This window comes from Chelatococcus albus (assembly GCF_030067675.1).
In the GTDB taxonomy this organism is placed as follows: domain Bacteria; phylum Pseudomonadota; class Alphaproteobacteria; order Rhizobiales; family Beijerinckiaceae; genus Chelatococcus_A; species Chelatococcus_A albus.
This window is the reverse complement of record NZ_JASJEV010000014.1, coordinates 1-54,656: the sequence shown is the minus strand read 5'-3', so window position 1 is coordinate 54,656 and position 54,656 is coordinate 1. Positions and strand designations below refer to the sequence as shown.

The window sequence follows — 54,656 nt, the reverse complement described above, 5'->3', positions numbered from 1 at the left end:
CCCATGAGGTCCGGCGTCTGGCGCGTGAGGCCGCCGCCAGCGTGGCACGGCCATCACGCCCGCGTGCCGAGCGCCCGCCCGCCATCGCCGCGCCGCTGCGAGCCCCAGGCGTGCCCGCCGTTCAGGTCGGCTGGTCGTCGATGAGCGGGGAGGGGCGGGCGCGGCGAGCCAGTGCCTGGACGTCGGCGACGCTCACGGTGCGGCCCTGCACGGTAACGCCGCTGTCGGCGAGGGCCGCGAAGCCGCGCGAGAGATTTTCCGGCGTCATGCCGAGATAGGCGGCGAGCGTGCGCTTGTCGAAGGGGATCTCGAAGCGGGACCCGCCGCCACGCTCGCGGCTGAGCCCGGACATGCGCAGGATCCAGTTCGCGAGCCGCTCCCCGCTCGTGCGCAGCTTCTGGTTCTTCAGCTCCCGGGTGACGACGCGGTAGGCGCCGGCGAGCTCGTGCACCACCGCCCAGGCGAAGGTCAGGTCCTCGGCGAAGACGGCGCGCACCGCCTCGGCGGGAATCATGAGGATCTGCGAGGGCTCGAGGGTGCGCGCCGATTTCAGGTAAGGCTCGTCCGCCATCACGGCGGCGAGGATGAAGGCCCTGACAGGACGCAGGACCATGATCGTCGTCTCACGGCCCTCGTGGCGGGCGAAGAGGTCGACGGCGCCCGCGAGCACCACGTGCAGGAAATCCGCCCGCTCGCCCTCCTCGATCAGCACCACGTGCGGCGGAAATCGTTGCAGGAAGGCCGCCTGTATGAGCGCTGCGAAACGCTCCTCCGCCATGCCGGCGAACAGGGGCAGGCGTCTCACCTCGGCGGCATCGGCCTCGCGCATCGGGCTCCTCGCATCGCCGGAAGATCAAAGCATGTTCATTGATAATTATCAAGTCGGTGGTTGATATAAAGTAATTTCATGTATTGAGTTCATCGTCGTGACTGCGACGCAGCGTCTCCCCACGGAGAAAACGATCCAAGACGGGTCGTCCTCTTGATCTGGGTCAATTCCAGACTGCCGCTCATCTGCAAGCTCAACCCCATGCGCGGCGAGGGCCGCGCCGTTCGCCGAGCCGGGGCTTGAGCCATGACCATGTCGGACAGGGTATCACCGCAGGAACAGAGTCGGGCCTTGTGGTTATCCACCATCGCATTCACCGTCTGCTTCGCGGTGTGGACAATCTTCTCGATCATCGGCATCCGCATCAAGCAGGAGCTCGGGCTCTCCGAGACCCAGTTCGGCCTGCTCGCCGGCACGCCCATCCTCACCGGCTCTCTCGTGCGCGTCGTGCTCGGCATCTGGACGGACCAGTACGGCGGCCGGCGCGTCTTCTCCGTCGTCATGCTGGCGGGAGCTCTCGCGACCTGGCTCCTCACCTGGGCGACGACCTATCCGCAGATGCTCCTCGCCGCGCTCGGCGTCGGCATCGCCGGTGGCTCCTTCGCCGTCGGCGTCGCCTATGTCTCGCGCTGGTATCCGACGGGGAAGCAGGGCACAGCGCTGGGTATCTTCGGCGCGGGCAACGTCGGGGCGGCGGTCACCAAGTTCTTCGCACCCTTCGTGCTCGTTGCCTTCGGTTGGCAGACGGTCGCCCAGATCTGGGCGGCGGCGCTCGCCGTCATGGCCGTCGTCTTCTGGTTCTCGACCACGGACGACCCGGTGCTGCGCGCACGCAGGCTGAAGGGCGAGAAGCCGAAGAGCGCCTGGCTCGAACTCGAGCCTCTGAAGAACGTGCAGGTCTGGCGCTTCGCGCTCTATTACTTCTTCGTCTTTGGCGCCTTCGTCGCGCTCGCCCTGTGGCTGCCGCGCTATCTCATCGGCGTCTATGGCCTCGACATCACCACCGCCGGCATGATCGGCGCGGCCTATTCGGTGCCGGCGAGCCTGTTCCGTGCCTACGGCGGCCACCTGTCGGACAAGTATGGCGCGCGGCGGGTGATGTACTGGACCTTCCTCGTCTCCGTCGTCTGCACCTTCCTCCTGTCCTATCCGCCGACGGAATATGTGGTGCGCGGCATCAAGAGGCCCATCACCTTCCGTTTCGAGATCGGCGTCACGGCCTTCACCGTCCTCGTCTTCGTGCTCGGCTTCTTCATGAGCCTCGGCAAGGCGGCGGTGTTCAAGCACATACCGGTCTATTACCCGAAGAACGTCGGGGCGGTCGGCGGCCTCGTCGGCATGATTGGCGGCCTCGGCGGCTTCGTCCTGCCCATCATCTTCGGCCTGCTCAATGATCTCACCGGCATCTGGACAAGCTGCTTCATGCTGCTCTTCCTGCTCGTCTCCGGCGCGCTCCTGTGGATGCACGCGGCGATCCGGCAGATGGAGCGCGCGGCGGCTGCGCCCGTCCTGAGGAAGCTGCCCGAACTCCCCGAGATGGAGGAGATCCACGGGCCGAAGCAGGTCGGCGTGCTCGGCCCCCATTACGTGCTCGAGGACTGGCGGCCGGAAGATCCGGCCTTCTGGGCCGAGAAGGGCCGGCGCATCGCCAGGCGCAACCTGTGGATCTCGATCCCCTGCCTGCTCCTCTCCTTCGCGGTGTGGATGGTGTGGTCGGTCGTGGTGGCCAAGCTCCCGCAGGCGGGCTTCGCCTTCTCGACCAATCAGCTCTTCTGGCTCGCGGCCCTGCCGGGCCTGTCGGGCGCCACCCTGAGGATCTTCTATTCGTTCGTCGTGCCGATCTTCGGCGGGCGGCTGTGGACCACGCTCGCCACCTGGTCGCTCATCCTGCCGGCGCTCGGCATCGGCCTTGCGGTGCAGAACCCGGGGACGCCCTACTGGCTCTTCCTCCTGCTCGCGCTGCTCTGCGGCTTCGGCGGCGGCAACTTCGCCTCCTCCATGGCCAACATCAGCTTCTTCTTCCCAAAGGCGGAGAAGGGCAATGCCCTCGCGCTCAACGCCGGCCTCGGCAATCTCGGGGTCAGCGTCGCCCAGTTCCTGGTGCCCATCGTCATCACCACGGGTGTCTTCGGTGTCCTCGGCGGCGATCCGGTCATGGTGGCGCAGGGTGGGCAGCAGGTGCCGCTGTGGCTGCAGAACGCGGGCTTCGTATGGGTGCCCTTCATCGCCGCTTCCGCCTTCGCCGCCTGGTTCGGCATGAACGACATCGCCGCGATGAAGGCCTCCTTCACCGAACAGGCGGTGATCTTCCGCCGCAAGCACAACTGGCTGATGTGCTGGCTCTACACCGGCACCTTCGGCTCCTTCATCGGCTATTCGGCGGGCTTCCCGCTTCTCGCCAAGACCCAGTTCCCCGAGGTCAACGCACTGCACTACGCCTTCCTCGGCCCGCTCGTGGGGGCCGTCTCCCGCTCGGCCACGGGCTGGATCTCGGACCGCTTCGGCGGCGGGCGCGTCACCTTCTGGGTCTTCGTCGGCATGATGCTCGGGGTGGCGGGTGTGCTCTACTTCCTTGGCGTCAGAAGCGAGCCATACGCCTTCACGGGCTTCTTCGCCTGTTTCCTCTTCCTGTTCCTCGTCTCAGGCGTGGGCAATGCCTCAACCTTCCAGATGATCCCCGCCATCATGCGCAAGGACATGGAGCGGCTGATGCCGCGGGCCGACGCCGCCACGCGCGCGCAGCAGGCGGAGAAGGAGGCGGCCGCCATCATCGGTTTCACCTCGGCAATCGCAGCCTACGGCGCCTTCTTCATACCCATGAGCTACGGCACGTCGATCTCCCTCACCGGCGGGCCGCAGGCGGCGCTGTGGGCCTTCCTCGCCTTCTATGTGAGCTGCCTCGTCATCACCTGGGCCGTCTACACGCGCAAGGGCGGCCTGCTTCACGACGTCGAACGCCGCGGCTCGCTGCCCGCGCCCGTTCGACAGCCCGCGGAATGAACCGGAGACGACCATGAGCCATCTCATCGACCGCCTGATGTTCTTCCGGAAGGACGTCGGCACCTTCGCGGACGGCCACGGCGTCGTGACGCAGGAGGACCGGCGCTGGGAGGACGGCTACCGCAAGCGCTGGCAGCACGACAAGACCGTGCGCTCCACCCACGGAGCCAACTGCACCGGCTCGTGTTCGTGGAAGATCTATGTCAAGGGCGGCATCGTCACCTGGGAGACGCAGCAGACCGACTATCCGCGCACGCGGCCGGACCTGCCCAACCACGAGCCGCGCGGCTGCTCGCGCGGCGCGAGCTACAGCTGGTACCTCTACTCCGGCAACCGTGTGAAGTATCCCATGGTGCGCGCCCGCCTCCTGAAGCTCTGGCGCGAGGCGCGCACGCTGCTCACGCCGGTCGCCGCCTGGGCCTCCATCGTCGAGAACCCGCAGAAGCGGGCGGCCTACGTGAAGAAGCGCGGATTCGGCGGCTTCGTGCGTTCGACCTGGCAGGAGGTCGAGGAGATCATCGCCGCCGCCAACGCCTATACGGTGAAGACATATGGGCCGGACCGCGTCATCGGCTTCTCGCCCATCCCCGCCATGTCGATGGTCTCCTACGCCGCGGGCGCGCGCTATCTGTCGCTCCTCGGCGGCGTGTGCATGTCCTTCTACGACTGGTACTGCGACCTGCCGCCCGCCTCGCCCCAGACCTGGGGCGAGCAGACGGACGTGCCCGAGAGCGCCGACTGGTACAACGCCGGCTTCCTCATGCTCTGGGGCTCCAACGTGCCGCAGACGCGCACGCCCGACGCCCATTTCTATACGGAGGTGCGCTACAAGGGGGCGAAGAGCGTCGTCGTCAGCCCCGACTATTCGGAGGCGGCCAAGTTCGCCGACCTGTGGCTCGCCGTGAAGCAGGGCACCGACGCGGCGCTTGCCATGGCCATGGGCCACGTCATCCTGCGCGAGTTCCACATCGACCGGCAGGTGCCCTATTTCGCCGACTATGTGAAGCGCTACACCGACATGCCCATGCTCGTGCGGCTCGTCGAGCAGGACGGGCGGCTCGTTCCGGAGCGGCTCGTGCGCGCTTCGGATTTCGCCGGCGCCCTTGGCGAGGCGAACAATCCCGAATGGAAGACGGTGGCCGTGGACGCGGCCACGGGCGAGGTCGTGGTGCCGCGCGGCTCGGTCGGCTTCCGCTGGGGCGAGACGGGCAAGTGGAACCTGGAGGCGAAGGCATCCGACGGGGCGGTCGTCGACCTCCGCCTGTCCCTCGCCGACGGGCGCGACGACCTCGCGGAGGTGGCCTTCCCCTATTTCGGCAATCTCGAGCACGACCATTTCGCCGGCACGGACCACCCGAGCGTTCTGCTGCGCCGCGTGCCGGTCAAGCGCCTCAGGCTCGCTGACGGCGAGGCGCTCGTCGCCACGGTCTTCGACCTCTTCGCGGCGAACTATGGCGTCGACCGCGGCTTCGGCGGCGGGCACGTGGCGAAAGGCTACGACGAGAACGTGCCCTACACGCCGGCCTGGGCCGAGGCGATCACCGGCGTGCCGCGCGACCAGATCGTCACCGTGGCGCGGGAGTTCGCGCGCAACGCCGAGAAGACCAACGGCCGGTCCATGGTCATCATCGGCGCGGCGATGAACCACTGGTACCACATGGACATGAACTACCGCGGCGTCATCAACATGCTGGTGATGTGCGGCTGCGTGGGCCAGTCGGGCGGCGGTTGGTCGCACTACGTGGGCCAGGAGAAGCTGAGGCCCCAGGCAGGCTGGCAGCCGCTCGCCTTTGCCCTCGACTGGGGGCGCCCGCCGCGCCAGCAGAACTCCACCTCCTTCTGGTACGCCCACACCGACCAGTGGCGCTACGAGACGGTGGACGTCGCCGAGATCCTGTCGCCGACCGCCCCGCCCGGGCCCTGGGACGGCGCCCTCATCGACTACAACGTGCGCGCCGAGCGCATGGGCTGGCTGCCCTCCGCCCCGCAGCTCGAAGCGAACCCGCTGACCGTGGCCAAGGCCGCGGCCGACAGGGGCCTCGATGTCAAGGACTACGTGGCCAAGGCGCTGAAAACGGGGGAACTCAAGCTCTCCTGCGAGGATCCGGACGCGCCGCGGAACTGGCCGCGCAACCTCTTCGTCTGGCGCTCGAACCTCCTCGGCTCCTCGGGCAAGGGCCACGAATATTTCCTCAAGCACCTGCTCGGCACCTCGCACGGCGTGCTCGGCAAGGACCTCGGCGGCACGGCAGCGAAGAAGCCGAAGGAGGTCGCGTGGCGGGAGGAGGCGCCGGAGGGCAAGCTCGATCTCCTCGTGACCCTCGACTTCCGCATGTCGACGACCTGCGTCTATTCCGACATCGTCCTGCCGACGGCCACCTGGTACGAGAAGAACGACCTTAACACCTCCGACATGCACCCCTTCATCCATCCGCTGACGGCGGCGGTGGACCCGGTGTGGGAGGCGCGGAGCGACTGGGAGATCTACAAGGGCCTCGCGGAAGCCTTCTCACGCGTCGCGCCGGAGGTGCTCGGCGTCGAGAAGGACGTGGTCCTCTCCCCGATCCTGCACGACACGCCGGCCGAACTGGCGCAGGCCTTCGATGTGAAGGACTGGAAGAGGGGCGAGGTCGATCCCGTGCCGGGCAAGACGATGCCGCAGGTGACGGTGGTCGAGCGCGACTACCCGAACCTCCACAAGCGCTTCACCTCCCTCGGCCCGCTCATGGAGACGCTCGGCAACGGCGGCAAGGGCATGAGCTGGAACACCGCCCACGAGGTGGAATTCCTGAAGAATCTCAACGGAGTCGTGACGGAGGCGGGGCCGACCAAGGGGCTCGCGCGCATCGACACCGACATCGACGCGGCGGAGGTCATCCTCTCGCTCGCGCCCGAGACGAACGGGGAGGTGGCGGTGAAGGCCTGGGCGGCGCTGGGCAAGACGACGGGCCGCGACCACACCCATCTCGCCCTGCCCAAGGAGGACGAGAAGATCCGCTTCCGCGACATGGTGGCCCAGCCGCGCAAGATCATCTCCTCGCCCATCTGGTCGGGCCTCGAGTCGGAGAAGGTCTGCTACAACGCCGGCTACACGAACGTCCACGAGCTCATCCCGTGGCGCACGCTGACCGGCCGTCAGCAGCTCTACCAGGACCACCTGTGGATGCGCGCCTTCGGAGAGGGCTTCTGCGTCTATCGCCCGCCGATCGATACCAAGACGGTCGCGCCTGTCATCGACCGCAAGCCCAACGGCAATCCGCCGGTGGTGCTCAACTTCATCACGCCGCACCAGAAGTGGGGCATCCACTCCACCTACACCGACAACCTGCTGATGCTCACGCTCTCGCGCGGCGGGCCCATCGTGTGGATCAGCGAGGTCGACGCGCGCAAGGCGGGCATCGCCGACAACGACTGGATCGAGGCCTTCAACGCCAACGGTTCGCTCGTGGCGCGCGCCGTCGTCTCCCAGCGCGTGAAGGAAGGCATGTGCCTCATGTACCACGCGCAGGAGAAGATCGTGAACGTGCCGGGCTCCGAGCAGACCGGCCAGCGCGGCGGCATCCACAATTCGGTGACGCGCACGATCCTCAAGCCTACCCACATGATCGGCGGCTACGCCCAGCAGTCCTACGGATTCAACTACTACGGCACGGTCGGATCGAACCGCGACGAGTTCGTCGTCGTGCGCAAGATGGCGGCGGTCGACTGGCTCGACCGCCCCGCGGCGGACGCGCAACCGGCGGCGGGTCTCGCCCCTGTCGCACAGGGGAAGGGCGCGAGCCGTACGTCGTTCGAACCCGCGAGCCGGGAGGCCTGAGCCATGAAGATCCGCGCACAGATCGCGATGGTGCTGAACCTCGACAAGTGCATCGGCTGCCACACCTGTTCGGTCACCTGCAAGAACGTGTGGACCAACCGCGAGGGCATGGAATACGCCTGGTTCAACAACGTCGAGACCAAACCCGGCATCGGCTATCCCAAGGACTGGGAGAACCAGAAGCGCTGGAACGGCGGCTGGGTCCGCCGCAGGAACGGCACCATCGAGCCGCGCATCGGCGGCAAGTGGCGGGTGCTCGCCAAGATCTTCGCCAATCCCGACCTGCCGGAGATCGACGACTACTACGAGCCCTTCACCTTCGACTACGAGCACCTGCAGACGGCGCCGGAGATGGAGGCGATGCCCACGGCGCGGCCCCGTTCGCTCGTCACCGGCGAGCGCATGGAGAAGATCGCCTGGGGACCGAACTGGGAGGAGATCCTCGGTGGCGAGTTCGAGAAGCGCTCGGCCGACTACAACTTCGAGGGCGTCGAGAAGGAGATCTACGGCGCCTTCGAGAATACCTTCATGATGTACCTGCCGCGGCTGTGCGAGCACTGCCTCAACCCGACCTGCGTCGCGGCCTGCCTCTCGGGCGCCATCTACAAGCGCGAGGAGGACGGCATCGTCCTCATCGACCAGGACAAGTGCCGCGGCTGGCGCATGTGTGTCTCGGGCTGCCCCTACAAGAAGATCTACTACAACTGGTCTTCTGGGAAGTCGGAGAAGTGCATCTTCTGCTTCCCGCGCATCGAGGCCGGCCAGCCCACGGTCTGCTCGGAAACCTGCGTCGGGCGCATCCGCTATCTGGGCGTGGTGCTCTACGACGCAGACCGCATCGCCGAGGCCGCGAGCGTGGCTGACGAGCGCGACCTCTACCAGGCGCAGCTCTCCCTCTTCCTCGATCCGGGCGACCCGGAGGTCATCGCCCAGGCCCGCGCCGACGGCGTGCCGGACAGCTGGCTCGAGGCGGCGCGCCGCTCGCCCGTGTGGAAGATGGCGATGGAATGGCGGGTGGCCTTCCCGCTCCACCCGGAATACCGCACCTTGCCCATGGTCTGGTACGTGCCGCCGCTCTCGCCGATCCAGTCGGCCGTCGCGGCCGGCCGCATGGGCACGGACGGCGCCATGCCGGACGTGCGCTCCCTGCGCATCCCGCTGCGCTATCTCGCCAATCTGCTCACCGCCGGCGACGAGCGCCCGGTGGCGCTCGCCCTCGAGCGCATGCTCGCCATGCGCGGCTACATGCGGGCGAAGACCATCGAGGGCGTCCTCGACGAGGGGCTTGCCGCCCGCGTCGGCCTGAGCGGCGGCCAGATAGAGGAGATGTACCAGGTCATGGCCATCGCCAATTACGAGGACCGCTTCGTCATCCCCACGGCGCATCGCGAGCTCGGGGAGGATGCCTACGACCTGCGCGGCTCCTGCGGCTTCTCCTTCGGCAACGGCTGCTCCGGCGGCACGAGCGAGACGAACCTCTTCGGCACGCCGAAACGCGCGGGCAACCGTGCGAAGAACCCGATGGAGATGGCGTGATGCTGCGCTCCTTCAAGGTGCTGTCGCTCCTTCTGAGCTACCCGACAGAGGAACTCAAGGAGGCGGTGCGCGACTTCCCCGGCCTGCTCGCGGCCGAGGCCATCGTGCCGGCGCGCGAGCAGCGCGCGCTCGCCCCCCTGATCGAGGAGATCGCCGACGGCGATCTTCTCGACGCCCAGGAGCGCTACGTGCTTCTCTTCGACCGGACGCGCTCCCTGTCGCTGCATCTCTTCGAGCACGTGCACGGCGAGAGCCGCGACCGCGGCCAGGCGATGATCGACCTGAAGAGCCTCTACGAGGCCGAGGGGCTCGTCATCGCCGCCTCCGAGCTGCCGGACTATCTGCCGCTCTTCCTCGAATTCCTGTCGACGCGGTCGCTGCCGCAGGCTTGCGACCTCCTCGGCCAGCCGGCGCACATTCTCGCCGCGCTCGCCGAGCGGCTCGACCGGCGCGGCAGCGCCTATGCGGCCGTCTTCCGCGCCCTCGTCGCGGTGGCGGCGCACAAGCCCGGGGCGGAGGAGGTGGCGACGCTCGTCGCCTCGCCCGATCCCGATCCGCAGGATCTCGCGGCCCTCGATGCCACCTGGGAGGACGAGCCCGTCACCTTCGGGCCCGGTGCGGCCGGCGGCTGCCGCGACGGCCTGGTCGCGCGCCTGCGGGCGGCGAAACGCCCCGCCAGCGGCGCCAACGCCTGAGAGGAGGTCCCGACCCATGACCACGTTCAACCACGTCCTCTTCGGCTGGTACCCCTATCTCTGCCTGACCGTCTTCCTCGTCGGCAGCTGGCTGCGCTTCGACCGCGAGCAGTACACGTGGAAGACGGGCTCCAGCCAGCTCCTGCGCCGGCGCCAGCTGATGTGGGGCTCGAACCTGTTCCACATCGGCATCCTCGTCATCTTCGCCGGCCATTTCGTCGGGCTCCTCACGCCGATCCGGCTCTTCGAGGTCATCGGCATCTCGCACGGGGCGAAGCAGATGCTCGCCATCGTCGTCGGCGGCGTCGCCGGCATCGCCTGCTTCGTCGGCCTGACACTCCTCGTGCACCGCCGGCTGTTCGATCCACGCATCCGCGCCACGTCCTCCTTCGGCGACATCGCCATCCTCCTGATGCTCTACGCCCAGCTCGTCCTGGGCCTCGTCACCATCCCGGTTTCGCTGCAGCATCTCGACGGGGAGGAGATGGTACGCTTCATGACCTGGGCGCAGGGTATCCTGACGCTCGAGCCCGGCGCCTCGGCGCTGATCGCGGACGCGCATCCCGTGTTCAAGGCCCATCTCGTTCTCGGCATGACGATTTTCCTCGTCTTCCCCTTCACACGCCTCGTGCATGTGTGGAGCGCGCCCGTCTGGTACCTCGGCCGGCGCGGCTACCAGGTCGTGCGCACGAAGCGCGCAGCGGGGCCGGTCGCGGTGGGCGCGGCGCGCCTGCCGGCCGAATGAGCCGGGAGGGGAGGCCATGGGCTGCTCGATCCGCACGCCGAACCTCGATGCCGGGCAGGCGCGCGTCAGCGTCAACGGTGTCGCCATCGAACGCGCGGCCATCGCGCGCGAGGTGCAGCACCACCCGGCGCCGAGCCCGACAGCCGCCTGGAAGAGGGCGGCGCAGGCCCTCGTCGTGCGCGAGCTCCTGCTTCAGGAGGCACGCCGCCTCGGCCTCGCGCCGGCGCCGCGCACGGATGCCGCGGGGCGGCGCGAAACCGACGAGGAGGCGCTGATCCGCGCCCTCGTCGAGCGGGAAGTGGTGACGCCCGTGCCCGACGAGGAGACCTGCCGCCGCTACTACGAGCAGAACAGGCATCGCTTCCGCTCGCCGGACATCTGCGAGGCCGCGCACATCCTTTTCGCCGCCCGCCGGGACGACGCGGAGGCCTTCGCCGCCGCGCGCGCCCAGGCCGAGGCCGTGCTCGCCCTGCTGCGCGAGCGGCCGGGGGCCTTCGCCGAGCTCGCCCGCATCCATTCCGCCTGCCCTTCGGCCGCGCAGGGCGGCAATCTCGGGCAGATCACGCCCGGTGAGACCACGCCGGAATTCGAGGCCGCACTCGTCGCGCTGGCGCCCGGGGAGTTGACACCCGAGCCGGTGGTGACCCGCTACGGTGTGCACATCATCCGCCTCGCTCAGCGCCACCCGGGGCGCGAGCTGCCCTTCGCGCTGGTGCATGCGCGCATCGCCGCCTACCTCGCGGTGGCGGTGGAGCAGCGGGCGATGGCCCAGTATGTCGGCGTGCTCGCCGGGCGCGCGACGATCACGGGCGTCGAGATGGGGGCGGCCGCCGGTCCGCTGGTTCAGTAGCAGGCAAATCACGAGGCAAGGGCACCATGCTGCTCGGCGATCTCCTGAAGGATCTCGCGGCCCGGCTCGACGACGAGACGGCGGCGGTCGCGATCGTCGCCGGCCTTGATGCCGGTGCTCCGGCCGCCGGCGCCGGCCGGGCGGGCCTGCCGCTCGTCGCGCGCGTGCAGGCGGCGGCCGCGCGGCAGGGCGTGACGCCGGGCGCCTTCGTCGCCGACGCCGTAGGCGCCTTCACCGCCGGGGCGAGCGACGAGGAGTGGATGAGCCTCGTCGGCCTGATGGCGCGTGAGGCGGACCCGGGCCGCGTCTTCCTGCGCCGCGCGGTCCTGTGCGCGCTGGCGGCCGCGGAACGGTCGGCGGCCATCGACGAGGGGGCAGCCGCGTGAGCGAGGCGGGGCGGGGGCCGGAGCTGCCCATCGGCATCGTCACCGTCTCGGACCGGGCAAGCCGCGGCCTCTACGCGGATCGCGGCGGCCCGGCGATCGCGGCCTATCTCGCGCGCGTGCTCGTCACGCCCTGGCGGCCGGAGCGGCGCCTCGTGCCGGACGAGCGTCCGCTCATCGCCGAGGTTCTGCGTGAGCTCGCGGACGACCTGCGCTGCCCGCTCGTCCTTGTCACGGGCGGCACGGGACCTGCCCCGCGCGACGTGACGCCGGAGGCGACGGCCGATGTCTGCGAGCGCCTGTTGCCGGGCTTCGGCGAGGCCATGCGCGCGGCGAGCCTGACGGAGGTGCCGACGGCGATCCTGTCGCGGCAGGTCGCCGGCACCCGCGGCACGACGCTGATCGTCGACCTGCCAGGCAAGCCCTCCGCCATCGCCACCTGCCTCGACGCGATCTTCGCCGCCGTGCCCTATTGCATCGACCTCATCGGCGGCCCGCGCCTCGACACCGATCCCAGCGTCTGCAAGGCTTTTCGCCCGGCCGCGTGAAGGGAGGGGGGACATCCACCCCGCAGGCTGCCGGGCATGGCCGAGCGCACCATCACGGTCGGCTCGTCGGCCAAGGAGCTTCGCATGATCGGCTGGCGCGTCGGCAGGATCGTCGCTCCCGAAAGCTGCATGCCGGATCCGGTCGCAGTTTCGCTGGCCAATGTCGTGGTTCCGGTCGGCATCGGGCAGGACGCCGTCACCATCGCCCTCGACCGATCCATCGCGACCCTGCCCGCCTATGTCGCCGGGCGCGAGGCACGCCGGGATGTGGTTCTCGAACAGCTCGAGGGTCTTCCGGTCGGCGTGCCCGGCGGCGGGTGGTCCCTGCTGCTGCGCGTGTCGGACTACGGGATCGTCGGTGAGGCGATGTCGGAGCGACTGGAGGTGCTCGACATGCCCCTGACGTGTCCGCCCGTCTTTTCCCATTCGAACGCGCGCGTGCTCTTCGACCACGAGCACAATGTCACCGATGCCCAGATCCGAGCCTGTGCACGGCGTGGCGGCTGTATCGGCTTCAACGGCGTCGGCATGTTCCTCGGCGCCGACGGGCCGGATATTCCTCGCGCCATGGCCCGCCACGCCCCCTTGTGGCCGCCATCGCCGGCACCGATCGGGTCGGCCTCGGCCTTGATCTCATGTTCCTCGAAGGAAGCGACTACAGGTTCTCCCGGGCCGCGCCACATCGCTGGCCGCGCGGCTACAGGATTGGCTGCCACGGCGATCGAACGTTCGTCGCAGTTCCTCTTGGTCAATCCGGCACCAAACGATATCGGCGGGTGTTGAGGGACATCGCAAGGCGATTCTCCCGATACGGCGCCGGCTGAAAGCCTTGCGCGGGCGGCTTTCCCGGGAGCGTCGATCGGCAAGTCGAACGCGCCGCGCCACTCCGCGGCTTGGGCACAAGGGGCCTGGGCACGAGGAATGACGGGACTACGGATGATGACGGGCGGTGGCGGCGGGATCGTGGTTGCGGTGAGCCGGAGCGCCGGCCACACCTTCAGCAAGGAGCGGCAGGACAGCATCCGCCTTCTGGCTGGGCTCGGCGTCGAAGGTGACGCGCATATGGGCGAGACCGTCAAGCATCGCTCGCGGGTGGCGGTCGATCCGAGCCAGCCCAACCTGCGTCAGGTGCATCTCATTCACGCGGAGCTCTTCGACGAGTTGCGGGCCGCGGGGCTCTCGGTGTCCGCTGGCGACATGGGCGAGAACGTCACCACGCGTGGCGTCGACCTTCTCGCGCTGCCGCGGGGTACGCGTCTGCATCTTGGCGCGGACGGTGCCGTGATCGAAATCACCGGGTTGCGCAACCCGTGCAAGCAGCTCGACGACTTTCAGCCGGGTTTGATGAAGGCCGTCCTGGGACGCGACGAACAAGGCAACCTCATCCGCAAGGCCGGCATCATGGGCATCGTCCTCGCCGGTGGCGTGGTGCAGCCTGGCGCCGCGATTCGGGTGGAGCTGCCATCACCCCCGCACCAGCGTCTTGAACGGGTGTGAGCCCGGCGCGGAAGGGGACGGCGCCGCGGATGGATCGCGGCCGGACACCTCCGTGGGCGGCGTCGCTCGGCAGTTGGCCGCCCGACTCGGTTTGGTGCCGAAATGGCGCCGATCGACGCGGCGCTGCGGATCATCGGCCGGGAGTGATCCTCCGAACCGGATCCCGCACAGCACATGCCGGGGCGGGAACCTGCCGTCCTGCGGGCGGCGACAGGTTCCGGCAATTGCCGCGCATCGCCCGCCATCGCGGGAAATCGCAGCCTTCCGGTCTCCTCTTCAGGGCGGCCCGCCGAAAGCCGAGCTCAACCGATATCCGCTGCGCGCTCCCGGGCCCTGCTGTCGGCTCCCGGCAACAGGCCGTGGCCGAAGCTTGAACCCGACGCGAGGGGCTTCAGGCGGATGAGCCGCGAGTCCGCGAACGCCGCCTGCCGGTGAGCCATGGCTTCGCGATAGACGGGATCGCGCATCATGGCGACGAACGCATCGACACTCGGATACTCGGCGACGAAGCAGATGTCCCATTGCTCGGCCGCAGGCCCGACCAGCATCAGTTCGAATCCGCCGCGCCAGACGATCCTGCCGCCGAGGCGCGCAAAGACGGCCGCGCTCGTCTCGCTGTACGCGGCGTAGGCGTCGGTTCCCGATGCCTGCCGGCCATCGGGATGGGCGGCTCGATCCCTGAGCCGGATGAGGTTGAGCATGTGGACCGGCCCCGCCCGATCGTTCTGCTTGACGGCTGCGAAGGCCTCCCTCGTGAAGCTGCTGTGAGCGGTCATCCCCGTCTCCCTGTCGCGGGTCAGTTGATGGAGCGCCGCGCGTTGGGGAGCGCGGCGCGTGGCCTCGGCGCGGCGTGGTCTAGCAGCCCGCATAGACGGGGGTGCGTCTTTCGATCCACGCGTTCAGCCCTTCGCGGATGTCGCGCGTCGGCACGACACGCGCGAATTGCTCGCTTTCCATCTGCAGACCTTCGGCGATGGTCATGTTGAGCCCGCGCGTCACTGCGGTGATGATGCTGGCCGCCGCCAGCGGCGAATGCCGCAGGATGCGATCGGCCATCTCGAACGCGGCGGGCAGATGATCGTCATGCGGGACGATCTTGTTGACGAGGCCCAGTTCGTAGGCCCGCTGCGGCGAAAAGCTGTCGCCGGTCAGCAGCAGTTCCAGGGCCCGCTTGCGCCCTGCCAGGCGCGGCAGGCGCTGCGTTCCGCCGAAGGTCGGCGGCATGCCGAGATTGATCTCGGGCTTCGCGAAGACGGCCCTCTCGCTCGCGATCGCCAGATGGACTGCCTCGGTGATCTCGCAGCCTCCACCGTAGGCTATGCCGTTGACCGCTGCGATGATCGGCTTCCGGAAGGCCTCCATGCGCGCCGTCATGGCCTGGCCGCGGCGCACGAAATCGCGGACGGCGATGTCCGGTCCCATGCGCACGCTTTCGGAGAACTCGCGAATGTCGCCTCCCGCAGAGAAGGCCCGCTCGCCCGCTCCCGTGAGGATGACGGCGCGGACCGCATCGTCCTCCTCGATGCGGTCGAGGAGCCGCATGAGCAGGTCGTTGAGCCCATAGCTCAGCGCATTGAGCTTGTCTGGCCGGTTGAGGGTCAGAAGCGCGACATTGCCCCTTACGTCGATCAGTACCGGATCCGTCATTGCTCTCACCCTCCAGTCGGGGACGAACATCCGGGCCGAAGGTCTATGGCGAAGCATGCCTTGTGTATACTCACTAGTCGGTATACATTCCGGCATGCCGAGAAACGCAGATCGAACCCGTGACCGAATTCTCGATGCCGCGAACCGCCTGTTCTATGGCGAGGGCATTCGTAGCGTCAGCGTCGACGCGGTGGCGGAAAGGGCGGGCGTGACCAAGCGCACGCTTTACTATCACTTCAAGACCAAGGACGAGCTCGTCGCCGCCTATCTCGAATCCCGCGACCAGCCGAACCTCGCCCTGTTTGCCAAATGGTTCGACGAGGCCGAGGGGACGCTGGCCGACAAGGTCGAGGCGATCTTCGCAAACCTCGGCAAGTCGGCGCGCCATCGCAAGTGGAAGGGCTGCGGCTTCCTGAGAACCGCGGCGGAACTCGCGAACATGCCCGGACATCCGGCTGTGAAGGTCGGGGCCGCCCATAAGAAGAAGTTCGAAGCCTGGCTGGGCCGCATGATCGAGGCTGAGGGCTTGCCCGATGCGTCTCTGCTCGCCCGGCAGATCGTCCTCCTGATGGACGGTGCGTTCTCGCTCGTGCTCGTTCACCGTGACCCGACCTATATCGAAGCCGCAGGCAGGGCGGCGGCGGCCCTTGTCGCAAGGAGCGGGGCAGGGACTGCGCACGCCTGAGCAAGGACGGGAGAGACGATCTGGCGGACGCGCGGTTCCTGGGGTGAACAGGCGTGCGACGGCCAGGGCCCGCGTCTCCTGATGCCGGCGTGACGCCCGCACTGCGCGGGGCACAGGCCTGTGAGAAGTGGGGAAGGGCAGGCGCCGGCGGTGCTGAAGGCCGGGGGGTGCTTCGCCTGTGAGGTGTCGATGGAGTATGGATGCCGTCTGCTCCATGTCCGGGCGGGGGTGGGCTTGCGCAGGCCGATGTCGAGAGGGCCTCTTGTCGGGGGGCCTGTGAGCAGGTCTGGCCAGCTGCCGCCGTTCGGCGGCCAGCGAGTGAGATGATGCCCGATCCGCACGACGAGATTGCCGAGCTGGAGGCCGAGATCGAGGCCTTGGCCGAGGCCGCTGAGCGCTGCCGGAAGATCGGCGTGGCGGCGAAGGCCGCAGCCGTCGCCGGCGTGCTGCTGCTTGTGGCCGTCGCGTTCGGGCGGTTCCGGCTCGATCCCTTGATGCTCGTCATCGGGATTGCCGGCGTTCTCGGGGGCACGGTGCTCTATGGATCGAACCGCAGCACGCTGCAGGAGATCCTGGACGCACTGGGGGCCCGCGAAGCCCGTCGGGCCGGCTTGATCGACGAACTGCAGCTGCCCGTCATCGACGGCAGCCTCGAGGCTCGGCCGCACGATCATCGGCCGGTCCCATCGGGCATTGCCCCTGCCCGGAGGTGATCCGGCGGGCGGGATCGCATGTTCGGTCCGGGCAGTGCCTGTTCAGCCGGAGCACTCGGCGCGCCACCGGCACTCATAGGCCCGGACCGCTTGCCGGAAGCCCTTGAGGTTCCTGATGCCGCGGTCTGTGAAGGCCTCGTCGTCCCGGCATTCCTCTCGCACGGCGTCCGAAGCCAGGATCTGATCCGGGCCGGCCGCGCTGCACAGCCGACAGGCGCGTTGGACGGTCGATCCGAAGAGGTCGCGGCTGTCTTCAACCGGCTCGCCGGAGTCGAGCCCGATGCGAACATGGATCGGCTCGCTGCTCGCCCGATTGTAGCGATCGAACGACCTCTGGATTGCCTTCGCGCACGCGACCGCAGCCGCAGCCGAACCGAACGAGGCCATGATGCCGTCGCCCAGGTGCTTGACCTCATGGCCGTCATGGCTCGCGAGCGCCCGGCGGACCAAGGCGTCGTGCGCACGCACAAGCTCCATCGCGACGACATCGCCGAGGCGGGCGGTCATCGCGGTTGAGCCGACGATGTCGGTGAACATGATGGTCCTGTGTGCGGGGTCCACCCCGACACCCGACGATGGACTCGGCGGCTTCGGGTCACTGATGCGGCCGAGGAAGGCCTCGACCGTGGAGAGGGCCACCTCGATGATCTCGCCGGCAACATGACCGTGGGCTTCGCGATGCACCCGCTGCGCCGTCTCCTTGTCCGGGGCCTCGACGAGACAGAAGGTGGTCCCTCGCTCCTCGTCGAACCAGTAAGTGAGGAACTTGACGCCGTAGCGATCCTGAACCGCGAGGTCCTTGAGATGCGCCTAAGCGACCTCGGCAGCGGTGGTCCCCTTCATGTCATGGCGGTCCAGGAAGATGGGCATGCGGGGTCTCCCAATCTCCGTCGGGAAGCCTACCATGGACGGGCTTCGCCGTCAGCGAAGTCGTCGGGACGGGCGGGAAGCTGAGGCCCGGCGCAGGGGGCCGTCCCTTCGTCGCCTCTCGGGCTCGCGTCGAGCGATGCCGGGATGATCCTGCGGGCGCAGACGGTCGCAGGAAGGGGAGGCGGCAAGGGGAGGATCCAGATCCCCTGTCCCGCGCCCGCCGGGAGGCGGGCCGCGCTTGCCGCGAGCGTGGAGGAAAACCACCGAGGGAGGCCGCGATGACCGACACCACCGTGCAGAAGGTGAGCAGCAGCCATTCGCCCAAGGGCTCGCAAGGACAGATCTATCTTGCCTCGGGCAAGCGGGTGTCCCTGCGCCTCTGGCGCGACGAAGAGCCGACCGAACACAAGTCCGCGCACAGGCGAGACTACGAGGTGGTCGGTTACGTGATCGCCGGGCGCGCCGAACTCCACATCGAAGGCCAGACGATCCGACTGGAACCGGGGGACTCCTGGCTCGTTCCGCCCGGGGCCGAGCACAGCTACCGCATCCTGGAGCGGTTCACCGCCGTCGAGGCGACCGCGCCTCCGGCACAGGTGCACGGGCGGGATGAGACCTGAACGGCCCCCTTCCGCGCTGCGGGCGAAGGGGCGTCACAAGCGTGCGCCGGTGACCGTGCCGGCCACTCGGGGTCGACGGCCTCGGCCGCCCCCGCTCGCGGGGCACGATCACGCGGCATGCGGCCGCTCGATCATCGGGACCGGGCCGGCGGTCATTGCCTCCGGCCCCCGGTGAAAACGGCCTCATGCGCATCCTCGTGCGCCATGACGCTGTCAAATTTTGTTCCTGGGAGATCCCGATCAGCAAACAAGAAAGACCGAGGAGGAATCCCATGGCCGCTGGCAATGCGCCCAGCGCGGTATCGACGCATGAAGATGCCAGGACGCGTCTCCATTCGCCCGATCTTCAATCTCTGATGCGGTCGTTGCGTGCCACCCTGACGGATCTCGATTTTGCCCACGCACAGGAACTGTCCCGCCTGGAGACCAAGCGCATGGACGCGCGTCTGAGGGGCCACATCATCGAGACGCTGAGGAAGAGGCACCACGAGCACCGGGAGCCGTACGTGCGTGAACTCGCCCGGCTGCAAACCCGCATGAAGGCTGCCCTCGCCGCAGCCTGAGCCGCCTCCCGCGCCGGCGTCCGCCATCCCTGAGGGCGGGCGCGTCCGGATCCGCCCGATCCGCGAGTGCCACGCCGCTCCCCTTGCCGCAGATGCTCGGCATCTCCATCAGCTTCAGCTCGATGCTGATCGGTGTCGGCTTGGGCCTCGCGCGATCCTAGCGGCCTATCCTGTCCTGCACACCGCGCTCAAGATCGCCGGCAGCGCCGACCTGCTCTATCTCGCCTGGCGCGTCGCCAGCTCGCGCTCCCTGGGCAAGGATGGCAAGGTCGAGGCAGGGCCGCTCACCCTTGTCGAGGCCACCGCCTTCCAGTGGATCAATCCGAAGGCCCGGGTCGTGGCCGTCACCGCCTTGGCGCTCTATACGAGCCCCGATGCACCGTTCCTGTCGGTGTTCGGGCCGATGCGCGGTCCGTGATCGCCACGGCCCGCATGGCGGCCGCCGGCAGCATCTCCTCCGAGATGAGACCGGCTTCAGTGCGATCCGCCCCGCTTCGCCTGCGGGAGCCCGATGTAGGGCGCCAGGACGACCGCGCCGGGCTGGTGGCCGCTCTCCGCCAGCGCGAAGCGGATCGCCTCGGTGCGGTTGAGGAAGGCAGCCTCGACGCCCCCTCCGGTCGCCCGCACGACCCAGCCGCCGCAGGAACTGCGGCCGACGACAAAGCTCGGGCGCGGCACGCGGCCGCGGTGGGTCCGGGGCTGTTCGCGAATCATGCCTTCCTCCCATGTTGTCATGCTGCTTCTCCCTCCGCCGCCTGCAGACGGCGGATGGGGGTATCGCTGACGCCTCAGGCCGACGCCCCGCACACCGGGGCATCCGTATCGGTCATCCGGCGCGCCGCGCGGGGGCGGCGTCTGCGTCGTGGCGTGAACGATGACGCGACAGGCGTCAGAAATTCGGCTCGACGTTGTGCTGGGCGCAGATGAGCCGTGCCCTCATCGTCGTGACGTAGGGATCCTTGCTGACCTGGATGAGCCGGGACGCGCCGTGGCTCTCCTTGGTGACGACCAGCGATCCGCCGGGGATGAGGGCCTCCTTCGGGAAGCGATAGAGATCACCGGTGCCCAGTTCGACATAGGCACCTGGCTCGATCAGATCGTCCCAGTCAACTTCTGCGAGCTTGACGCGATGGGCGCCTTCGATCGAGGTTTCTTGCCTGGCCATGGCGAGCACCTCCCTTCCCGGACCCGAGGTCCGGGCATTCGGCCCCCCGCCCGCAATCGCGCCATGAGGCTATCCGCAGTTGCAGCGAGGTTACAAGAAATTAAATTTTGACATACCTGCCCGTGTTGTTGTTGTGTCAATATCTATGGTATGTTTCTGCGTTGATTAGCGATACATAGTGTATTTTGCAGTACAATACCCCGAAGGCGCATCGTAAATGTCGCACCGGTGGGTAACGTCGAACGTCGTGCCGTGTCGATTGCATCAAAAGCCCGTGAGCTCCCTCGGCCGGACGCTGCAGCAATGCGCAGGCCGGCGGGGGCGATCTTCGCGCTGGCGGACAGCCTTCGCCAGGCGCAGGGGGCTGCCCTCGGCGCGCTCGGCTTCGGGCCGGCGGAGCGCCCCTTCCGCGTGGTCGCCTCCGGCCGCCACTGGCGCTTGCGGGCCTATGCCGGGCCGGATGCGCGGCCCAGCCTGCTGATCGTTTCGGCCCCCATCAAGCGGCCGTACATCTGGGATCTTGCGCCTTCGGTGAGCGCGGTTCGCCATTGCCTGCGCCGGGGATCGGGCGTGTACCTCCTCGAATGGACGCCGCCCGGGAGCGAGGACGGCGCCGGTCTCGACGAATACGCAGGCGACGCCATCGGCGAGGCCGCCGCCCTGGTTTCGCGCGAGGCGCAGGGCGCGAAGCCCGCCCTCATCGGGCATTCGCTCGGCGGCACGCTGGCCGCAATCTTCGGCGCTTATGCCCCTGATAGCATCCGCGCGCTCGCGCTCCTCGGCGCGCCGCTCTGCTTCCGAGCGGGAACGAGCCGCTTCCGCGATGCCCTCGTGACACTGGCTCCGGGCGGATTGGCGGCGATGCAGGCGGTCCCCGGCTCGCTCGTGTCGCAGCTCGGCGTCCTGGCATCGCCAGGGTCCTTCCTGTGGTCGCGGTGGGCCGACGCGGTGGCAAGCCTCGCCGATCCCGAGGCATGGGACATCCACATGCGTGTGGAGCGCTGGGCGCTCGACGAAGTGCCCGTCTCAGGCAGACTGGTCGACCAGATCCTGCAGGGGCTCTATCGCGATGATCGCTTCTGCGGCGGAACGCTGCCGGTCCGGGGTCGGACGGTCGGGCCATCCTCCCTGCACGTGCCGACGCTCGCGGTCGTCAACACGGCTGACGACATCGCCTCTCCGGCCTCGGTGACCCCGTTTCTCCGGGCGATGCCGAATTCGGATGTACGCCTTCTCGAATACGGTGGCGAGATCGGGGTGGGCCTGCAGCATGTGGCCATACTGACTGGTCGCCGGGCCTATGCGCATGTCTGGCCGGAGATCTTTGCCTGGCTTGAGCGCTGGCGCTGACCGGGGCACCGCAGCTGGTCCCCCGAGTGGGAGCGTCGAGGGACAGTCGCGGCATGGGCAAGGCGTGGCATGGGCAAGACGTAGCATGGGCAAGGCGTGGCATGGGCAAGACGTGGCCGTCCGTGCCGGCTGTGTCGGGACGGACGCGAGGGACGAGCGCCTCGCGGCGGCCGGCTGCGGCGCATGCCTCAAACGGGCTCGTGTCCTTCGATTGCCGTCAGGATCTCCTCTTCGATAGCCTGGCGACGTCGGCGCAGCGCGTCGGCACGCGCGGCCGCCTCGGCCGTCGTCAGCTTCGCCAGTTCTTCGATCTCCCGACTGGCGTCGCGGTACTCGTCGCAGAGGGCGTCGAACGCCGGTATCTCGTCGATGAGACGGCGGACAGCCTCTTCGTTCTCCGGGAACCGCGCGAGGATGGAGCGAATGCGGTCGACCATGGCACCCCTCCCGAGACCATCAGGCGTGACTGGCGCGATGGCGTCGGACAGGCCGGCACGAAGGGCATGCGTGAACGGCTGAATGCGACCGCGCGCGACCCCGGTGTTCACCGTCGCGCCATTGTCGAACATGATCTCACGGCTCCGGTCGGAGCGACAGGCCTTCCCGCCGCGCAGCCTGCGCCACATGCGCCTGCGTTGGCGCCGTCTGCCGCCACCGGAGGAGCCTCGACGCCGCCTCCACGATTGCCTCATGCTCACCACGACCTTGCCGAGCAGTGGATCGGTTTCTTGCGATACGGGGCTGGGTGTCTGCGCACGGCGCGGACCCTCGGGTGTCGTTGACGCTACTTCAGAGTAGGCACATAGTTTCGCGGTAGAGTGGTTACCGGCGACGCAAAATGATCGCTGGACCCGTCACGGGAGGGGATCCGATGGAGCAGGCCGAAGGGCCGGTTCTGTTGACGATCGAGCGCGCCGTCGCCGTCGTCACGCTCAACCGGCCGCGCTTCCTCAACGCGATCGATGTCGAGGCGGCTTGCGCCTTGCGCGATGCGATCGCCGCGATCGATGTCGATGGCGGGGTGCGGGCGGTGCTCCTCAGGGGGGAGGGGCGCGCGTTCTGCGCCGGCGGCGACATCTCCCGTTTTTCCGCCGATGATCCTGCTGCGGCGGCGGAAGCGATCATCGATCCGCTGCACGAGGCCTTGCGGGCGCTGGACATGTTGCCGTTGCCGTCGATCGCCGCCGTGCACGGCGCGGCGGCGGGGGCCGGCTTCAGCCTCGCCATGGCATGCGATCTCGCCGTGGCGGCAGACGATGCCGTCTTCACCATGGCCTATGCGCGCATCGGGGCCAGTCCCGATGGCTCCGCCACCTATCGGCTGCCGCGTCTCGTGGGTGCGCGCAAGGCGCTGGAACTCGCCTTGCTGGCCGATCCGATCGATGCCAGCGAGGCGCTGCGGCTGGGCATCGTCAACCGCGTGGTTCCCGCAGCGGAACTGCAAGCTTCCGCGCTGGCGCTTGCCGAGCGCCTCGCCGCGGGGCCGACGGGCGCCTTCGGCCGCATCAAGGCGCTGATCGCGCAATCGCTCGGCAACGACCTCGCCGCCCAGCTCGATCGCGAGCGCGAGGCATTCAGGGCTTCCGCCCGTGGCGCCGATTTTGCGGAGGGTGTCGCCGCCTTCCTCGCCAAGCGGGCCCCGCAGTTCGAGGGCAGTCGATGACGGGCGCGGCGGACGACGTGATCCTGAGCGTCAAGGGCGTCTCGCTCGCCTTCGGCGGTGTGCGGGCACTCACCGATGTATCCTTCTCGGTGCGGAAGGGCTCGATCACGGCGGTGATCGGCCCGAACGGCGCCGGCAAGACCTCGCTCTTCAACACCATTTCCGGCTTCTACCGGCCACGCGCCGGCGAGATCGTCTTCGGCGGGCGCAACCTCGCCGGGACGGCGCCGCCGGAGCGCGCGCGCCTCGGCCTTGCACGCACCTTCCAGAACATCGCGCTCTTTCGCGGCATGACGGTGCTCGACAACATCAAGCTCGGCCGCCACGCCCACATGCAGACAGGGCTCCTCGATGCGCTCGTCTATCGCGGCCGGGCCCGACGCGAGGAGCTGGCGCTGCGTGCCGAGATCGAGGAGCGCATCATCGATTTCCTCGAGATCCAGCACATCCGCAACGCGCCGGTCGCCACCCTGCCCTACGGCCTGCGCAAGCGCGTGGAGCTCGCCCGCGCGCTCGCCATGCGTCCGCGGCTCCTCATGCTCGACGAGCCGGTCGCCGGCATGAACCGCGAAGAGACCGAGGACATGGCCCGCTTCATCCTCGACGTGAAGGAGGAATGGGACGTGACCATTCTCATGGTCGAGCACGACATGGGCATGGTCATGGACATTTCCGACCATGTCGTCGTGCTCAACTTCGGTCAGGTGATCGCCGAGGGCAGCCCGGCCACCGTCCAGGCGGACCCTGCCGTGATCGCCGCCTATCTCGGCGCCGGGGATCTCGGCCGCCGCCTCTCCGCGCCGGAGGCGGCGTGATGGACTGGCTCTTCCTGACCGAAGTCTTTCTCGCCGGGCTCGGGGCGGGCGCGCTCTATGCGGTGACAGGTGTGGCCTTCGTGCTCATCTACAAGGCGACGCGGGTGGTCAATCTGGCAATCGGCGAGATCCTCATGCTCGGCGGCTATGCCTTCTTCGGCGCCGCCGCCGGCTGGCACCTGCCCGCCTGGATCGCACTGCCGGTCGCCGTCCTCTCCGGGGCGCTCGTCGGCGCCGTCGTCGAGCGCGGGCTCATCCGGCCGATGCTTGGCGAGAGCCCGATTTCGGTCTTCATGGTGACGATCGGCCTCGGGTCCATCCTGGCGGGCTTCGTGCAGGTCGTCTGGGGCGCGGATCCGCTGCGCCTGCCGGAGTTCATGCCGAGCGCCCCGATCTTTCTCGGCGAAGCCTATCTTGCGCCCAAGGTCGCCTATGGCTTCCTCGCCGCCATGCTCGTCCTCGCCGCATGCGTCTCGGCGCTGCGCTTCTCGCGCGGCGGCGTGGCGCTGAAGGCGACGGCGGCGGACCAGGGGGCGGCCTATTCCGTCGGCATCGACGTGCCACGCGTCTTCTCGCTGAGCTGGATCGTGGCCTGCGCCGTCGCAGCGGGCGCAGGCGTGCTCGTCGGGGCGATCGGCGGCATCTCGCCGACCATGGGCGTCTTCGGCCTCTCGGTCCTCGTGGTCGTCATCGTCGGCGGGCTCGACTCCATGGTGGGGGCGCTCGTCGGCGGGCTTCTCATCGGCGTCGTCGAGGCTTTCGCCGGCACCTTCCTTGGCGGCGAGTACAAGTTTCTCGTCACCTTCAGCATCATGATCCTCGTCCTGATGCTCAGGCCCTATGGCCTCTTCGGCACGCACGAGATCGAGAGGCTCTAGCCATGCGCATCGGCACGCTGAAAACGAGCTATGCGGCGGACGAGGCGCTGTTCGACACGCGGCTGCAGAAGCTGCTGCTCGTCCTCGCGCTCGTCGCGGCCGTCCTCTTCCCCTTCGTGGCGAGCCCGTACTGGCTCTTCCTCGCCTGCCTGTGCGCCATCAACGTCGCGAGCGCCACCGGCCTCAACATCCTCACGGGTTACACCGGGCTCGTCAGCCTCGGCCAGGCCGCCTTCATGAGCGTCGGCGCCTATGCGGTCGCCGTGCTCGAGATCCATGTCGGCACGCCTTTCCTCATCAACCTCCTCGCCGGTGCGCTCGTCACGGCGCTCGTCGGGATCGGCGTCGGCATCCCGAGCCTCAGGGTGAAGGGGCTCTATCTCGCCATCGCGACCATCGCCGCCTCGGTGGTCCTTCACTTCGTCTTCTCGCACTGGTCGCTGACGGGCGGGGCACGGGGCCTGTCAATGCCGCCGGCCACCCTCTTCGGCGTGGCACTCGACCAGCCCTTCCAGCTCTACTGGCCGATCATGCCGGTGACGGTCCTCATGGTGCTCGGAGCGGCCAATCTCTTCCGCACGCGCATCGGCCGGGCCTTCATCGCCATCCGCGACCGGGACATCTCGGCCGAAGTGCTCGGCATTCCGCTCCTGCGCTACAAGCTCATGAGCTTCGCCGTCTCGTCCTTCTACGCCGGGCTCGCCGGCGGGCTCTGGGCCTATTTCTTCCGCGTCGTGACGCCGGAGAGCTTCCCCCTCGTCAATTCGATCTTCTATCTCGCCGCGATCATCGTCGGCGGCATGGGCACCGTTCTCGGCGGGATCCTCGGCGCGGTCTTCATGACGATGGTGCCGGAGGTGCTGAAGTTCGCCGCCGGGATGGTCACGCCCTTCTATCCGGATGCGCTGGCGCTGCTCGCGCCGGTGCGCACCATCGTCTTCGGCGCGCTCATCGTCGGCTTCCTGATCTTCGAGCCGCACGGGCTCGCCGAGATCTGGTGCCGCATCCGCCGCTTCTTCCATCTCTGGCCCTTCAAGACCTGAGGGGCCGGCAATCGCGCGCAAGCCGCCCGCAAGAGCGGCTCAGGACAGGGAGGCTGATGATGACGAGGGAATTCACGAGAAGGAACGTGCTCGGCGGGGGCGCGGCGATGGGGGCGGGGCTCGCCCTCGGCATCCGGCCGCTCGCGGCACAGGGTGGGGGCGAGATCGTGCTCGGCGGCTCGATCCCCCTCACGGGCGTCTTCGCCTTCGCCGGCGTCGGCATCCATGCCGGCATCCAGGACTATCTGAAGATCGTCAATGACGCGGGCGGCGTCGAGGGCCGCAAGATCAAGTACGTCGCCGAGGACACGGGCTACAAGGTCGACGCCTCGGTTGCCGCCTTCAACAAGATCACGGGCCAGGAGAAGGTCTCGCTCTACTACGGCGACTCGACCGGCTTCTCGAAGACGATCAATCCGGAGCTCGAACGCCGCGGCTCCATGATCATGGCCGGAGCCTCCTTCGCGAGCGAACTCAACGATCCCAGGAAATATCCGCTGCAGTTCATGGCCGGGCCGGATTATTCGGAGATGTTCGGCATTCTCTTGCGCTACATCGCCAAGGAGAAGCCCGCGGCCAGGCTTGCCTTCGTCTATTCCGACACGGAATTCGGCCGCGATCCCATCGCGCCGAGCGAGACGCTCGCCAAGACCCTCGGCCTCAACGTCGTGGAGAAGATCGTCACGCCGCCGGGCAGCGTCGACGTCTCGACCGAGGTGCTGAAGCTGCGCCGCGCCAACCCGGACTTCACCATCTTCCACGGCTACGTGCTGGCGCCCATCCCGGAGTTCATCACCCAGGCCAGGCAGATGGGCCTGCGCAGCAAGTTCATGGGCACCTTCTGGAGCATGGACAACTCCACCGTCCAACGCATGGGCGAGGTGGCCGAGGGCTTCATGGGCGTCATGCCCTATCGCTACTACTACGACAGCGAGGGCAAGAGCCCGATGCTGGAGAAGATCAGGCAGATGCGGCCGGAGTATCAGTCGACGGCCTATCTGCAGGGCTTCGTCACCGCGCTCCTGATGTGCGAGGCGGTGAAGCGCACGCTTTCCGCCGGCAAGGAACTGACGGGCGCCAATCTCAAGGTCGGGCTCAACGGCATCAAGGATTTCGACACCGGCGGCCTCTTCGGCGTGCCGATCTCGATCCCCGGCAACTCCGTGCCGGTCGGGCGGATCTACGCCTTTGACGGCAAGGCCAGGCAGATGGTGCCGGCCTCCGACTGGATCCGCCTCGGAGCCTGATGCCATGGCCGCGCAGCACCTGCTCGAAGTCGACAACATCGAGGTCGTCTACAACCGGACCATCCAGGTGCTGCGCGGCCTCTCGCTCGTCGTGCCGAAGGGGCGGATCGTCGCCCTTCTTGGTTCGAACGGGGCCGGCAAGTCCACGCTCCTGAAGGCCGTTTCCAATCTGCTCGGCATCGAGGACGGGGCGGTGACCAGCGGCGCGATCCGCTTCGAGGGGGAGGACATCGCCGCGCTTCCACCGCACGCGCTCGTCCGGCGGGGGCTTTTCCACGTCATGGAAGGCCGCCGCATCTTCGAAGACCTGACCGTGGAGGAGAACCTGACGGCCGCCACCTTCGCCCTTTCCGGGCGGGGACTGCCGACGCCCTCCTTCGACCGCGTCTACGCCTACTTTCCGCGCCTCTACGAGCGCCGGAAGGGGCTTGCGGGCTATCTGTCCGGCGGCGAGCAGCAGATGCTTGCCATCGGCCGGGCTCTCGTCGCCGAGCCGTCGCTGATCCTGCTCGACGAACCGTCCCTCGGCCTCGCGCCCAAGATGGTCGAGGAGATCTTCACGATCATCGCGCGGATCAACGCGGATGAGGGCGTCTCCATGCTGCTCGTCGAGCAGAACGCGACGGTCGCGCTCGCCGTGGCCCACGAGGGCTACATCATGGAGACCGGCAAGCTCGTGATCGAGGGGCCGGTCGATAAGTTGATCCGCGATCAGGACGTGCGCGAGTTCTATCTCGGCCTCGGCGGAGCCGGAGACGCCAAGAGCTACCGCGACGTCAAGCACTACAAGCGCCGCAAGCGCTGGCTGTCCTGAGGGAGGTCGCCCCATGTCCGCAGCTCCCGCACTGCCGCCGCTGACGCTGCCGCAGATGCTGCGCGAGAACGCAAGGCGCATGCCCGATCGCATCGCCTTGCGGCAGAAGGACTTCGGCATCTGGCAGCCGATCACCTGCGCCTGCTTCTACAGCCGTGCCGGCCACTTCGGCCTCGGGCTCCGGGCGCTCGGGCTGAGCGACGGGGGCCATGTCGGGATCCTCTCGGAAAACTGCGCGGAATGGGTGATCGCCCAGCTCGGCGCGGGGCTCGTCGGGGCCGTGAGCATCGGCGTCTATCCGACCAGCCCGGCGAACGAGGTCGCCTATGTCCTCGGCCATGCCGAGGTCGAGATCGTCGTCTGCGAGGACCAGGAGCAGACCGACAAGGTGCTGGAGCGGCTGCACGAGCTGCCGAAGCTGCGCCGCATCGTCGTAATCGACCCCAAGGGCCTGCGCCACTACGCGAGCGACCGCATCACGCTCTTCGCCGACGTCGAACGGCTGGGCGCCGAACGGGAAGATGCCGAGCCCGGCGCGATCGACGCGCATCTTGCCTGCCAGCACATGAGCGACATCGGCCTCATGGTCTATACCTCGGGCTCCACGGGCAAGCCCAAGGGGGCCATGCTCAGCTACCGCAACATGCGCGCCCAGGCGGCCGGCACCATCGAGCGCCTTGGCATCGACGCGACGACGACCAATCTGTCCTACCTGCCGCTGTGCCACGTCGCCGAGCAGATGCTGAGCACCATGGCGCCGATCTATGCGGGCTCCTGCGTCTCATTCGGCGAGTCGATCAGGACCGTGCAGGAAGATCTGCGCGAGGTCGCGCCGAGCCTCTTTCTCGGCGTGCCGCGCATCTGGGAGAAGCTCCACTCCGCCATCCACATCAAGCTCGTCGAGGCCGGCGGCTGGCGCAAGCGCCTGTTCGAGGCCGGCATGCGCGCCTGCGAACCCTTCGCAGAGAAGCCCAGAGCGAACCGAAGCTGGCGCGAGAAGGCCATCTTCGCGCTCTACTACGCGCTGATCTTCCGGGCGCTGCAGAACTTCGTCGGCCTGCGCAAGGTGCAGGTGGCGCTCACGGGGGCCGCGCCGATCCCGCAGCGCATCGTCCGCTTCTTCCGCACGCTCGGCGTGCCGCTTGTCGAGGTCTACGGGCTTACCGAGACATCCGGCATGGCGACGGGCCAGCGGCTCGGCCGCCTCGTGCCGGGGGCAGTGGGTGGGCCCGTCACTGGCGCCGAGATCAGGCTCGGTGACGGCGGCGAGCTGCTGGTCAGGGGGGACATCGTCTTCGAGGGCTATTACCGCAACGAGCGGGCGACGCGCGCGGTCCTGCGCGACGGCTGGCTGCACACCGGGGACGTCGCCGCCCTCGTCGAGGGCGAGGTCAGGATCGTCGATCGCCTCAAGGACATCATGATCACGGCCGGCGGAAAGAACCTGAGCCCGTCCGAGATCGAGAACACGGTCAAGACGAGCGCCTACATCAAGGAGTGCATCGTGGTGGCGGACGGGCGGCGCTATGTGACCGCGCTCATCCAGATCGACGGCGAGACCGTGGCGCAATGGGCCGAGAGCCGGCGCATCGGCTTCAGCAATTTCCGCAGCCTCGCCGAGAACGCGCACGTCCGCGCGCTGGTCGCCGCGGAGATTGAGCGGGCCAATGCCGAGCTCGCCCCAGTGGCGCAGGTCAAGCGCTTCCACCTCCTGACCAAGGAGCTGGATCACGATGACGACGAGGTGACGGCGACGATGAAGGTCCGGCGCGCCAACATCGCCCGGAAATATGCCGCCGAGATCGAGGCGCTCTACGCGCCGGCCGCGAGTGCGGCGTGAGGGGGAGCGGGCTCATGAACAGGCAGGTTGTGATCACGGCGGGCGTGCGCACGGCGATCGGCGGTTTCGGCGGTTCGCTCTCCGGCAAGCCGCCGACTGCGCTCGGCGCCCTGTGCGTTCGCGAAGCCCTGCGCCGGGCCGCTGTCGCGGGCGGGGAGGTCGGCCACGTCGTCTTCGGCAATGTGATCGTCACCGAGCCGCAGGATGCCTATCTGGCGCGCGTCGCGGCGATGGAGGCGGGCGTTCCGGCCGAGGTTCCGGCCATGACGCTGAACCGCCTGTGCGGCTCCGGCGTCCAGGCCATCGTCTCGGCCGCCCAGTCGATCATGCTCGGCGACTGCGAGATCGCGGTGGCCGGCGGGGCCGAGACGATGAGCCGCGCGCCGCACCTCCTGCGGCAGGGGCGCTTCGGCCAGCGCATGGGCGATGCGATCCTCGTCGATCACCTGACCGGCATCCTCACCGACCCGTTCGGCAACGGCATCATGGGCGTGACCGCCGAGAACGTCGCCGAACGCTGGGGCGTGAGCCGGGCGGAGCAGGATGCCTTCGCCGCCGAGAGCCAGCGGCGCGCGGGCGTCGCCATCGCCGAGGGGCGCTTTCGCGAGCAGATCCTGCCCGTCGAGGTGCAGAAGGGCCGCGACACCTTGGTCTTCGACACGGACGAGCACGCCAAGCCGGACACGACGGTCAAGGCACTCGCCGGCCTGAGACCCGCCTTCAGGAAGGATGGCACGGTCACTGCCGGCAATGCCTCCGGCATCAACGACGGGGCTGCGGCATTGGTGCTGATGGAGGAGGCGCGGGCTCTGCGCGAAGGGAAGGCGGTGCTCGCCCGCATCGTCGGCTACGCCCATGCCGGGGTGGAGCCGGGCGTGATGGGCATCGGGCCGGTGCCCGCCGTACGGGCGCTCATTGCGCGCAACGGCCTCAAGGTCGAGGATTTCGCCGTGATCGAATCCAACGAGGCCTTTGCCGCGCAGGCCTGTGCGGTGTCGCGGGAACTCGGCTTCGACCCGGCACGCGTCAATCCCAACGGCGGAGCGATTGCGCTCGGCCATCCCGTCGGCGCGACGGGCGCGATGCTCACCGTGAAATGCGCCTATGAGCTCGCGCGCACGGGCGGTCGCTACGGCCTGGTGACCATGTGCATCGGCGGCGGACAGGGCATTGCCCTGGCGATCGAGCGGGCATGACGACCGTGAGCCTGTCGCCCTGGAAAACCCGGGAAGAGCGTGAGCGCGACCGCGAGGTGAAGCGCGAGGCCGTGCTCCGCGCCGCGGCCAGAGCCTTCAACGAGCAGGGCTTCCACAGGACGTCCCTTGACGAGGTGGCCGAACGGCTGAACGTCTCGAAACCGACGATCTACTACTACGTGAAGAACAAGGACGAGATCCTGTTCGAATGCGTGCGGATCGGGCTCGAACGCCTGGACGCCGCATCCCGCGCGACGCATGCGGGCGGCGGCACGGGCCTCGACCGGCTGATCGCGCTATGGACCGAATATGCGCGGATCGTGACCGAGGATTTCGGGCGTTGCCTGATCCTCGTCGGCGAGGACCCGCTTCCGGCCGAGACGAGACGTGAGCTTCGCGCTCTCAAGGGCAAGATCGACCATCGCTTTCGCGGTGTCGTCGAGGATGGCATAGCCGACGGGTCCATTCGCCCGTGCGACCCCAAGCTCGTGGCCTTCGCGGGCGCCGGCGCGCTGAGCTGGATCGCGCGCTGGTACGACCCAAAGGGGCCTCTCGATGTGGACGCGGTCGCCCGGCAGATCATCGACGTCCTGGTCCGCGGCATCGCAAGCCCGAGGAAGGACGAGGGCGGCACCCGGCCCGCAACACGACGGAGGGGACGAGGCGGCTGATGATGGAGGCTCCATGCCCCCGGTCGCCCGATGCCGGATGTGGTCCTCACCCACCTCGGTTGTGATCGGTCGAGCTCCGCATCACGGCGCCATCTTCGCGGACAGGTCTTGCTGCGAGCGAACGAAGCCGACGAAGCCCGCCATGAAGTTTTGGACCTGTGTCCTTGTCCTTTGATCGGACAGGACGCCGTCTTCCCCGAACAGGCTCTGGGCGCGTGAAACCAGCAGGCGACCCCCGCTCCAGAAGTTCACCCCGAGGGTGTGGAAGACCGGAAGCCACGCATTCTGGCTGAGGATCGTGCCGAAACCGCCGGGCGAAGCGCCCATGAGCGCGACGGGCTTGCCGCCGAAGACCCGCCCGATGTCGGCGGGCGGTCGCGACAGCCAGTCGATGGCGTTCTTGAACACGCCCGGGAGCGAGTTGTTGTATTCGGGCGTGACGAGGAGAAGGCCGTCCGCCGCAACGATGGCCTCCTTCAATGCCGCCACCCGCTCCGGTATGCCCTCGGCTGCTTCGACGTCGCCGTCGTAGAGCGGGATGCCGTGGATCGTCTCGACCGCGAGTACGGTGTCGTCCGGCACGAGTTGCGATGTGGCACGCAGCAGCGCGGTGTTGAACGAGCCGCGGCGCAGGCTGCCAGAGATTCCGATCAGCTTCGTCATAACGATCCTCGGTCAGATTGCGTACCGTGTCAGGGCTCCGGCAGCGGAATGAATTCGGTCTCGCCAGGAACGGGCTCGAAGCGGCCCGTCTTCCAGTCGTTCTTCGCCTGTTCGATGCGCTCCCTGCTCGATGAAACGAAGTTCCACCACACGTAGCGGGGACCTTCCATGGCCGCCCCGCCGAGGAACATCATCCGCGCGCCGGACGTCGCTCTCACGGTGATGCGATCGCCGGGCCGGAAGACGAGCAGGCGCGGTCCCTCGAACCGGTCCCCGGCGATGTCGATCTCGCCGTCGATCACGTAGATGGCACGCTCCTCATGATCGGCATCGAGCGGTGCGGTGGCGCCGGCCGCGAGCCCAACCTCCACGTAGAACCAGTCCGACAGCATCCCGACGGGGGCGGTCGCACCGAAGGCCGAACCGGCGATGATCCGTGCCCTGAGGCCGCCGTCCTCGACCACCGGCAGGGCGCCGGCATCGAAATGCTGGAAGGACGGCGTGCTCTCCTCCCGGCCGAGGGGAAGGGCGATCCAGCTCTGCAAGCCGAGCATCGCATGGCCCGTCGCCCGGACGGACGGGGGCGTGCGCTCCGAGTGCACGATGCCGCGCCCGGCGGTCATCAGGTTCATCGCGCCCGGCACGATCTCCTGGACGTGGCCCTGGCTGTCCCGATGCAGGATGCGTCCGTCGAACAGGTAGGTGACCGTCGCAAGGCCGATATGCGGATGCGGCCGCACGTCGAGGCCCTGCCCGGCAACGAACTGCACCGGGCCGAAATGATCGAAGAAGATGAAGGGGCCGACCATCTGGCGCCTGCCGTGCGGCAGAGCCCGCCGCACCGCGAAGCCGCCGAGGTCGCGGGCACGCGGCACGATGACGAGTTCCAGCGCGTCGCAGGATTTCCTGTCGCCGAGGATAGGGTCCTTCGTTGGGAGCCAGCTCATGGCCTCGAACCTCCCGGAAGCGTCGGCTGCGCGTGCCGGTCGACAATGGTGGCGATCTGCCCGCCCTGGGTTCCCGCCGGCCCTGGCGTGATGTGATGATAGGCGCACGCCGATGCGCCGGCGAGGCGGACCGTCCCGCCCGCCGACGGGGCAGGGGCGACCCGCGAGCCCGGGGGCAGGGTGAACCGCAACTCACCCTGCCCGGTCCGCGCTGGCGGGAGTCGCTATCGTGCTCATCTCTGTCGCTCCTCTGATGGCGGGGCAAAGGCACCCGCGGAGGCTCACGCGGCTTGCGTGAGCCCGACCCAGGGCCTGACCGGTCGGCCCCCCGGGGCGGGGCTCAGGCGCCGGCGCCGATTGCGCCGAACCGCCCGCTCTGGAAATCGACCATCGCCTGCCGGATCTCGTCGGTGGTGTTCATGACAAAGGGGCCATGCATGACGACCGGCTCGTCGATCGGCTCGCCCGCCAGAACCAGGACTGTTGCGTCGCTCCTGGCTTCCAGCGTCACCGCCCCGCCTGTCCGGTCGAGCAGAACGAATTGTCCCTCCCGTGCCACGTCGCCGGCATTGACGAGAAGGCTGCCCCTCAGCACCGCCAGCCCGACGGTGTGCCCCTCCGGCAGGGTCAGCGAGGTGGCGGCGTCCTGGCGCAGCCGCAGGTCCCAGATCTCGATCGGGGTGAAGGTCCGCGCCGGTCCTCGATGGCCCTGGTAGTCGCCGGCGATCACGCGGAGCGTCCCCGCTCCGTTCGGGAGAGCCACGCCGGGAATGTCCCGGTCGAGGAGCGCCTGGTAGTCCGGCGCGGCGCTCTTGTGCCTCGCCGGGAGGTTGACCCAGAGCTGGACCATCTCGAGCGTCCCGCCCTTGCGCGTGAACGCCAGGGAATGGAACTCCTGGTGCAGGATGCCGGACGCGGCTGTCATCCATTGCACGTCGCCCGGTCCGACGAGGCCGCCCTTGCCGGTGGAATCCCGATGTTCGACTTCGCCCTGGTAGACGATGGTGACGGTCTCGAAGCCGCGGTGGGGATGCTCGCCGACGCCGCGCGGCCGCTCGGCCGGAGAGAACTCTGCCGGCCCGGCATAGTCCAGGAGCAGGAAGGGGCTGACATGCCGGCCGTGGGTGGCGTGCGAGAACATCGACCGCACCGGAAAGCCGTCGCCCACCCAGTGCGGACTGGGGCTGGTGTAGACCCCGAGAACATTGCGCATCCTGTGTCTCCCTGGCAGGGCCTCGATGGCCCGCATGCTCGGAGAAGAGAATAGGCGCGGGACAAAGGTGCCAGTAGGCGCTGCAATTGCGCCGCAGTGTCCTACTGGAGGGACAATCGGCGCCGATGCGGCATCTCGACGGTCTCTGTCTCTTCGCCGAGGTCGATGAACATCATAGTCGGCAACCGCCGAGCGACGACACGAGCGTCCGTTCATGGCGCGGCGCCGATGCGCATTGGGATGCTGATCGTGGCTTGTCGGCAATGGTCTGGAACCTGGCTGGAATCGGGAGGGCGCCGCGTCCGCCGTGGTCCTCGATGGGCACCAGCCGATCATGCCTTCTGTGGACCGGGTGGCTTCGAGCCCCGCGCCCGGGGAGGGGGGCTGCCTTGGCCATGCCGGTCCTCGCGCGGGGCCGGGCCGGTCATCCCCTCGACCGGGGCGGGATCACTGGAATATGGAATGTACATTTCATTGACATAGTACAGGGATAAATCATTCTACACCGGCCCCACGCAACAAGGACGCCAAGCGAGGACACGAGGCGAGAACACGAGGGAGGAGTGCGCATGTGGGCAATGTCACTGCCGACGTCGTGGTCGGCCGACGCCGCGCCATCGGGACATGGCACCGACGCTCAGGATTTCAGACCGTGCGGACCGCAGGCGGGGCCGCACCTGCACGCACTGGCCGGCGCTGCGGCGGGGAGGTCGGTGTCGTGACTGCAGCGTCGACATTCGCTGTCCAGGTCGAGGGCCTGAAGGTCGGCTACGGCTCTGTCGCCGTTCTGCATGGCGTTGATCTCGATGTCAGGCCGGGAGAATTCGTCGCGATCCTCGGCTCGTCCGGCTGCGGAAAGACGACGCTCCTGCGCTCCATCGCCGGTTTCCAGCCCGTCTCCGCGGGCGCGATCCGACTGCACGGCAGGGACGTGGCGGGCCTGCCGCCGGAGAAGCGCGGCCTCGCCATGATGTTCCAGTCCTATGCCCTCTGGCCGCACATGACCGTGCTCGGCAACGTCGGCTACGGTCTCAGACTGAAGGGCATGTCGCGCCAGGAGATCGGCCGGCGCGTCGCGGGCCTCCTCGACATGCTCAACCTGGTGGGCCTGGAGGACCGCAAGGTGACGAATCTCTCGGGAGGCCAGCGCCAGCGGGTGGCGCTCGGCCGGGCGCTTGCCGTGGAGCCCTCGCTGCTGCTGCTCGACGAGCCCCTGTCCAATCTCGACGCCAAGCTGCGGCTGCAGATGCGCTACGAGATCAAGGCGCTGCAGGCGAAGCTGGGCTTCGCCGCGATCCTGGTGACGCACGATCGCGAAGAAGCCATGACCATGGCCGACCGCATCGTGGTCATGGATGCCGGCCGCATCGTCCAGGTGGGCACCCCCGAAGAGGTCTACGACAAGCCAGTCTCGCCCTTCGTCGCCCGTTTCATGGGGGCCGACAACACCCTCGACCTGCAGGTGGAGGCGACAGCACAGGGCGTCGAGATCCGCGTCGACGGGCAGCCGCCGGCGACGTGGCGCGGCACCGCCCCCGTGGGCGCGGTCGTCGCCTATTTCCGCGACGACATCGCGCGGCTCGACCGTGCCGGTACGGCCGGCGAAGGCAACCTGCTGCTCGACGGCACGGTCGAGCAGCGCGCCTACCCGGGCGGGCACTATCGCTACGGCGTTTCCGTCGGGGACCGTCACGTCTCCGTGACAGACCCCGGCTACCACGAGGTGGGATCAGCGGTCCGCGTGTGCCTGCCGCTCGCCGCGATGCACCTGTTCCCCCGCGGCGGACACGCCTGACGGCTCGCAGCAACGGCAGGAAGGAAAGGGAGGGTTTCATGCGTCACGGCATGTTTGCACTCGTGTTCGCGGCAGCATTCGCCGCCACGCCCGCCACCGCCCAGGCGCTCAATGTCGCGACGGCCGGCGACCAGAACATGGTCGACTACGTCAAGGACTATCTCAGCCCGATCTTCGAGAAGGCCCATCCGGGCGTGAAGGTGGTGGCGGTGGGCACGGGCCCCGGCGACTCCGGTTCGCAGAAGATCTTCGAGAAGCTCGAAGCCCAGAAGAAGGCGGGCACGGACAAGGCTGACTTCGACGTCATCGTCATTCACCAGAAGGCGGCCGGCACCATGGTGGGTGAAGGCCTGCTCGCGAAGTTCGTCGACAGGGTGCCGAGCGGCGCGCTGGCAACCCGCGACACCGCCAAGACCGCGCTCGGCGCGGACGTCGCCGGTTATGTGATCCCGATGTTCCACTCGCAGACGGCGCTTGCCTACAATCCGGACCTCGTGAAGGACGTGCCGTCAAGCTATGCCGAGCTGAAGGAGTGGGTGAAGAAGCATCCGAAGCAGTTCGGCTACAACGGCATCAAGGGCGGCATGTCGGGCGTCGCCTTCGTCACCGGCTGGGTCTCCGCCTTCGGCGGTGATGCGGCGAAGCTCGAGAAGGGCCCCTACGACGTCGCGACCAGGACGACCTGGGACCAGGCCCTCGCCGAGCTGAAGGAGTTCAACAAGAGCGTCGTGATCACCCCCGGCAACGCCGGTACGCTCGACATGCTCAACCGGGGCGAGATCGCCATCGGACCCGTCTGGGTCGACATGTTCTACACGTGGATGAACGACGGCAAGCTGCCGCCGAACATGAAGCTCAGGCTCGTGTCTCCGGGCATGCCCGGCCAGCCCATGTACTATGCGATTCCGGCGAAGGCGGCGAACGCGAAGCTCGCCGAGGAGTTCGTGGCGCTCGCCACGAGCCCCGAGGTACAGGCCGAGGGCATCGTCAAGCGCTTCAACTGGTATCCCGGCATCGACGCCAAGAACCTCGAAGGCAAGCTCGACGCGGCGACCTGGAAGAAGCTCTTCAGCGACATCGGCCCTGAGGACCTCGCGGCCAAGGGCCGGCCCTTCCCGATCGCGCCCTACTTCAACGACATTCTCGAAGCCTACGAGAAGAAGGTCGCGAACTGAGCCCGTCCGGGATCACGCACCGCTCGGCCCCGGGGCTATCCTCCCCGGGGCTCGGTCGGCACCGCTTCGGGCGCTCTCGCGCGTCGTCCCCGACATCGCGGGCCCCGATGCCGCGTCCGCTTCCGTGGAGGCGGCGACGGGGCGTCGGGCCATCTTGCGGCAGGCATCACCGGGAGGCGCCATGACCCGTTCCTCGTTCCTCGGCCTCGCGCTCGTCGCGCCGGCGCTCGCCCTGGTGGCCGCCCTCTTTCTCTACCCGCTCGGCTTCTCGGTCGTCTCCGCCTTCACGGACGCGGCCGGCGCGCCGACGCTTGCCAATTTCTCCAAGGCGTTCGAGCTCTATTCGGGCGACATCCTCTACACGCTCTTCATCGTGGGCCTGTCGACGGTCCTCACCGCCATCGCCTCGGTCGCCATCGCCGGAGCCCTGACCCTGAGCGAGACCCGCTGGCTCGTCGCGGCCCTGCGCTTCATGTACCGCTGGCCGCTGTTCATTCCCTTCATCGTGGCGGCGCAGTGCATGCGCACGTTCCTTGCCAAGAACGGGCTCATGAACAATTCGCTGGTCGCGGTCGGCCTCTTCGATCCCGCGGAGACGACGAGCCTCCTCGACTGGCGGGGCATCGTCATCACCTTCGTCTGGAAACAGGTGCCCTTCGTCACCCTCCTGCTCGCCGGCGCCATGGCCTCGCTCGACCGCGCGACCATCGAAGCAGGCCGCAACCTGGGGGCGTCGCGCCTGCGCGTCCTCGTCGAGATCGTCCTGCCGCAGGTCGCACAGACGCTCATGGTGGCGCTCGTCCTGTCCTTCGTGACGATGCTCTCCGTCCTGTCGGTGCCCATCATGGTCGCCGGGTCCCAGCCCACCATGCTCACTGTGGACATGGCCTTCCGCATCAATTCCTACGGCGACTATCCGGTCGCCAACGCGCTCGGCGTCATCTCCTACGCGATCACCGCGGTCGCCGCCTTCATCTACCTGCGTCACAACCTCAGGCGGGAGGCAACGGCATGATCGCGCGTGCTTTCGCCGTCCCACTTGTCAAGGCGGCCGCGCTCGCCGTCTTTGCCTTCCTGCTCGTCGGGCCGCTGGCCAATCTGGTGCTGTGGTCGGTGGCGGAGCGCTGGTATGCGCCGTTCAAGCTGCCGGTCAGCTATGGGCTGAAATACTGGGAGGTGGTCTTCCGCCCGACGGGCGACGCCATGGCCTCGCTCGTGACGAGCGTCACCATCGCGCTCACCGTCGTCGTGGTCGCGCTGGCGCTGTCGGTGCCTGCAGGCTACGCCCTGGCTCGGCTCAAATTGCCCTGGCGCGCGGTGATCATGGTCGTCTTCCTGCTTCCGCAAGCCTTTCCGTCGGTCGCCGTCTACATCAACGTGGCCCGCATCTTCTATGCCTTCAACCTCGCCGGCACCATTCCCGGCGTGGTGCTGGTGCACGCCGCGCACGGCCTCGTCTATTCCGTATGGATCGCGGCGGCTGCCTTCGCCGCGGTCGACCGCGATCTCGAGCTCGCTGCCCGCAACATGGGCGCCTCACCCCTGCGCGCCTTCTTCAGCGTGACCCTGCCACTTGCCGCGCCCGGCATCATGGCGAGCGCCATCTTCGTATTCCTCGAGTCCCTCGACGAGTTCACAGGCACCTTCTTTGTCGGCGTGCCGCAGGTCACGACGCTGCCGCTCCTGCTCTACAACGCCAGCATGGGCGGCAACTACCAGATCGCCTCGATCACGGCGCTCATCCTGCTCGTGCCGTCCGTCGGCTTCATGCTCTTCATCGAGCGCTTCCTGAAGTCAGACGTGCTGGCCAAGGTCGGTCACTGACGAGGGGAGGGGAGATCGTGCCCATGAGCAAGGAACGCGATCCCGAGGGCGGCGAGCGGCATTCGGTCTGGCTGATGCCCTGCCGCGCCGACGAGACGCTTCTCTCCACAATCGTCGAAGAGCTGGCCGCCGCCTTTGCGTCGCCCGTCTTTCAGCCGCATCTGACGCTCGTGGAGGACATGCCGGCGAGTGCCGGCCGGCTCGCAGGGCCGATCGCCGAGATTGCCTCCGCTGCGGCTGCTTTCCCGGCGCCCGTCACGTCGATCTCCGCGACCGACGCCTTCTTTCGCTCGCTCTATGCCGCGTTCGAGCCTGCGGGCGAGCTGCTGCGCCTGAAGGAGGCGTGCATGAGCCGCCTCGCTGCAGGCTCGGCCGCGAACTTCCTGCCCCACGTTTCCCTTGCCTACGGCCCCGTCGCGCCCTCGGCCAAGGCCGCGGCCCAGGAGCGGCTCGCCGGCCGGCTGGCAGGACGACCGATCACCTTCGACCGCCTGTGCGTCGTCCGATCGGCGCAGACAATCCCGATCGCCGAGTGGCGCATCGCGACTTCTCACAACCTGGGACCGCGCTGACGCCGGACCTCGGGGCCGCAGGGCGCAGTTTGACGAGGCGATCGCACCTTCCCGCTGTTGGCCTCGGCTCGCGAGAGCGGCGACAGCCGGCGACGGCGCTGAAGGCCGCGTTCCCCGGCACCCGCCAAGGCCCCACTTCCTTGTCGACCCCAGACCCAAGGGCCGGATCGCTCGATCAACCCGCAAACGGACGGAATTGCCAGGCTGCAGAAAGATTCATCCACTACAATGGGTTGAGCGCGGTGTTCTTCGAGGGGTGGTGTCCGCTTCCGGGCATCGCGCTCTGGGTTTCGCCCGCGTCAGGGTGCCGGTTTTCGACCGTCCCGCGCCCAGGAGCGTCTCGCCGAGGCGGCGCGCATCAGGCGGCGGAAGGTCCGGCATTCCAGATGGCTTGGCGCCGTGCACCGGGCGGCGTGCCTCAAGCCGTCGCGCATCGCCGACAGGCGCCTGATGGTCCGGTCGAGTTCGTCCGCCTTGGCCGCGAGCAGCTCGCGCCGGATGCGCGGCGCGCCGTCGGCCCCGAACATCGCGGCTATTTCGGTCAACGAGAAACCCGCTGTCTGGCCGAGCGCGATCAGGGCGAGCTGGTCGAGCACGGTGGGCGCGAAGACGCGGCGCAGGCCCCGCCGGCCGATCGAGGTGATGAGGCCCTTCTCCTCGTAGAAGCGCAAGGTGGACGCCGGAACGCCGGACACTTTCGCCAACTCCGCGATGTCCACCGCCTTCATGCTTGACCTCAAGTTCACCTGAACTGGCAGGATGCAGAATGCGTCCTGTTCCCGCAAGCGAGGCCACGCCATGCCAAAGAAGGCATTCGACCGTTTCTCCCGATCGGCCGCCCGTCGGTGCGCTCACGCCAGGGGCGTCGCCGCATGACGACGGGGATGCAGACTGTCCTGCATACTGTCATGATCGGCGTGGGCGCGACGCTGGCCATGGACCTGTGGGCATTCTTCGGGAAACGCGTCCTCGGCATCGCGCCGCTCGACTATGCCCTGGTGGGGCGCTGGATCGGGCATTTCGGGCGCGGGGAGTTCCGGCACGAGGCGATTGCGCGCGCGCCGAAGGTTGCCGGCGAGGCTGCGATCGGCTGGGCGGCCCATTATGCCATCGGCATCGCCTTCGCCGCCGGCCTCGTGGCGATCTGGGGCGAGCACTGGCTGCGGAACCCGTCGTTCGGCCCTGCCATGGCCGTCGGCCTCGCGACCACGATGGCACCATTCTTCGTGCTTCAGCCGTGCCTCGGGCTGGGCGTTGCCGCGTCGCGGACGCCCGCGCCGAACAAGGCGCGCGTCCGGACCGTCGTAACGCATCTCTCCTTCGGCGCGGGCCTCTATCTCACGGCCGTGATAACCAGTCATCTCATCGGGAGTTGAAGGCGCAATGCGGAAGATCTCGCGTCGGCAGGTCCCGATCGTCCTCCATGTGCTCCCCACCGGCGAAGGCGTTCGCGCCGGCCCGGAGCGGCCCAGGTTCTCAAGATATGTTCAATCGCGGCCTGCCGGAGCGCCGGGGGGCGCCGCACGGCCGGTCGCGTTTTGTCTCCAGCTGGGGATTGTGCCTTGGGCTAACTCTCCGTAGCGTCCCAGCTCTCTGCATGGTGTGAACCCCACAAGATCTGGCTTTGGCACGTGAAATCTGCCACGGCAGCCGTAGAACTGCGCCATTTGCACAAGTCAGCTCTGGATGATGGAGTAATTGCCATGGCTGTCATCATTGGAACACTCGGCAACGACAACGGTATCGACAACCCCGTGCTGGTGGGAACTGCGGTAGCCGATACGATCAGCGGCCTTTCGGGCAATGACGTCCTGATCGGCTTGGGCGGCGACGACACGCTGGACGGCGGTCCGGGAAATGACCTGCTGGACGGGGGCGCCGGCAACGACACGCTGAACGGCGGCGCCGGCGCTGACGCGATTTTTGGCGGCGCCGGCAATGACACGGCCAACGGCGGAGCCGGCGACGACTTCATCGACGGCGGGATCGGCGACGACACCCTGAACGGCAACGCCGGCAACGACACCCTGAGCGGCGGCGCGGGCAACGACGCGCTCGACGGTGGCGCCGGTAACGACACGCTGTTGGGCGGCACTGGCAACGATGACCTTCACGGTGGGGCCGGCAATGACACGCTCGACGGCGGGACCGGCAATGACACGCTCTTCGGCGATGCCGGCAACGACACCCTGAATGGCAGCGACGGCAATGACGCGCTGAATGGCGGCCTCGGCAACGACACGCTCAACGGCGGCGCCGGTAACGACACGCTGAACGGCGGCTTCGGCAATGACACGCTGAATGGTGGCGCCGGCAACGACACGCTCGACGGTGGCGTCGGCAACGACGCGGTGAACGGCGGCGACGGCGACGACCTGATGCACGGCGGCGCCGGGGACGACATCATGGATGGCGGCAATGGTGTCGACACCATGTTCGGCGACGCCGGCGACGACGTCTTGGCGGGCGGCGCCGGGAACGACACGTTGAACGGCGGCGACGGCGCAGACGAACTCTCCGGCGGCACCGGCAACGACACGCTCAACGGCGACGCCGGAGACGACACGCTGGACGGCGGGGCCGACAACGATACGCTGAACGGCAGCGCCGGCGACGATACGCTCAGCGGCGCCGCGGGCAACGATACCCTCAACGGTGGTGCCGGGGACGATGAGCTCGACGGAGGCAACGGCGCCGATGTGCTCAACGGCGGAACCGGCGATGACCTTCTGACCGGCGGAGGCGGCACGGACACCCACAACTTCGGCGACAACACAGCCACCAATTTCGGCAATGACGAAGTGACCGACCTGAGCTTCGCCGACGGGGATACCGTCGTCGTCGATGCCGCACCGGGGTTCGATCCCGCGACCGTCGTCGTCGTCGACGATGGCACGAATACAACCCTCGACTTCGGGTTCGGCGTCATTCAGCTCGACGGCGTATCCGGAGGAGGGACGCCCTATACCTCTATTGCCGACATCAACGCCGACGCGGGGTATACGGTCGTGTCCATCGTATGAGCCCCTGGTGTCCAAGGATGGCGGCGGCGCGCTGTGCCGCCGCCGCTTCCGTTGAGGTCGCGCTCGTTGTGACCATCGGATGACCGGCAGACGGGGAGCCGGCGCCCCGGGGGGAGGCACGGGACGCTTTTTCGTCCCCAATTGGGGATTATTATCACCGTCGCCCTTCCGTAACCTCTTCCCGCACACAGGTTGGCAATGGCCGGCAGCACGACGCGCCGCCGGAGGATGGCGTTATTTCCACAGCCCTTGCAGTTGCAGCCGGTTCGCAGGATGGGCGGCGGCAGGATCGTCGTTCGCGAAGTGTAGTCTGCGCTGCTGCTCTCGGAGGGCGCATGCCGGAAGTATCGGCAAGGCTGGCGACCGCCAAGAACCGCCCGGAGACTGCCGCGTCGCTGCTCGGTGCGATCCCCGGGTGCGCCACGTTCGCGTGGATCGTCGCCTTCAGCGTCTCGATCAACACGCTTCTCCTGATCCTGCCGTTCTATGCGATTGAGGTATTTGACAGGGTGCTGGCGAGCGGCAGCATCGAGACGCTCGTCGCATTGACCGCCCTCGCCTTCGCAGCACTCGGTTTTGGCACGGTCTTCGAGGTGCTGCGCGACCGTCTCATCGGCCGCTTCGCCGTGCGCTTCGAGCAGGCCATCGCCCCTCTCGTGCTGAAGGCGTCCATCGTCGATCCGGCGAGGAGGGCAGACGCGGGCACGCATGACATCGTCAGGGTGCGCGAGCTCAGGAGCTTTCTGTCGAGCAGCACGATCCCCATGCTGATCGATGCGCCCTTCCTGCCCGCCTTCATGATCGTGCTCTACCTCATCCACCCCTGGTATGGGGCGATCGCGCTCTGCGGCGCGCTGATCCTCTCGATCCTCGCCGCCGCCGGCCAGCGCATGGCGTGGGCGGAGAAGGAGCGTGCCACGGCTGCGGCCACCCACGCTCAAAGGACGCTCGACGGCATCATCAGACATGCGAACCTGATCAGGGCCATGGGCTGGACGCTCGGAGCCGTTCGCGAGTTCGTCCGCCTCAACGACGATGCGCTGGCGCCGGTCGTCAGAGCGAGCGAGCGGGTCGCCGCGATCGCCTCGATCGCGCGCTTGGTCAGGGTTGCGCTCCAGATCGCCGCGATCGGCACGGGTGCATGGCTGGTGCTGCAGAACGAGGTGCTGCCGGGCAGCATGATCGCCTCCTCGATCATCATCAGCCGAACACTCGCGCCGATGGAGCACCTGGTGGCAGCATTGCGGCCCCTGATCTCGGCGCGAGAGGCCTGGGGCCACGTGAAAGTCGCTGTCGCCTCGGCCACCACCCGGCAGCGCAGGACCTTGCTGCCCCCCCTCGGGTGCCGTGGAAGTCACGGGTCTCGTCTTTCGCACCGCCGACGTCCGCCGCCCGATCCTCGCCGGCATCACCTTCGACTGCCCTCCGGCGAGCGTCGTCATCATCATCGGCCCGACGGGAGCGGGAAAGTCCACGCTGCTGCGCATGATCGCCGGGCTCGCGCGGCCGACGGCCGGCACCATCCGGTTCGACGGTTCTGCAATCGAGAACTGGGACCCGGACCAGCTCGGCTGCTATGTCGGCTATCTGCCGCAGGATGCCGAACTGATGGGCGGAACGGTTGCAGAAGCGATCGCCGGGTTCGACGAGAGCGCCACGGACGAGGATGTCGTGAGGGCTGCCGTGCTGGCGAGCGCCCACGACATGATCGTCTCGCTGCCGCGCGGTTACGAGACGGAGATCGGACGCGACGGCAGCAGGTTGTCCGGCGGACAGCGCCAGCGCATCGGGCTGGCGCGCGCGTTCTTCGGCAAACGGCGTCTGATCCTCCTGGACGAGCCCAATTCCAACCTCGATTACGAGGGCGAGGAGGCGCTTTGCGATGCGATCAGGCAGGCCAAGGCCCGCGGCGCCACCCTGCTCGTGGCCACGCACCGTCCGCGGCTCCTCACCGTCGCCGATCTCATCCTGTTCCTGCGCGACGGCGCCCAGGTTGCCTTCGGCGTCCCCTCGGAGGTGATGCCGCAGAGCATGTCGAGGCCCACTTCGGTTCGGCGCGTGCGACCTGCCGCGCAGGGCGGAGCGAGGCCGTGATCGGCGGGAGGAAGTGGTGATGCGTGCCGCAAGCGGCAGCCCCGGCATCCGGTGGACTCCGGCGCTCGTGCGGGACGGAGCGCCGGTCCTGGCGGGTGAGGTCATCGGGATCCGGCCGGATATCGTGGCGGACCGGCCTCGGTCGGAGACGCGCCGTCTCGTCACCTGGGGATGCGCGCTCCTTGTCCTCCTGTTCGGCGGCTTCGGGCTCTGGAGCGCCACGGTTCCTCTGACCAGCGCCGTGATCGCACCGGGCATCGTCAAGGTGTTGTCGAAGCGCCGGGCCGTGCAGCACCTCGAAGGGGGGATCGTCAAGGCCATCCTCGTCCGCGAGGGCAACCGGGTGGAGCGCGGCCAGGTCGTGGCGCGGCTCGATACCACGCAGGTCGAAGGGACCCTCGGGGTCCTCGAAACCAAGCTCTTTGCCGATCTCGCGACCGAGGCCCGGCTCGACGCCGAGAAGGCGGGGGCGAGCACCGTGTCCTTCCCGGACGAGCTGCGCGCCCAGTCCGCTCGCCCGGAGGCGCAGGCGGCGATGCAGACGCAGCTCGCCGAATTCGCCGCGAGGGCGGTGTCGCTGGAGGGACAACGCAAGGTCATCGACGAGCAGGTCCGTCAGCTCGAAGATGCGATCCGGGGGCTCGCCAGCAGCTCCCAGGGCCTCGAACAGCAGCTCGCCTACCTCAACGACGAGATCAGGGATTCCGAGTTCCTGCTCGCCAAGGGACTCGCCCGCAAGCCGCGCCTTCTCGCACTCAAACGCGCCGCAGCCGAAGCGGCGGCCCAGATCCAGACCAACGCCGCGTCGGTCGCCCAGTCGAGGGGCAAGATCGCCGAGTTGGAGGAAAGGCGCCGCCAGCTCGTCTACGGCTGGCTCGAGGACATCTCCAGGCAACGTCACGCTGTCCGCCAGGAGATTGCCGACCTGAGGCACCGCATCACGGTCGCGCGCGACATGTTCGTTCGCAGCGAGCTGAAGGCGCCCGAGGGCGGAATCGTTGTCGGTCTCAATGCGAGCAATCTGCACGCCACGCTGGCGCCGCGGGAAACGCTGCTCGAGATCGTGCCCGTCGAGGATCGCCTGATCGTGGAGGGCGAGGTGCGGCCCGCCGATCGCGACGAGGTGTATCCCGGCCAGCCAGCCCGCATCCGCGTTCTCGCCTTCAATTCGCGGCGTGCGCCAATGCTCACCGGGACGGTCACGACGGTGTCCGCTGACGCGTTGCTCGAACCAAAGTCGGGAAAGCTATTCTACAGGGTCGAGGTCGAACTTCAGCGGAGCCTCGAACTTGCGCCCTATCTCGGCTCCTTGCAGCCGGGCATGCCCGTCGAGGTGTTCATCGAAACGGGTCAAAGAACCTTCTCGGAATATCTGCTGAAGCCGTTGATGCTGCGGATCGACCGCGCTTTCAGGGAGAGCTGAACCGGTGGTGGGGGGCCACGATGGGATCGGAGGCGCCCATGCAGGAAGCACTCAACGAGCCCGTGCGGCTGAACGGACGCGACCACATGCTGTGCAGCGCCCGGCTTCGCTTCGACGGGACGGAGGAGGGGGCCTGTCTGACGGGTGCCCAGCCACTGCTGAGCGAGGCTGCCATGATCGCACGCAACTCGGCCGAGCTCTTCGGCCGGGCAGTCCTCGACCTGCTCGCGTGTGACCACTGTTTCGTGGCCGTTATGGCGCGGGCGGCAGGGTTCGTGATCGACATCGTCGAGGTCGGCCCCGCCAGCGACAGTCCGGCCGCCGTGGAGGCCATGGCGCAGCTCGCGAGCAGAGAGGAATGGCACGACGCCGCAATCCGTCCGGTCGGCCCGGCGGACGCATTGGCGACGGCGGTACTCGGACGCGCGCCGGCCACTCCGGTGCATGCCCTCGCGGGCAGTCTGCCGGTGAACGACGGCATCGGCCTCGTCTTTCTCGCAGGCTGGTGCCCCGCTCCGTTCCCGGCCGCCGAGCTCGGCTGCATCTCCCGGGCGGTCCGTGCGATCTGGGCGACCATACAGCACGCGCCGCTCGCGCGCGGGAGCAGCTCCCGCCTCGGGGCGTTTCTGGAGGCGTTGATCTTCCCCGCCTTCATCGTGGACGAGGGGCTGCGCCTCCTCGAGATGAACGAGGCCGGCCGAAGTCTTCTCCTCAAGGATGGCCCGCTCCAGCTCCGTGGCGGCTTCCTCGCCGGCGCGAACTGCTCCGTCACCCGGCACCTGCAGCAGGCGCTCAGCGAAGCGGTAGTGCCACGGTCGGAGCGCACCCCGCCGACGGTGGTTGTTCCCTTGTCGACCGACCGCGGGGCCTTTGCCTTTGCCTGGATCGGCCCGGCCTGGATGGAGGATGAAGCCGACCGCTTCCTCCTCGTCATTCCGCAGGTCGATCCGGCCGCCGGCGCGAGGCGGATCGCGGCGGCCTTCGGCCTGAAATGGGCGGAGGAGAGAATCGTGGCCTGTGTACTGTGCGGCCAGCCGCCCTCGCAGGCCGGCAGCATCCTCGGCCTCACGGAGGCCACGGTGAGGACCTATACGAAGCGGATCATGCTCAAGCTCGGCATCAACCGTCAGGTCGAGTTCTTTCTCCTCTACATTCTCACGTTGTCGCCCTTCAGGAGCGGGCAGAGGGACCAGGCCAGGGCGCACGACGGGAGCCTTTCCGCGGCGGGAGGCGAGACGGATGATCGGACGCATGATGGCGCTGTCTGACCGGCGCAGGCGCGTGAAGCCGGGTCGGATCGCGGGTTTCCTGCTGGCGCTCGCATGGACGACCGGCGCCGCCGCGGGAGATCCACTCCTCCTGAGGCCGCCGGTCACCTGTGAGATCGGCCGCGACTGCTTCATCCAGAACTATGTCGACCTCGACCCGTCGCCCTCCGCACGCGATCACATGTGCGGCACCCTGAGCCAGGACGGGCATGACGGCACCGATTTCCGCCTGCCGACGATGGCGGCGCAGCGCGCGGGCGTGGAGGTGGTCGCCGCCGCCGACGGACGCGTCCTGCGGCAGCGGGACGGCGTGGCCGACACTCCGGTGACCGACGCCGGCCGATCGGCCGTGCAGGGGAGCGAGTGCGGAAACGGCCTGGTCATCGACCACGGCAACGGCTGGGAGACGCAGTATTGCCATCTGGCCGAGGGGAGCCTGCGCGTGAAGCCGGGCGATGCCGTGAAGGCCGGGCAGCCCATCGGGCGGGTCGGCCTCTCCGGCCTGACCGAATATCCGCATCTCCATTTCACCGTGCGCCACGACGGCAGGATCGTGGACCCCTTTGCCCATGAGGCGCCACCAGGTTCGTGCGGGGCGGGATCGAGCCTTTGGGGGCCGGCGTTTCGGTCCGGCCTCGCCTACCAGCCACGCACGATCCTGAACCAGGGCTTTGCGCCGGGGCCGGTGACGATGCAGGCGGTCGAGGCCGATGGCGCGAGGCAGGGCCCGGTCGGTGCCCATGGTGGCGCACTTGTGGCCTATGTACGTGCGATCGGCCTCAAGGCGGGCGACGTCCACTCCCTGACCCTCAAGGACCCGGCCGGCCGGACCATCGCCCAGAACCGGGTCGGGCCGATCGAGCGAAATCAGGCCCAGGCGCTGCTCTTTGCGGGAAGGAGGCGGCCTGCGGAGGGCTGGCGCCCGGGGGGCTATCAGGCGAGCTACGAGGTGACGCGCGACGGGGAAGTCGTGCTGGAGCGGCGCTTTTCCGTCGATATGCGATAGCGCCCCCGGCGCCTGCCCACGCCGCGGCCGTCCGGCCGCGGAAGTGGTCGACCTGTCGCCGCAGGTGGAGCGGCCGGCGCCTTCCGCGCTGTCTCAAGCCGTTCGCGCTGCGATCACGTCTCCGCCTTGGCCTGCGTCGGTGACCCGGCCTCGGTCTGCCGCTTGAGGCGGCTGAGCATGTGGGCCGCATAGGCGGCATAGGGACCGATCCAACGCTCGTGGATGGCGTGGATGGGCAGGGCGTCAAGGTGGTTCCAGCGTTCGCGCCCGCGCCGCTCGACGACGACGAGACCCGCCTCTTCAAGCACCTTGAGATGCTGCATGACCGTGCAGCGGTCGATCTCGGGCATGCTGTCGCACAGCATGCCCGTCGTGCGAGGCCCCGATTTCAGCGCATCCAGCATCCGCCGCCGGGTGCGGTGGCTGAGCGCCTTGAACAGGGCATCGTCGATGTCGTCGTTTGACATGTTGTAAAATTATAACATATTGCCCTCGCCGCATAGAGGGGGAATGCGCATGGCACTCAAGTTCACCGTGGGCGGGCGGATAGCGAAGCCCGTGAGCGAGGTGTTCGAGGCCGTTGTCGACCCCGACCGCCTGTCGCAGTACTTCACGACGGGAGGGGCCAAGGGCCGCCTCGAGACCGGAGCGGTCGTCACGCGGGATTTCCACGATTTTCCCGGTGCCTTTCCCGTTCATGTGGTCGAGGTCGAGAAGGACAGGCGCATCGTCCTGCAGTGGGATGCGGGCGAGGGCGCTGCCGAAGCGGACGCTTCGGGATCTCGCCGGACGACGGTCGCCATGACCTTCGAGCCGCTGGGCGAGGACCGCACGCTCGTCCGCATCTCGGAATACGGCTGGTCGGAGACGCCGGAAGGGCTGAAGGCGTCCTGCGGCAATTGCGAGGGCTGGACGGGGATGCTCTGCGCCATGAAGGTGTGGCTCGAGCACGGGATCAAGCTGCGCCAGGGCTTCTACAAGTAGGGACGGCTTCCGCGGGCAGGACGGGGTCGCACGCGCGCCACCGCGCCGGGGGCGCTCCGGCTGCCGGTGGCGGGCGCGACACATCCTTCCTTCCCCTTCGCTGGCCTCTTGGCCGGCCGGCCCGTCTCAGCCCCGCTCACTTCGGGAGCGCGGTTTCGCTCGCCGGGGCGACGTCCGCCGCCTTCTCTTCCGCCTGCTGGCTGGCCTCGTCGAGCAGGCGTTTCAGCAGCGCCTCACGTTGCGTCCGGGCCGCTTCCCGCGCCTTCCGCTCGCGCGCCTCCCGAGCCTCGTGCTCGTCGGTTGTCGTCGGTCTGACGTAATAGTGGCACATCGGTGTCCTCCATCATCGGAGCACCCAGCGTGCTTCTAGGCGATATTGTTGTCCGTCGTGAGGCAGACCTGGCCGAAGCCGCCGCGATCGCAGGGGATGGCCGCTATGCCGCGGCGGTGACCATCGCAGAGAAGCAGCGCCTGCCGGTCGGGGTCGCACCTTCGTCGTCTCGTTGCCCGTTCCAACCATCCATCCGCGGAAGCGGCGGGGCGGCCCAGTCAGTGTTTCGGAAGGCGGAACTGGCGCATGCGAGCGAAGTCGTCCCGCGCGACCTGTGCGGCTTCGGCGACGAGGCGCTCGGCTTCATTCCCTTCAATGTCGGCCTGCAGCTCGCCCCTCTCCGCGGCCATGGCCTCATCGAGGGCCGCCATCTCGATGTCGCACAGCGCCTGTTCGTCGACCGCCTCGCTGTACACGGCAAACTCGGCGAGGCGGCGGAAGGCGGCGGCATAGACGCGGCAGAGCAGATCGCAGCGGATCGCGCGGGCGGACATCGTGTTCATGATCGCCTCCGGTCGAAGCCTGTCGGCGGCCACCCAGCTTGACACGGACTTGCGCACACGGGGAGGGCGGGGCAGCCTCATGCCGCCCCGCTCGGCGAGGGTCGCCATGGGCTCTGTTCTCAGCGTGGCGACCGGGCGGGATCAGCCGGGGAAGGCGGCGGAGCAGCTCTGGCCGCCGTCAACAGGCAGACAGACCCCCGTGATGAACTTCGCCTCGTCGAAGGCGAGGAAGACGGCCGCGTTGGCGATGTCCCACGCGCTCCCCTTTCGCCCGAGCGGAACGGAGCGGTTGCGAGCGGCGACCATCTCCTCGGTCGCGGCGAACGCGACAGGAAAGGATCGGGGGAGACGCTCATGACCAGGAAGCGAACTGCGCTCGTCACCGGCGGCGCATCGGGGATCGGACTGGCGACGACCTGGGGCCCTTCTGGCCGAGGGATGGCGCATCGTCGCCGCCGATCGCGATGCCGGCGCGCTCGCCACCCTCGAGGGAAGGGGCGCCGCCAATCTTCGAACGGTCGATCGCGATGTGACCGACGAGGCTGCGGTGGAACGCGCGGTGGGCGAGATCGACGAGACATTCGGCCCGCCCAGGGGCGTGGTGAACTCCGCCGGCATCGGGCGGGAGGTGCCCTTCCTCGAGACCGCGCCGGAGCTCTTCCGGCTCATCTACGAGATCAATGGCGTGGGGAGCTTCATCGTCAGCCGGGCTGCCCAAGGTGCATCAAGGGCGCCCTCCTGACGCTGACCCAGGTGCTCGCGTCGACGGCGGCTTCACCGCAGCCGGGCTCATGCCCGCCTGAGCGGGGTTCCGCGCGGACCTCGACGCGACGCCCGTCTCAAGGCAGCGAGATCGGGGACGGCGCTATGCCGTGGCGCCGGCGCAGGCATATCCGGCGGGCTCGCGGACGCGCGCCAGGCGCACGTGCAGGCCGGCGGCGAGGGCCGCGCTGAGGAAGGCCTCACGGCACTTCGACATGATCTCCGCCGTGGGCCCCTCCAGCGCGTCACGACAGGCAGCGCAGGCGTCGCGGTGGAGCGGATGGCACTCGCCGGTCGGCGGCAGAATCCGGCCATGCAGGGGCCAATGCTCGCTGGTCAGCAGAGCATAGGCGTCGCGGGGCGAGCCAATCTCGTACACCATGCCGTCGATGATGACGGTGAGCAGGTCGGCAAAATATCCGTGAGCGCTCATGTGACGCTCCCTTGCGGAAGGCTCCCCGGTGCCTTGCGGCGCAGATGTCTCGCAAGTCCACCCCGGGGTGCTACTCCGCCCTTATCAGCAACCCGGCAGCCTCGACCCAGCCCCGAAACGCCTCGTTCGCAGCAATCTTCTCCTCGGCGGATGTCGCCGCCTGCAACCTGAAGATCGTGCCGTCGCGATTGGCGGAGCGAACGGCGAGTTCGTGCCGCGCAATGAAGGCAAGCGCCTCCTCCAGCGTGCCGATGACGATCTCGCCCGCGCCGTCGCGGACGACGAGCTTCGGCCGGATTGGGCTGTCCGCGGGGCCATTCATGCAAGGAACAACCGGAGAGGATCGCGAATGTTCCAGGCCGCGACGCCGCACCCGGCGCGCACGCCGGTCGCAGCGCGTCACCGGCGGTCTATGCCAGGGCGGCCGCGGTGCCGGCCCCGCGCAGGGGCGACAGGTCCGGGTCGGGCTCGGGCATGGCGGCCATCAGCATCCGGGCGTAGTCGCTCTTCGGATGGTCGAAGATGGCATCGACCGGCCCTTCTCGACGAGATGGACGCGCGCCGCCGCTGCCATGCTCTCGACGACGACCTTGTGGATGCCCCAGGCCGCCTCTTCGGTGGTCAGGCCGAGCGGCTCGGCGACGGTCGCGACGGCGCGCACGGCCGCCTCCTTGTCGAGCTTCATGCGCCCGCCAAGGAAGAAGCCAGGATCGTAGTAGCCGAGCACGAGATTGGCATCGGTCACGGTCGGCTTCGTGCCGCCCATGCCGTAGCAGGCGGGGCCCGGGTCGGAGCCGGCGGAATGCGGACCGACCTTGAGCAGGCCCACCTCGTCGATCGCCGCGATCGAGCCGCCGCCGGCGCCGATCTCGATCATGTCGATGACGGGGGGCCTTGATGGGCAGGCCCGAGCCCTTGGTGAAGCGGTGCACGCGGCCCGCCTCGAGCATTGGCGCGATCTCGGCGCGGCCGTCCTCGATCATGCAGGCCTTGGCCGTCGTGCCGCCCATGTCGAAGGAGATCACGTCCTTCTTGCCGGCGAGCGTGCCGAAGAGAGCGGTGGCGAGGCCGCCGCCGGCGGGGCCGGATTCGAGCAGGCGGATGGGGAAGGCGCGCGCCGTCTCCGGTGCGACGAGGCCGCCGGCCGAATGCATCAGGCGCAGGGCGCCGCGGAAGCCACGCCCCGACAGTTCACGCTCCAGCCGCTTGAGATAGCGATCCATGAGCGGCTGGACGTAGGCATTGGCGCAGGTCGTCACGCAGCGCTGGTATTCCCACAGCTCCGCGACGACCTCGGACGAGAGCGAGACGGCGAGCTCGGGAAACTCCTCACGGGCGATGGCGCCGACAAGGCGCTCGTGCTCGGGATTGCGGCAGGCGTTGAGGAAGCAGACGGCAACCGCCTCGATGCCGGCATCGAGGAAACGGCTGAAGGCGGCGCGCACCGCCGCCCGGTCGAGCGCCTGAACGATCTCGCCGTCGCGGTCGATGCGTTCGGGCACTTCGAGCCTGAGGTCGCGCGGCACGAAGGGCTCGGGAAAGCCGAGGAAAAGGTCGTAGATGTCGTAGCGCTGCTCCGTGCCCATCTCGAGCAGGTCACGGAAGCCCTGGGTCGTGACGAGGCCGAGCTTCGCGCCCTTGCGCTCGATGACGGCATTGGTGACGAGCGTCGTGCCATGCACGATCTCGCCCACGTCGGCGAGCCCGATGCCGCCCATCGCGACAAGTTCCTCGAGGCCGATCAGCGCCGCCTCGGATGGATCGTGCGGCGTCGTCAGGCGCTTGTGCAGGCGCACGCTGCCTTCCTCGCCGTCGTAGAGGATGAAGTCGGTGAAGGTGCCGCCGATGTCGAAACCGATGCGCCGGCGCGTGCCCGGTCGTGCCATGTCACTTGATCTCCATCACTCCGCCAGCAGCGGATGGAAGAGAGGGTCGCCGGTGATCGTCGCGATGCCGCGGGCGCCGTCCTTGAGGGCGTCTGCGATCGTCGCGCGCTCGGCATCGGTGATGGTTGCGGCGGGGAAGGCGATGCACAGGCTCACCTCCTCGCCGGTCTCGGGGTCGCCGACCGCCACCGCGATGGCGCCGACGCCGCGGTTCGCCTCGTCGTTCGACTCCGCGTAGCCCTCGCGCCGCACGCGGGCGAGGCGGGCGAGCAGGTCGTCGATGTCCTGCGGCGCCGTGGCGGAGGGCGGGTTGAGCGGTCCGGGGTAGAGCCTGCGCACCTCTTCGTCCGGCAGGCGCGCGAGCAGCGTGGGGCGGTGGCGCTGGCAAAGGCGTCGAGGCGACGGCCGATGGTGCTCGCCACGCGCAGCACGTTCGAGCCCGTGTGGTCGGTGAGCGCCATGATCTCGCGTCCGAGGCGCACGCTGACATAGCCCGTGTGACCCACCTCCGCCGAGAGGCGTGAGACCACCGCGTCAGCGCGCCCGAGAAGCGAGGAGGTGCGCCGGTAGAGCTGGCCGACCTCGACCAGCATCACGCCCGGCCGATAGCGCTTGGACGCTCCCACGGTCTCGAGGAAGCCCGCGTCGCGCATGGCGCGCAGCAGGCGCGAGACGTTGCTCTTGGGCTGCGAAAGCAGTGCCGCCACGTCGGTGACCGTCAGTTCATGGCGGTCGGCCGAGAAACATCTGAGCACGTCGGCGGCGCTGACGAGAATGGACATCGCAATTGTTCCAGAAAATGGAACCGAAGTTCTGATATATGCAACTGTCCGATCGGGCCGGCGGGGGCGCAAGCGCCTTCTGCGTCACCGGCAGGGGGCCGGCGGCAGAATGAGAGCACGGTGGCTCGATGCGGTTGGAGTGGGGGCTGGGGGAGCGAGGTGGCGTGCCGGCCTGCCGATCAGCTCAAATCCGGGATGGAGATATGCGGGCCCTTGCGGCCCGCTTTTCCTGCCCCCTCATTCCTCGTCGTCGCCGTTGTGGCTGCTGGTTTCGAGGAGGATGTCGCGTTTG

55 protein-coding genes and 5 pseudogenes (1 of these 60 running past the window's edge) are annotated in these 54,656 nt (G+C 68.3%); 38 read left to right on the top strand and 22 right to left on the bottom strand.

What is annotated here, in order from left to right:
* Window positions 1-50: pseudogene (locus tag QNA08_RS17065) on the top strand (mechanosensitive ion channel family protein); its annotated part reaches 426 nt to the left of the window's first position; the annotation flags it as partial.
* A gap of 71 nt (window positions 51-121) precedes the next feature.
* Here the strand turns inward: QNA08_RS17065 and QNA08_RS17060 are convergent.
* Window positions 122-829, bottom strand: coding sequence for a cyclic nucleotide-binding domain-containing protein (locus tag QNA08_RS17060; RefSeq protein ID WP_283741926.1), 708 nt, complete (start codon window positions 827-829; stop codon window positions 122-124).
* A 252-nt stretch (window positions 830-1,081) separates the two neighbouring features.
* Between QNA08_RS17060 and QNA08_RS17055 the strand changes: the two genes are divergently transcribed.
* From QNA08_RS17055 to QNA08_RS17010, 10 genes are all read left to right on the top strand, one after another.
* Window positions 1,082-3,829: a nitrate/nitrite transporter gene (locus QNA08_RS17055; RefSeq protein WP_283741952.1), complete on the top strand. Its 2,748-nt coding sequence runs from the start codon at window positions 1,082-1,084 to the stop codon at window positions 3,827-3,829.
* Between the two features lie 13 nt (window positions 3,830-3,842).
* On the top strand, window positions 3,843-7,646 hold the full coding sequence (locus tag QNA08_RS17050) for a nitrate reductase subunit alpha (RefSeq protein WP_283741925.1): 3,804 nt from the start codon (window positions 3,843-3,845) through the stop codon (window positions 7,644-7,646).
* Window positions 7,647-7,649: 3 nt separating this feature from the next.
* On the top strand, window positions 7,650-9,182 hold the full coding sequence (narH, locus tag QNA08_RS17045; RefSeq protein WP_283741924.1) for a nitrate reductase subunit beta: 1,533 nt from the start codon (window positions 7,650-7,652) through the stop codon (window positions 9,180-9,182).
* Entirely contained in the window at window positions 9,182-9,877 is a 696-nt protein-coding gene (narJ, locus tag QNA08_RS17040; RefSeq protein WP_340322328.1) for a nitrate reductase molybdenum cofactor assembly chaperone, read from the top strand. Before narH ends, narJ begins: the two co-directional genes overlap by 1 nt.
* Window positions 9,878-9,893: 16 nt before the next feature.
* A complete protein-coding gene (gene narI, locus QNA08_RS17035; RefSeq protein WP_283741923.1) occupies window positions 9,894-10,622 on the top strand; it encodes a respiratory nitrate reductase subunit gamma in 729 nt (242 codons plus the stop codon).
* 16 nt (window positions 10,623-10,638) lie between these two features.
* Window positions 10,639-11,472 carry a peptidylprolyl isomerase gene (locus QNA08_RS17030; protein ID WP_283741922.1) on the top strand — a complete coding sequence of 278 codons (834 nt, stop codon included), beginning with the start codon at window positions 10,639-10,641 and terminating at the stop codon, window positions 11,470-11,472.
* Window positions 11,473-11,498: 26 nt separating this feature from the next.
* Window positions 11,499-11,858 (top strand): hypothetical protein, encoded by a 360-nt coding sequence (locus QNA08_RS17025; RefSeq protein WP_283741921.1) that lies wholly within the window; start codon window positions 11,499-11,501, stop codon window positions 11,856-11,858.
* Entirely contained in the window at window positions 11,855-12,403 is a 549-nt protein-coding gene (gene mog, locus QNA08_RS17020; RefSeq protein ID WP_283741920.1) for a molybdopterin adenylyltransferase, read from the top strand. Before QNA08_RS17025 ends, mog begins: the two co-directional genes overlap by 4 nt.
* A 36-nt stretch (window positions 12,404-12,439) precedes the next feature.
* Window positions 12,440-13,186 (top strand): membrane dipeptidase, encoded by a 747-nt coding sequence (locus QNA08_RS17015; protein ID WP_283741919.1) that lies wholly within the window; start codon window positions 12,440-12,442, stop codon window positions 13,184-13,186.
* A gap of 153 nt (window positions 13,187-13,339) precedes the next feature.
* Window positions 13,340-13,900, top strand: coding sequence for an MOSC domain-containing protein (locus tag QNA08_RS17010; RefSeq protein WP_283741918.1), 561 nt, complete (start codon window positions 13,340-13,342; stop codon window positions 13,898-13,900).
* Window positions 13,901-14,202: 302 nt separating this feature from the next.
* Here QNA08_RS17010 and QNA08_RS17005 read toward each other — a convergent pair whose 3' ends face one another.
* Window positions 14,203-14,676: a DUF1330 domain-containing protein gene (locus QNA08_RS17005; RefSeq protein WP_283741917.1), complete on the bottom strand. Its 474-nt coding sequence runs from the start codon at window positions 14,674-14,676 to the stop codon at window positions 14,203-14,205.
* Between the two features lie 79 nt (window positions 14,677-14,755).
* Complete coding sequence (locus tag QNA08_RS17000; protein ID WP_283741916.1) at window positions 14,756-15,547, bottom strand: crotonase/enoyl-CoA hydratase family protein; 792 nt, start codon at window positions 15,545-15,547, stop codon at window positions 14,756-14,758.
* Between the two features lie 94 nt (window positions 15,548-15,641).
* Between QNA08_RS17000 and QNA08_RS16995 the strand changes: the two genes are divergently transcribed.
* Both QNA08_RS16995 and QNA08_RS16990 read left to right on the top strand, forming a co-directional pair.
* Entirely contained in the window at window positions 15,642-16,232 is a 591-nt protein-coding gene (locus QNA08_RS16995) for a TetR/AcrR family transcriptional regulator (protein WP_422679941.1), read from the top strand.
* 323 nt (window positions 16,233-16,555) lie between these two features.
* Window positions 16,556-16,945 (top strand): hypothetical protein, encoded by a 390-nt coding sequence (locus QNA08_RS16990; RefSeq protein WP_283741915.1) that lies wholly within the window; start codon window positions 16,556-16,558, stop codon window positions 16,943-16,945.
* Between the two features lie 42 nt (window positions 16,946-16,987).
* Here QNA08_RS16990 and QNA08_RS16985 read toward each other — a convergent pair.
* A pseudogene (locus QNA08_RS16985) lies at window positions 16,988-17,815 on the bottom strand (nickel-binding protein).
* Between the two features lie 278 nt (window positions 17,816-18,093).
* Between QNA08_RS16985 and QNA08_RS16980 the strand changes: the two are divergent.
* Both QNA08_RS16980 and QNA08_RS16975 read left to right on the top strand, forming a co-directional pair.
* Window positions 18,094-18,435 (top strand): cupin domain-containing protein, encoded by a 342-nt coding sequence (locus tag QNA08_RS16980; protein ID WP_283741914.1) that lies wholly within the window; start codon window positions 18,094-18,096, stop codon window positions 18,433-18,435.
* A gap of 272 nt (window positions 18,436-18,707) precedes the next feature.
* On the top strand, window positions 18,708-18,998 hold the full coding sequence (locus QNA08_RS16975) for a hypothetical protein (RefSeq protein WP_283741913.1): 291 nt from the start codon (window positions 18,708-18,710) through the stop codon (window positions 18,996-18,998).
* Between the two features lie 474 nt (window positions 18,999-19,472).
* On the opposite strand, the gene QNA08_RS16970 is transcribed toward QNA08_RS16975, so the two are convergent.
* Together QNA08_RS16970 and QNA08_RS16965 are read right to left on the bottom strand one after the other, a co-directional pair.
* Entirely contained in the window at window positions 19,473-19,712 is a 240-nt protein-coding gene (locus QNA08_RS16970) for a hypothetical protein (protein ID WP_283741912.1), read from the bottom strand.
* A 175-nt stretch (window positions 19,713-19,887) separates the two neighbouring features.
* The gene (locus QNA08_RS16965; RefSeq protein ID WP_283741911.1) at window positions 19,888-20,163 is read right to left on the bottom strand and encodes a hypothetical protein; all 276 of its coding nucleotides are present in this window, start codon (window positions 20,161-20,163) and stop codon (window positions 19,888-19,890) included.
* Between the two features lie 411 nt (window positions 20,164-20,574).
* On the opposite strand from QNA08_RS16965, the gene QNA08_RS16960 reads away from it, so the two are divergent.
* On the top strand, window positions 20,575-21,513 hold the full coding sequence (locus QNA08_RS16960; RefSeq protein ID WP_283741910.1) for an alpha/beta fold hydrolase: 939 nt from the start codon (window positions 20,575-20,577) through the stop codon (window positions 21,511-21,513).
* A 188-nt stretch (window positions 21,514-21,701) separates the two neighbouring features.
* On the opposite strand, the gene QNA08_RS16955 is transcribed toward QNA08_RS16960, so the two are convergent.
* Entirely contained in the window at window positions 21,702-22,082 is a 381-nt protein-coding gene (locus QNA08_RS16955) for a hypothetical protein (protein ID WP_283741909.1), read from the bottom strand.
* Window positions 22,083-22,384: 302 nt separating this feature from the next.
* Here QNA08_RS16955 and QNA08_RS16950 point away from each other — a divergent pair, with 302 nt between their 5' ends.
* From QNA08_RS16950 to QNA08_RS16910, 9 genes are read left to right on the top strand one after another with little or no spacing between them, the layout of a single operon-like run.
* The gene (locus QNA08_RS16950) at window positions 22,385-23,176 is read left to right on the top strand and encodes an enoyl-CoA hydratase/isomerase family protein (protein WP_283741908.1); all 792 of its coding nucleotides are present in this window, start codon (window positions 22,385-22,387) and stop codon (window positions 23,174-23,176) included.
* Entirely contained in the window at window positions 23,173-23,991 is an 819-nt protein-coding gene (locus tag QNA08_RS16945) for an ABC transporter ATP-binding protein (protein WP_283741907.1), read from the top strand. Before QNA08_RS16950 ends, QNA08_RS16945 begins: the two co-directional genes overlap by 4 nt.
* Window positions 23,991-24,869: a branched-chain amino acid ABC transporter permease gene (locus QNA08_RS16940; RefSeq protein ID WP_283741906.1), complete on the top strand. Its 879-nt coding sequence runs from the start codon at window positions 23,991-23,993 to the stop codon at window positions 24,867-24,869. The genes QNA08_RS16945 and QNA08_RS16940 overlap by 1 nt, the downstream gene beginning before the upstream one ends.
* A 2-nt stretch (window positions 24,870-24,871) precedes the next feature.
* Window positions 24,872-25,912 carry a branched-chain amino acid ABC transporter permease gene (locus QNA08_RS16935; protein ID WP_283741905.1) on the top strand — a complete coding sequence of 347 codons (1,041 nt, stop codon included), beginning with the start codon at window positions 24,872-24,874 and terminating at the stop codon, window positions 25,910-25,912.
* A 56-nt stretch (window positions 25,913-25,968) separates the two neighbouring features.
* Window positions 25,969-27,159 (top strand): ABC transporter substrate-binding protein, encoded by a 1,191-nt coding sequence (locus QNA08_RS16930; RefSeq protein ID WP_283741904.1) that lies wholly within the window; start codon window positions 25,969-25,971, stop codon window positions 27,157-27,159.
* 4 nt (window positions 27,160-27,163) lie between these two features.
* Window positions 27,164-27,973 carry an ABC transporter ATP-binding protein gene (locus QNA08_RS16925; protein ID WP_283741903.1) on the top strand — a complete coding sequence of 270 codons (810 nt, stop codon included), beginning with the start codon at window positions 27,164-27,166 and terminating at the stop codon, window positions 27,971-27,973.
* 13 nt (window positions 27,974-27,986) lie between these two features.
* Complete coding sequence (locus QNA08_RS16920; RefSeq protein WP_283741902.1) at window positions 27,987-29,813, top strand: AMP-dependent synthetase/ligase; 1,827 nt, start codon at window positions 27,987-27,989, stop codon at window positions 29,811-29,813.
* A gap of 14 nt (window positions 29,814-29,827) precedes the next feature.
* A complete protein-coding gene (gene bktB, locus QNA08_RS16915) occupies window positions 29,828-31,009 on the top strand; it encodes a beta-ketothiolase BktB (RefSeq protein WP_283741901.1) in 1,182 nt (393 codons plus the stop codon).
* Window positions 31,006-31,680, top strand: a complete 675-nt coding sequence (locus tag QNA08_RS16910; RefSeq protein ID WP_283741900.1) for a TetR/AcrR family transcriptional regulator — start codon at window positions 31,006-31,008, stop codon at window positions 31,678-31,680. The genes bktB and QNA08_RS16910 overlap by 4 nt, the downstream gene beginning before the upstream one ends.
* 81 nt (window positions 31,681-31,761) lie before the next feature.
* Here QNA08_RS16910 and QNA08_RS16905 read toward each other — a convergent pair whose 3' ends face one another.
* From QNA08_RS16905 to QNA08_RS16895, 3 genes are all read right to left on the bottom strand, one after another.
* Window positions 31,762-32,343: an NADPH-dependent FMN reductase gene (locus QNA08_RS16905; RefSeq protein ID WP_283741899.1), complete on the bottom strand. Its 582-nt coding sequence runs from the start codon at window positions 32,341-32,343 to the stop codon at window positions 31,762-31,764.
* Window positions 32,344-32,372: 29 nt separating this feature from the next.
* On the bottom strand, window positions 32,373-33,290 hold the full coding sequence (locus QNA08_RS16900; protein ID WP_283741898.1) for a pirin family protein: 918 nt from the start codon (window positions 33,288-33,290) through the stop codon (window positions 32,373-32,375).
* 340 nt (window positions 33,291-33,630) lie between these two features.
* Window positions 33,631-34,503 carry a pirin family protein gene (locus QNA08_RS16895; protein ID WP_283741897.1) on the bottom strand — a complete coding sequence of 291 codons (873 nt, stop codon included), beginning with the start codon at window positions 34,501-34,503 and terminating at the stop codon, window positions 33,631-33,633.
* A 718-nt stretch (window positions 34,504-35,221) separates the two neighbouring features.
* Here QNA08_RS16895 and QNA08_RS16890 point away from each other — a divergent pair.
* From QNA08_RS16890 to QNA08_RS16870, 5 genes are all read left to right on the top strand, one after another.
* Window positions 35,222-36,298 carry an ABC transporter ATP-binding protein gene (locus QNA08_RS16890; RefSeq protein WP_283741896.1) on the top strand — a complete coding sequence of 359 codons (1,077 nt, stop codon included), beginning with the start codon at window positions 35,222-35,224 and terminating at the stop codon, window positions 36,296-36,298.
* Window positions 36,299-36,336: 38 nt separating this feature from the next.
* Window positions 36,337-37,473, top strand: a complete 1,137-nt coding sequence (locus tag QNA08_RS16885; RefSeq protein ID WP_283741895.1) for an ABC transporter substrate-binding protein — start codon at window positions 36,337-36,339, stop codon at window positions 37,471-37,473.
* A gap of 181 nt (window positions 37,474-37,654) precedes the next feature.
* The gene (locus tag QNA08_RS16880) at window positions 37,655-38,488 is read left to right on the top strand and encodes an ABC transporter permease (protein WP_283741894.1); all 834 of its coding nucleotides are present in this window, start codon (window positions 37,655-37,657) and stop codon (window positions 38,486-38,488) included.
* Window positions 38,485-39,297, top strand: coding sequence for an ABC transporter permease (locus QNA08_RS16875; protein ID WP_283741893.1), 813 nt, complete (start codon window positions 38,485-38,487; stop codon window positions 39,295-39,297). Before QNA08_RS16880 ends, QNA08_RS16875 begins: the two co-directional genes overlap by 4 nt.
* A 23-nt stretch (window positions 39,298-39,320) precedes the next feature.
* The gene (locus QNA08_RS16870; RefSeq protein ID WP_283741892.1) at window positions 39,321-39,869 is read left to right on the top strand and encodes a 2'-5' RNA ligase family protein; all 549 of its coding nucleotides are present in this window, start codon (window positions 39,321-39,323) and stop codon (window positions 39,867-39,869) included.
* A 299-nt stretch (window positions 39,870-40,168) separates the two neighbouring features.
* On the opposite strand, the gene QNA08_RS16865 is transcribed toward QNA08_RS16870, so the two are convergent.
* The gene (locus QNA08_RS16865) at window positions 40,169-40,597 is read right to left on the bottom strand and encodes a helix-turn-helix domain-containing protein (RefSeq protein WP_283741891.1); all 429 of its coding nucleotides are present in this window, start codon (window positions 40,595-40,597) and stop codon (window positions 40,169-40,171) included.
* Window positions 40,598-40,741: 144 nt separating this feature from the next.
* Here QNA08_RS16865 and QNA08_RS16860 point away from each other — a divergent pair, with 144 nt between their 5' ends.
* Together QNA08_RS16860 and QNA08_RS16855 are read left to right on the top strand one after the other, a co-directional pair.
* Complete coding sequence (locus tag QNA08_RS16860) at window positions 40,742-41,245, top strand: DUF2938 domain-containing protein (protein WP_283741890.1); 504 nt, start codon at window positions 40,742-40,744, stop codon at window positions 41,243-41,245.
* A 327-nt stretch (window positions 41,246-41,572) separates the two neighbouring features.
* Window positions 41,573-42,892 carry a calcium-binding protein gene (locus QNA08_RS16855; protein ID WP_283741889.1) on the top strand — a complete coding sequence of 440 codons (1,320 nt, stop codon included), beginning with the start codon at window positions 41,573-41,575 and terminating at the stop codon, window positions 42,890-42,892.
* A gap of 937 nt (window positions 42,893-43,829) precedes the next feature.
* Here QNA08_RS16855 and QNA08_RS16850 read toward each other — a convergent pair.
* Entirely contained in the window at window positions 43,830-44,093 is a 264-nt protein-coding gene (locus QNA08_RS16850; RefSeq protein ID WP_283741888.1) for a hypothetical protein, read from the bottom strand.
* A 146-nt stretch (window positions 44,094-44,239) separates the two neighbouring features.
* Between QNA08_RS16850 and QNA08_RS16845 the strand changes: the two genes are divergently transcribed.
* Genes QNA08_RS16845 through QNA08_RS16830 form a run of 4 tightly spaced genes read left to right on the top strand, consistent with a single transcriptional unit; the run spans window position 44,240 to window position 48,683 of the window.
* Entirely contained in the window at window positions 44,240-44,986 is a 747-nt protein-coding gene (locus tag QNA08_RS16845) for an ATP-binding cassette domain-containing protein (protein ID WP_283741887.1), read from the top strand.
* 19 nt (window positions 44,987-45,005) lie between these two features.
* On the top strand, window positions 45,006-46,409 hold the full coding sequence (locus QNA08_RS16840) for an HlyD family type I secretion periplasmic adaptor subunit (protein WP_283741886.1): 1,404 nt from the start codon (window positions 45,006-45,008) through the stop codon (window positions 46,407-46,409).
* A gap of 38 nt (window positions 46,410-46,447) precedes the next feature.
* Complete coding sequence (locus QNA08_RS16835; RefSeq protein ID WP_283741885.1) at window positions 46,448-47,677, top strand: helix-turn-helix transcriptional regulator; 1,230 nt, start codon at window positions 46,448-46,450, stop codon at window positions 47,675-47,677.
* Window positions 47,661-48,683: a M23 family metallopeptidase gene (locus QNA08_RS16830; RefSeq protein ID WP_283741884.1), complete on the top strand. Its 1,023-nt coding sequence runs from the start codon at window positions 47,661-47,663 to the stop codon at window positions 48,681-48,683. The genes QNA08_RS16835 and QNA08_RS16830 overlap by 17 nt, the downstream gene beginning before the upstream one ends.
* A 113-nt stretch (window positions 48,684-48,796) precedes the next feature.
* Here QNA08_RS16830 and QNA08_RS16825 read toward each other — a convergent pair whose 3' ends face one another.
* The gene (locus QNA08_RS16825; protein ID WP_283741883.1) at window positions 48,797-49,150 is read right to left on the bottom strand and encodes an ArsR/SmtB family transcription factor; all 354 of its coding nucleotides are present in this window, start codon (window positions 49,148-49,150) and stop codon (window positions 48,797-48,799) included.
* A 49-nt stretch (window positions 49,151-49,199) separates the two neighbouring features.
* On the opposite strand from QNA08_RS16825, the gene QNA08_RS16820 reads away from it, so the two are divergent.
* Complete coding sequence (locus tag QNA08_RS16820) at window positions 49,200-49,667, top strand: SRPBCC family protein (protein ID WP_283741882.1); 468 nt, start codon at window positions 49,200-49,202, stop codon at window positions 49,665-49,667.
* A gap of 136 nt (window positions 49,668-49,803) precedes the next feature.
* Here the strand turns inward: QNA08_RS16820 and QNA08_RS16815 are convergent, their stop codons facing one another.
* The 3 genes and pseudogenes from QNA08_RS16815 to QNA08_RS16805 form a co-directional block, all read right to left on the bottom strand.
* Window positions 49,804-49,998, bottom strand: coding sequence for a hypothetical protein (locus QNA08_RS16815; RefSeq protein ID WP_283741881.1), 195 nt, complete (start codon window positions 49,996-49,998; stop codon window positions 49,804-49,806).
* A 218-nt stretch (window positions 49,999-50,216) separates the two neighbouring features.
* The gene (locus QNA08_RS16810) at window positions 50,217-50,501 is read right to left on the bottom strand and encodes a hypothetical protein (RefSeq protein WP_283741880.1); all 285 of its coding nucleotides are present in this window, start codon (window positions 50,499-50,501) and stop codon (window positions 50,217-50,219) included.
* Window positions 50,502-50,642: 141 nt separating this feature from the next.
* Window positions 50,643-50,825: pseudogene (locus QNA08_RS16805) on the bottom strand (SDR family oxidoreductase); the annotation flags it as partial.
* A gap of 46 nt (window positions 50,826-50,871) precedes the next feature.
* Here QNA08_RS16805 and QNA08_RS16800 point away from each other — a divergent pair.
* Entirely contained in the window at window positions 50,872-51,243 is a 372-nt protein-coding gene (locus tag QNA08_RS16800) for an SDR family oxidoreductase (RefSeq protein WP_340322330.1), read from the top strand.
* Window positions 51,244-51,366: 123 nt separating this feature from the next.
* Here QNA08_RS16800 and QNA08_RS16795 read toward each other — a convergent pair whose 3' ends face one another.
* The 6 genes and pseudogenes from QNA08_RS16795 to QNA08_RS19070 all read right to left on the bottom strand — a co-directional run.
* On the bottom strand, window positions 51,367-51,696 hold the full coding sequence (locus QNA08_RS16795; protein WP_283741879.1) for a DUF982 domain-containing protein: 330 nt from the start codon (window positions 51,694-51,696) through the stop codon (window positions 51,367-51,369).
* A gap of 70 nt (window positions 51,697-51,766) precedes the next feature.
* Entirely contained in the window at window positions 51,767-52,099 is a 333-nt protein-coding gene (locus tag QNA08_RS16790; RefSeq protein WP_283741878.1) for a hypothetical protein, read from the bottom strand.
* Between the two features lie 81 nt (window positions 52,100-52,180).
* The gene (locus QNA08_RS16785; protein ID WP_283741948.1) at window positions 52,181-52,573 is read right to left on the bottom strand and encodes a hydantoinase/oxoprolinase family protein; all 393 of its coding nucleotides are present in this window, start codon (window positions 52,571-52,573) and stop codon (window positions 52,181-52,183) included.
* A gap of 130 nt (window positions 52,574-52,703) precedes the next feature.
* A pseudogene (locus tag QNA08_RS16780) lies at window positions 52,704-53,582 on the bottom strand (hydantoinase/oxoprolinase N-terminal domain-containing protein); the annotation flags it as partial.
* Between the two features lie 15 nt (window positions 53,583-53,597).
* Window positions 53,598-53,921, bottom strand: a complete 324-nt coding sequence (locus QNA08_RS16775) for an IclR family transcriptional regulator domain-containing protein (protein ID WP_422679940.1) — start codon at window positions 53,919-53,921, stop codon at window positions 53,598-53,600.
* Window positions 53,922-54,256: 335 nt separating this feature from the next.
* Window positions 54,257-54,364: pseudogene (locus QNA08_RS19070) on the bottom strand (helix-turn-helix domain-containing protein); the annotation flags it as partial.
* Window positions 54,365-54,656 lie beyond the last annotated feature (292 nt).

Coding starts and splice junctions, on each gene's coding strand:
- QNA08_RS17060 (WP_283741926.1), bottom strand. CDS start 829: ATGCGCGAGGCCGATGCCGCCGAGGTGAGACGCCTGCCCCTGTTCGCC.
- QNA08_RS17055 (WP_283741952.1), top strand. CDS start 1,082: ATGTCGGACAGGGTATCACCGCAGGAACAGAGTCGGGCCTTGTGGTTA.
- QNA08_RS17050 (WP_283741925.1), top strand. CDS start 3,843: ATGAGCCATCTCATCGACCGCCTGATGTTCTTCCGGAAGGACGTCGGC.
- narH (WP_283741924.1), top strand. CDS start 7,650: ATGAAGATCCGCGCACAGATCGCGATGGTGCTGAACCTCGACAAGTGC.
- narJ (WP_340322328.1), top strand. CDS start 9,182: ATGCTGCGCTCCTTCAAGGTGCTGTCGCTCCTTCTGAGCTACCCGACA.
- narI (WP_283741923.1), top strand. CDS start 9,894: ATGACCACGTTCAACCACGTCCTCTTCGGCTGGTACCCCTATCTCTGC.
- QNA08_RS17030 (WP_283741922.1), top strand. CDS start 10,639: ATGGGCTGCTCGATCCGCACGCCGAACCTCGATGCCGGGCAGGCGCGC.
- QNA08_RS17025 (WP_283741921.1), top strand. CDS start 11,499: ATGCTGCTCGGCGATCTCCTGAAGGATCTCGCGGCCCGGCTCGACGAC.
- QNA08_RS17015 (WP_283741919.1), top strand. CDS start 12,440: ATGGCCGAGCGCACCATCACGGTCGGCTCGTCGGCCAAGGAGCTTCGC.
- QNA08_RS17010 (WP_283741918.1), top strand. CDS start 13,340: ATGATGACGGGCGGTGGCGGCGGGATCGTGGTTGCGGTGAGCCGGAGC.
- QNA08_RS17005 (WP_283741917.1), bottom strand. CDS start 14,676: ATGACCGCTCACAGCAGCTTCACGAGGGAGGCCTTCGCAGCCGTCAAG.
- QNA08_RS17000 (WP_283741916.1), bottom strand. CDS start 15,547: ATGACGGATCCGGTACTGATCGACGTAAGGGGCAATGTCGCGCTTCTG.
- QNA08_RS16995 (WP_422679941.1), top strand. CDS start 15,642: ATGCCGAGAAACGCAGATCGAACCCGTGACCGAATTCTCGATGCCGCG.
- QNA08_RS16990 (WP_283741915.1), top strand. CDS start 16,556: ATGATGCCCGATCCGCACGACGAGATTGCCGAGCTGGAGGCCGAGATC.
- QNA08_RS16980 (WP_283741914.1), top strand. CDS start 18,094: ATGACCGACACCACCGTGCAGAAGGTGAGCAGCAGCCATTCGCCCAAG.
- QNA08_RS16975 (WP_283741913.1), top strand. CDS start 18,708: ATGGCCGCTGGCAATGCGCCCAGCGCGGTATCGACGCATGAAGATGCC.
- QNA08_RS16970 (WP_283741912.1), bottom strand. CDS start 19,712: ATGATTCGCGAACAGCCCCGGACCCACCGCGGCCGCGTGCCGCGCCCG.
- QNA08_RS16965 (WP_283741911.1), bottom strand. CDS start 20,163: ATGGCCAGGCAAGAAACCTCGATCGAAGGCGCCCATCGCGTCAAGCTC.
- QNA08_RS16955 (WP_283741909.1), bottom strand. CDS start 22,082: ATGTTCGACAATGGCGCGACGGTGAACACCGGGGTCGCGCGCGGTCGC.
- QNA08_RS16950 (WP_283741908.1), top strand. CDS start 22,385: ATGGAGCAGGCCGAAGGGCCGGTTCTGTTGACGATCGAGCGCGCCGTC.
- QNA08_RS16945 (WP_283741907.1), top strand. CDS start 23,173: ATGACGGGCGCGGCGGACGACGTGATCCTGAGCGTCAAGGGCGTCTCG.
- QNA08_RS16940 (WP_283741906.1), top strand. CDS start 23,991: ATGGACTGGCTCTTCCTGACCGAAGTCTTTCTCGCCGGGCTCGGGGCG.
- QNA08_RS16935 (WP_283741905.1), top strand. CDS start 24,872: ATGCGCATCGGCACGCTGAAAACGAGCTATGCGGCGGACGAGGCGCTG.
- QNA08_RS16930 (WP_283741904.1), top strand. CDS start 25,969: ATGATGACGAGGGAATTCACGAGAAGGAACGTGCTCGGCGGGGGCGCG.
- QNA08_RS16925 (WP_283741903.1), top strand. CDS start 27,164: ATGGCCGCGCAGCACCTGCTCGAAGTCGACAACATCGAGGTCGTCTAC.
- QNA08_RS16920 (WP_283741902.1), top strand. CDS start 27,987: ATGTCCGCAGCTCCCGCACTGCCGCCGCTGACGCTGCCGCAGATGCTG.
- bktB (WP_283741901.1), top strand. CDS start 29,828: ATGAACAGGCAGGTTGTGATCACGGCGGGCGTGCGCACGGCGATCGGC.
- QNA08_RS16910 (WP_283741900.1), top strand. CDS start 31,006: ATGACGACCGTGAGCCTGTCGCCCTGGAAAACCCGGGAAGAGCGTGAG.
- QNA08_RS16905 (WP_283741899.1), bottom strand. CDS start 32,343: ATGACGAAGCTGATCGGAATCTCTGGCAGCCTGCGCCGCGGCTCGTTC.
- QNA08_RS16900 (WP_283741898.1), bottom strand. CDS start 33,290: ATGAGCTGGCTCCCAACGAAGGACCCTATCCTCGGCGACAGGAAATCC.
- QNA08_RS16895 (WP_283741897.1), bottom strand. CDS start 34,503: ATGCGCAATGTTCTCGGGGTCTACACCAGCCCCAGTCCGCACTGGGTG.
- QNA08_RS16885 (WP_283741895.1), top strand. CDS start 36,337: ATGCGTCACGGCATGTTTGCACTCGTGTTCGCGGCAGCATTCGCCGCC.
- QNA08_RS16880 (WP_283741894.1), top strand. CDS start 37,655: ATGACCCGTTCCTCGTTCCTCGGCCTCGCGCTCGTCGCGCCGGCGCTC.
- QNA08_RS16875 (WP_283741893.1), top strand. CDS start 38,485: ATGATCGCGCGTGCTTTCGCCGTCCCACTTGTCAAGGCGGCCGCGCTC.
- QNA08_RS16870 (WP_283741892.1), top strand. CDS start 39,321: ATGAGCAAGGAACGCGATCCCGAGGGCGGCGAGCGGCATTCGGTCTGG.
- QNA08_RS16865 (WP_283741891.1), bottom strand. CDS start 40,597: ATGAAGGCGGTGGACATCGCGGAGTTGGCGAAAGTGTCCGGCGTTCCG.
- QNA08_RS16860 (WP_283741890.1), top strand. CDS start 40,742: ATGACGACGGGGATGCAGACTGTCCTGCATACTGTCATGATCGGCGTG.
- QNA08_RS16855 (WP_283741889.1), top strand. CDS start 41,573: ATGGCTGTCATCATTGGAACACTCGGCAACGACAACGGTATCGACAAC.
- QNA08_RS16850 (WP_283741888.1), bottom strand. CDS start 44,093: ATGATGATCGAGGAGGCGATCATGCTGCCCGGCAGCACCTCGTTCTGC.
- QNA08_RS16840 (WP_283741886.1), top strand. CDS start 45,006: ATGCGTGCCGCAAGCGGCAGCCCCGGCATCCGGTGGACTCCGGCGCTC.
- QNA08_RS16835 (WP_283741885.1), top strand. CDS start 46,448: ATGCAGGAAGCACTCAACGAGCCCGTGCGGCTGAACGGACGCGACCAC.
- QNA08_RS16830 (WP_283741884.1), top strand. CDS start 47,661: ATGATGGCGCTGTCTGACCGGCGCAGGCGCGTGAAGCCGGGTCGGATC.
- QNA08_RS16825 (WP_283741883.1), bottom strand. CDS start 49,150: ATGTCAAACGACGACATCGACGATGCCCTGTTCAAGGCGCTCAGCCAC.
- QNA08_RS16820 (WP_283741882.1), top strand. CDS start 49,200: ATGGCACTCAAGTTCACCGTGGGCGGGCGGATAGCGAAGCCCGTGAGC.
- QNA08_RS16815 (WP_283741881.1), bottom strand. CDS start 49,998: ATGTGCCACTATTACGTCAGACCGACGACAACCGACGAGCACGAGGCT.
- QNA08_RS16810 (WP_283741880.1), bottom strand. CDS start 50,501: ATGAACACGATGTCCGCCCGCGCGATCCGCTGCGATCTGCTCTGCCGC.
- QNA08_RS16795 (WP_283741879.1), bottom strand. CDS start 51,696: ATGAGCGCTCACGGATATTTTGCCGACCTGCTCACCGTCATCATCGAC.
- QNA08_RS16785 (WP_283741948.1), bottom strand. CDS start 52,573: ATGATCGAGATCGGCGCCGGCGGCGGCTCGATCGCGGCGATCGACGAG.